This window comes from Pseudomonas sp. PS01301, from assembly GCF_029960215.1.
Lineage (GTDB): Bacteria > Pseudomonadota > Gammaproteobacteria > Pseudomonadales > Pseudomonadaceae > Aquipseudomonas > Aquipseudomonas coleopterorum.
The window spans coordinates 1-57,671 of the sequence record NZ_JASCPM010000017.1; the positions used below are offsets into that span (position 1 = coordinate 1).

The following is a 57,671-nucleotide window of genomic DNA, read 5'->3' on the forward strand; positions in this document are numbered from 1 at the left end:
CTCCCACAGGTTTTCATTTTGTGGGAGCGGGGGCGGGCGGCGAGCTCTCTGCCCGCGAAGAGGCCCTCAAGCCGAACACTAAACAGCCCACCACCGCGGAAACAAACTCTTGACCCGCGCCTCGGCAAACCGGTCATCGATCAGCACTACCACCCCCCGATCCTCCTGACCACGAATCACTCTGCCCGCCGCCTGCACCACCTTGCACAGCCCAGGATAAAGATAGGTGTAGTCATACCCCGCCCCGAACAGCGCGTTCATTCGTCCCTTGATCTGCTCGTTCACCGGATTGAACTGGGCCAACCCCAGGGTCGCGATAAAGGCCCCGATCAAGCGATCGCCCGGCAAATCGATGCCCTCTCCGAATGCCCCACCCAACACGGCAAAGCCTACGCCCCGGCTGGTGGCGGTGAAACGGGCGAGAAACGCCCGCCGCGCGCTTTCGTCCATCTTGCGTGCCTGAGCCCATTGCTCGATGTGGGGATAACGCTCGGCCAGCAAGGCCTCGACCTGTTGCAGATAGTCGAAGCTGCTGAAAAACGCCAGGTAGTTGCCCGGTCGCGCCTGATACTGCCTGGCGATCAACTCCACGATAGGACCCAGCGACGCCTGGCGATGGTTGAAGCGCGTGGAGATGTCGTCGACGATGCGCACCTCCAGCTGATCGGCACTGAACGGCGATTGAACATCGATCCAGGCGTGGTCCTTGGGCAGACCGAGCAGGTCGGCGTAATAGCGCCGCGGGCTGAGCGTGGCCGAAAACAGAACGGTGCTGCGGGCCGCAGCGATCCGCGGCCCGAGCAAGGGCGCCGGAACGATGTTGCGCAGGCACAACTGCGACTGCACACGCTTGCCGGGCGCATCGCGGCGGCTGACGTCGAACACATAGTGCTCGTCGAACAGCTCGGCGACGCGGGTGAACTGCAGCGCCTGAAAATAGAAGTCCAGCAACTGCGGATCGATGCCCTGGGGCTGGGCGTTCATCTCGTCGCCAATCAGGCTGATGCAGCGCAACAGCGTCAGGATCAGCTTGTCCGGCAAGCGCGCGTGCGCCTGATACGGCGCGAGTTGATCAGCGTGCAGCGCATTCCATTCGCGATTCAGGCGCTGCAACGGACTCTTGAGTTTGGCGGGCGGCGACACGCGTACAGCTTGCAGCGTGCGCTGGTCGAGGGTGGCGCTGTACATGCCGCGCGCCCGGTCGACCAGATTGTGGGATTCGTCGACCAGCACCGCCAGGCGCCATTGACGCTCCTGCGCCAGGCCGAACAACAAGGCATTGAGGTCGAAGTAATAGTTGTAGTCGCCAATGACGATGTCGGCCCAGCGCGCCAGCTCCTGGCTCAGGTAATACGGACAGATCTGATGCGCCAGGGCCGTCTGGCGCACTTGGGCCTGATCGAGAATCTGCAGGCGTACCGCGTCTTCGCGTGCTGCGGGCAGACGGTCATAGAAGCCCTTGGCCAACGGACAGGATTCGCCGTGACAGGCTTTGTCCGGATGCTCGCAGGCCTTGTCCCGCGCGACCATTTCCAGCGTGCGCAGCGGCAGGCCCGGCTGGCGATGCAGCTGCGCCACGGCCTCCAGGGCCAGGGCGCGGCCGGGGCTCTTGGCGCTGAGGAAGAAGATCTTGTCCAGTTGCTGCGGGACCATCGCCTTGAGCAACGGAAACAGGGTCGCCAGGGTCTTGCCGATACCGGTGGTGGCCTGAGCCATGAGGCAGCGCCCGGTGCTGACCGCCTTGTAGACGGTCTCCGCCAACTCGCGCTGGCCGACGCGAAAGTCGGCATGGGGGAAGGTCAAGGCGCGCAAGGCCGCGTCCCGCTCGGCGCTGCGGGCCAGTTCCTGACGCGCCCAGTTCAGGAAGCGCGAGCAGAGACGTTCGAAATGCGCCTCCAGATCCTGCGCCTGGCACTGCTGGCTGAACACCGTCTGCTTGTCGTAATCGACATCGAAATACACCAGGGCCACATCCATGCGCGTCAGCTGCAATTGCTGGCACATCAGCCAGGCATAGACCTTGGCCTGGGCCCAATGCAGTTGGCGATGGTTGTCGGGCTGCAGATCGAGGTCGCCGCGGTGGGTCTTGATCTCTTCCAGACGGTTGAGCGCCGGGTCGTAGCCGTCGGCACGGCCGCGCACCAGCAGTTCGTGGTACTGACCGCTGAGGGTGACTTCGCTCTGGTAGCCGGCATCGCGGCCCTGGGTGACCCGGCGGTGGCCAAGCATGCCTTCCTGGGCCGACGGCGATGGCGTGAAGCGCAGGTCCAGGTCGCCGACCTTGGCCGTGAACTCGCATAAGGCCCGGACGGCCACGGTATAGCTCACGCGGCCTGTCCTGCCCACTCCACGTAGCAGACCTGCACCGGCAATCCATGGCGAGCACAGAACTCCAGCCAGCGCAGCTGGTTGTCCTGCAAGCGATCGCCCGGCCCTTTGACCTCGATCATCAGGTAGCGACCTTCGGCCGGCCAGAACTGGATGAGGTCGGGCATGCCGGTGCGGTTGGCCTTGACGTCTTCCAGGACGCGGTCGAAACAATGCTTGAGGTGCTGCGCCGGAATGCAGCCCAGCGCCAGCTCCAGCAAGGTTTCGTCGAGCATGCCCCAATGAACGAAGGGTGACTGCAGGCCCCGCTTCTCCTGCCAGGTCTGGCGGATGGTGTGCTTGTAGCGGCCGTCGTCCAGCTCACCCAGGCACGCGTCGAACAGCGCGCTGCGGCGCTGACGGAAGTCGGGCTGGTGAAGGTCGGCCGGACCGTTCTGGAACGGGTGGAAAAACGCGCCGGGCAACGGTGCGAAAATCGCCTTCCAGCACAGTAGGCCGAACAGGGCATTGAACAGGGTGTTCTCGACGTAATGCACCGGAGCGTCTTCGCTGTGCAACGAGGCCGCCACACGGCGCTCGACGCTCAGGCGCTGTTCGCACAGCACCAGTGTCAGGTCCAGGCGCGCGACCTTGGCAGCCTGACGCTTGGGTTCGGCAGGCAACCCCAGGTGTCGACGCAGGCGCGGCAGCATCCGTGGCAATTGCTGCGCCTCGGCGGGATTCAGCGGCGCCAGGCTGGCCTGCTCGGCCAGCGCCAGCGCTTCGGCGAAGTCGCCGCACAGTTCGAGCACGCGAATGATCCGCGCCCGTGCCTGGGCAAACTCGCAGCTGCGGTATACCACCAGGGCTTGCTTCAGGTCCTGCTGGCGCTCGCAGGCATACCCCAGCCGGAACAACAGCTTCTGGCGGCGGCTCTGCAACCACGATTTGTCGGTGGTCACCGCCAGCAACTGCCGGTGAATCTCTTCACACGGCAAGCCGGCTTCGATGGCTTCGCTGCAGGCATGCAGGGCCAACCCTGCCGCCACATCGTCACGATGGGTCAGGCCTCGAGATTCAGGCGCCAGTTGCACCGACTCGTAACGATAGACGCCCAGGTCGGCCAGCACGAACTCGGTCCAGCCCTGATGCAGGTTGCCGAAGAACAGCAACCGCAGCCGATCGCAGAGCGCCTGCACGGTCAGGCAGTACAAGGTATCGGCCAACGTCGGACACCAGGCGGCGAAAGGCTGCACCGGCCACTCCTGTTCGGCGAGGGCCAGCAGCAGTTGCGGCTTGGGCAACGACGGCTTGGCAAGATGGGCCGAAAAACAGGCGACGATTTCCGGCTTGAGCAACACCTCGCCCACCTGCTCCAGGGTCAAGGGTGCCTGATCCATCAGATAACCACTGGCCAGCAACGGCTCGGCTGCCTGCTTCGGGCAACCGATCTCGGTGTAGTCGAGGCGACTGGCGCGAAACATTTCGCCCTTGCGCATGATCATGCGCACCAGCAGCGCCTGTGACGGCTGCGGCAGCGTCTCGAAACACTGGATGAAACCCAGCTCCTCGGCGTCCAGGACGTCCAGGTAGCGTTGTTCGAGCCACGCCAGCACGCGGCGGAAATTGGCCAGGTAGTAGAACGGGTCTTCAAGCGGTGCAAATGCCACGTTGTCGCCAAACCAGAGTCGTAAAAGTCACTGGTTATACATACAGAGAAAAGCCAAGGCAATCGGAAATGGACCGATGGTGCCCTACACCGCGTGAGCTTCCAAGGCCAGATCGAGTGCCTTGGCACAGCGTTCCCATTGCGCCATCGAGTGTCCGCAACCATTGAGGCGCAAGTGCTGATGGCAATGGCCCTGCAGGCTGAAAACGTCCCCGGGGGCGATCAGCAACCGCTGTCTGCGCATGTCTTCGAAGACGTTGCGCATGTCGACCGGGTAGCGCGAGCGCGCCCATATGCACGCCCCGCCTTCGGTCTTCGCCAACTGCAACCGCTCGTCCAGATGCTTGCGCAGGATTGCGGTGAAGGCCACAACCTGTTGGCGTAGCGATTCGCGCTGCGGGCTCAGATGGTCGTCGTAGCCGCCGCCGCTGATGAATCGCGCCAGCACCTTCTGCCGCAACGGCGGCGCTACCGTCGCGCGTTGCAGGCAGTACTGTTGCAAGCGGCCTTGCCAATGTCGCGACAGCAGGTAGGCGTAAGGTGCCTCGGCGCCTAAAAGATGCTGTAGCGACCCGAAGATCAGCAGACGTTGCGGTGACACCAGTTCACGAAAGCGCAACGCTGCCTCGAAACACAGGTCACCCTCGGTATCGTCCTCGGCCACCCATACCCCGTGCCGTTCCAACAAGCTGGCAATGGCGCGCTTGTCGGCGTCATCGATGGCGGTACCGTGAGGTGCATGAAAAGACGCGCCGAGCACCATCAGGCGGACTTGCCGGCCCACAAGCACCTCCTGCAACCGCTGCATCGGCACCCTGCCCTGCGCATCGAGCGCCAGCTCCACCACTCGCGCCCCCGCCTGCTGCAAGGTCCGCAGAATGCGCCAGGTGCACGGCACCAGCACAACGACCACGGCACCTTGCAGTTGCATCGCCGTCCAGGTCATGTGCAACACGCTCAGCAGATCGCTGCCGATGTAGACATCGTCGGCGCACCAGTGGTGCTCGAGGCAACGGGTATAGCGGGCCGCCAGGGCGTGGCGCAACTCCAGCTCGCCACAGGGCTGCACGGTACTGCCCAGCCCAGCGGGATAACGCCTGGCCAGCTCGATTTCGAAGCGCAGCACGGTTTTCAATGCGTTGGCTCTGGGCGCGGGTGCGGCTCGACTGAACACCTCCATGTTGGACTGGCAGGCACCGGCAAGGACGCGCTGGAGCAGATCGGGACTGGCCAGCGCCGGCCCGAACACCGCGGAGCCACGGGCGTAATAGCCCGACTTGGCCACCGGTTCGATGCGCCCTTCGGCCTCGAGCAACCCATAGGCGGCCTGCACTGTAGAAACGGAAACATCCAGCGTACGCCCCAATACCCGCAAGGACGGCAACTTGATGCGCGCCCCAGGCTCGATCCCGTCGATCAGGCGCAACAGATAGCGGTAGACACCTTGGTAAGCGAACGCGCCGGCCTTGTCCTTGGCAGCGCCGTTCATGACAACCTGGGCCTCTGGTAGAGGCGCTGCAGCGTCGCCAGCGGCAGGCCGCTGACTGACTCCAGCCACTGCACGACCTGCGCAGGCACCTTGGACCCACGCAACCCCTGATGCAGATAAGGCATAGTCACTTGCATGCCGGGATGGCACACCGCCAGGAATGCCTCCAGACGTGCCCCGCGGTCATTGAACGGAGCGTATACGGCGCAGCTCACCTGGGCCGAGTCCATTCCATACCAGGTGCACAGACGAGCTTGCATCTGTTCTGCAGCATCGCGTGGCAGCGTTCGGGATGAAAGGTGCAGCGACTCTGCCGGACCCGGCACCACACGTGCGATGGAATCGCGAAACACATCCAGCCCCTGCTCGAAGCTGCCAACGTGCAACTGTTGGTTGCGCAGGCCCCCCAGGTAAGCCAACCACACCATTAGCGGGTAGCGGGTTTCCCGTTGATCGAACAGCGCCTGCACTGGCTGGCAGCCCAGAAAGTGACACAGCGCTTCGTCTCCAACCACCAGCTCGCCGAGCAGGTCATGTGCACCCAGCAGATGCACACCGGCGGGCAGATCTATCCGTTGTCCGCGGGGCATGGCCTCAACGCCAGCATCGACGAGCTGCAGGCAATCGCTCGCTTGCCAATGATGACGCGAGACTCGCGCCCCGCCCGCGCGGCGCCTTTCGCGCAGAGCCCACGCGACGAAGCGCCGACGCTGCAACAGCGGCTGATCGAGCACGATGGCGTCGGCCGGCGCCCGATAGCCCAGCAAGCGCTGGTAGATCCGCGCCATCACCCGGTACCCATGCTGCTGCAATACCGCAGGCGCCAAGGTGTCGAGTTCGTGGGCGACACTCAACATTTTCGTGCGCAGGTTCAGGCGCCGTTGATTGACGCTCGCGTGACGGTATTCATAGGGCTGCAGCGTCTCGTCATCGAAGGCCAGCAGTTCGACGCGCGGATCGTCGTGCAGGAACAACGCGTTGCAGGCCCGCTGCACGTTGGCGTTGCGGGCATCGTCGAGCAGGGCCTGGCTGCCGACCGCGGCGCGGATGAAAAACGTCGGCTGGTTGCGGGCGGCCAGGGTCAGTTGCGCGGCTCGCAACAACGCCAGGTTGCAGTTGCCAGCGGTACTGCCGCAGAGCCGGTAGACGATTCGATAGCTGCCCAGACGCTGCGCCCCTCCAGCGGCCGTCATCAGCCGCTGGATCAATGGCTGAACCGCCATGCGCCGGGCGGGCGAAAAGGACCCCAGCAAACGTGACAGCACCTGCTGGTAAACATGATTCATGGCTTGCTGGTGCATTGCGCTCATGGGTGGTTTCCGAGTTCTGGCCAGGAACCCGCCGGAAGACTGCCACGCTTCGAACCGCGCTTGCCAAGCCCCGGAGACGGGCATAGAGCGCGCATTATGAAGAGCCGCCTTTCGATTAAAAGATACAGAAAGTCGGCAAAAGGCAGTGCAGATCAGCAGGGCACGGCAAGGCCGCACAAGCCTCATGAGGCGCTTGTACCGGCGTCGAGCGCAATCGGATGGATCTGAAAAAAGGCAACGAAAGGTCTTACAAACCAGCGTGAATCAGAGGGAAAACACCAGGAAAACACGGCGTCCCAGGCAGGACGCCGCTTCGACAAGTTACAGCTGCAACGCGATTCGCCCGCCGCAGGGGCATTCGTCCATGGCCTTGTGCGCCTCGACGAACTCATCGAACGGATACACCTTGGCAACCTGCGGCACCAGTACCCGGTCCGCCGTCATCTGGTTGATATCACGCAACGCGCGCTGCAACGCCTCGGCATCCTGGATGATGCCCAATTCCGGCTTGCCGAGGAAGTTACCCAGGCAATGCACATGGAACTGGATGTTCTTCTGGAACGCGGCACAGGCCGGGAACGGTGTCTGGTTGCCGCCCTGCAGGCCATACAGGATCAGGCTGCCACGGGGCGCCAATACGTCACCCAGGACCGACATCTGCGGCCCGCCCAGGCCATCGAGCACCATGTCCACACCGCGGTTGCCGGTGAACTTGTCGATCTGCATGAGCAGATCCTGTTCCTCGGTCACCACCACTTTCTCGGCGCCCAGCGACAGCAGGTAGTCGCGCTCGGCGGGATTGCGCGTGGCCGCCACCACCTTCAGGCCCAGCGCCTTGCCCAACTGCACGAACGAAGGTCCGGCACAGTGGCTGGCATCGGTCACCAGGGCGGTCTGCCCAGGTTTGGCACGTGCCAGTTCGACGTAGGCGAAGTAGGCGATCAGCAACGGCGTGTAATGCACGGCCGCCTGGATCGGCGAAAGAATCTCGGGGTAGCGCGTCAGGGCCGTGGCCGGCAGCAGGATCGCCTCGCCATAGACCGGGTATTCGTTGGGGCTCTGCGCCGGAAAGCTGGCAACCTTGTCGCCGACCGCGAAACCTTCGACACCCTCGCCCACCGCGGTCACCACGCCCGCCATTTCCTGACCGAGGCCCGCCGGCAGGCGTGCTTGCGACGGCGCCAAATTCTGCCGCCAGAGCACGTCATACCAGCTGATACCGATCGCCTCGACACGGACCTGAACTTCGCCCGGAGCGGGCGATGCCACTGCGTGCTCTTCGCACGTCAAGACTTGCGCCGGGCCAAATTTATGAAAACGGATCGTGCGGGACATCGCAAACCTCGCCTTGTAAACCTCTAATGCCCTGAACTTTATCTGGGCATTCGCGCATAAGCTATCAGCGCCTGTTAATAGTCGACATGCTCGCCATCGATTCGACCCGGCAGCCGCTCTGCGGCGCGGACATGAGGATGGCCCAAACCGAAATTTTCCGGTGCAGGGTAGCAGCCTTTGCCCTTAATATTCACGCCTGCACCTCTTCTTCATGTTCCAGCGGGCCTATAGATGAACCGTAACGACCTGCGTCGCGTCGACCTGAACCTGTTGATCGTGTTCGAAACCCTGATGCATGAACGCAGTGTCACCCGCGCTGCCGAAAAGCTCTTTCTCGGCCAGCCGGCCATCAGCGCCGCGCTGTCACGCCTGCGCGGATTGTTCGACGACCCCCTGTTCGTGCGCACCGGACGCAGCATGGAACCCTCGGCGCGGGCCATGGAGATCTTCGCCCTGCTCTCGCCGGCGCTGGACTCCATCTCCACGGCCGTCAGCCGCGCCGCCGAGTTCGACCCGGCCACCAGCACCGCGGTGTTCCGCATCGGCCTGTCCGACGACGTCGAATTCGCCCTGCTGCCCATGCTGCTCAAGCGCATCCGCGCCGAAGCGCCGGGCATCGTGCTGGTGATCCGCCGCGCCAACTACATCCTCATGCCGGCCCTGCTCGCCTCCGGGGAAATCTCCATCGGCGTCAGCTACACCGACGACCTGCCGGCCAACGCCAAGCGCAAGGTGCTGCGACGCAACCGCCCCATGCTGCTGCGCGCCGACACCAAGCCGGGCAACCTGACCCTCGATGAATTCTGCGCCCGCCCCCACGCGCTGGTGTCGTTCGCCGGCGACCTGAGCGGCTTCATCGACGAAGAACTGAAGAAACACGGCCGCACCCGTCACGTAGTGCTCGCCGTCCCGCAATTCAACGGCCTGAGCACCCTGCTCGCCGGCACCGACATCGTCGCCACCGTGCCCGACTACACCGCCGACTCCCTCACCGCCGCCGGCGGCGTGCGCGCAGAGCCGCTGCCGCTGGACACGCCTTCGTTCGAGCTGCATCTGGCTTGGCGGGGGTCGCAGGATAATGATCCGGGGGAGCGGTGGTTGAGGTCGCGGATTCAGATGTTTTTTGGGGATCCGGATAGTTTGTGATGGAATCCCACGAATATCCATGCGGCCATTTAGTAACAAGACTTTATAGATAACTCAGTACACTGCCACCTGTCCAAATCCAATGGATGCTAGAGCTTATGGATGCATGATCAAGGGCCACTATCGACTTTTGTAATGCGGTCCCTCGCTGATGCCCTCGACAACGCGCCTTTTTTCAGACGAAAACTCAGCGATATTTGCGATCGGCTCGCTGACCGAACCCGACCAACGGGCATCCACGACTTGTATGTAGATGCCCGCCCCCTGTCCCTCAATCCAACTTTGGCGGATGAGGGGTCGTGAAAAGTCAAACGTTGAAGCGGTGCAAGGTGCACTCAACAACGGATCACGACTCGAACTCGGAAAATCCGCGATTCAACCTCTGATTCCTTGAGATTGAAATTTTTGCGGCATAACATTTCCACTCCGGTAAAAAACTTAGATCAATTCAGCTAAAGAGGCCGGATTGAAGCCTTTTAGATCCGCGTAGTTACCTTTCTCCACTTTGGCGACCCAATCCTTGTCACTCAGCAGAACACGCCCTACTGCGATCAGATCAAACTCTTCGCGCTCCATACGCTCGACGAGCCGATCCAGGCTCGCAGGGGTTGATCCCTCGCCGGCGAATGCGTGAGTCACATCGTTGTCCAGGCCGACCGAACCGACGCTAATGGTTGTGGCCCCAGTGACTTTCTTCGCCCAGCCCGCGCAGTTAAGCCCGTTTTCACCATCAATTTCGGGAAATTCTGGGTCCCAGAAGCGTCGCTGCGAGCAATGCAGAACATCAACCCCCGCCTCGACTAACGGCAGGAGCCAGTCTTCCATCAGTGCAGGCGTCTCGGCAAGGCGCACATTAAAGTCCTGCTGCTTCCACTGGCTAACGCGCATGATGATAGGGTATTCGGGGCCGACCGCATGACGAACGGCAGACACGATCTCAGCGGCAAAGCGCGAGCGCTCCTTGATTGTCAGTCCGCCGTAACGATCAGTGCGCTGATTGGTACCGGCCCAGAAAAACTGATCGATCAAATAACCATGAGCTCCATGAATCTCGACGGTGTCGAAACCCAGGCGTTTGGCATCCGCGGCTGCCTTGGCAAAAGCCGCAACTGCGTCTGCAATATCCTCTTCGCTCATTGCCACACCGCGCGGGTCGTTTGGCGAATTGAGGCCGGATGGGCTTTCCACCGGCGCATCAGGTTCCCAGCCGCTGACGTCACGCACTGCACCGGTGTGCCAGAGTTGCGGCCCCATACGGCCACCCGCATTGTGGACAGCATCAACCACGTTCTTCCATCCGGCCAGCGCTGCTTCACCGTGGAAAAAAGGAATACCGGAACCGTTGCGTGAAGCGGGACGATCAATGACGGTCCCTTCTGACAGAATCAATCCGGCCCGACCTTCAGCGCGCCGCCTATAGTATGCAGCGCTGCCTACCCCCAGGATGCCCTCCGGCGAAAATTGCCTCGTCATGGGCGCCATGACAATTCGGTTTTTCAGCTCAAGCGAGCCGATGGAAAACGGACGGAATAAAATGCTGGTATCGAGATTTGCCACTGGATGGACTCCATTTGCTTTCGGAAGCCATATAAGTATATTTTGTAGACCTAATGTCAATCAGGCACCTTGCGTCGCCTAGGTATACACGAGGAAACTTCGATGCTGGAATTAAAGCCCCAATGTTTTTCGTCGGACTGCCCTAGCCGAGCGTTGTTCGACCAGATCGCAGACAAATGGTCGATGATGGTTCTGGCTGTGCTAGATGACGGCCCGCATCGCTTTAATGCCATCAAACGCCGCTTGGAGGGAGTCACTCAGAAAGCACTTACTCAGTCTCTGCGGCGGTTAGAACGAAATGGCCTCGTCTCGCGCCAGGTTATCTCGTTCTCACCCGTGGCAGTGCAGTATGAGATCACCACGCTGGGTCAAACATTGCAGCAACCCTTTCGCGAACTGCATAAATGGACGCTGGATAAATTGCCAGATGTTGAAGCCGCGCGGTTGAAGTTTGACGAGTCGGCGCAGTTAAACCTGACAGAGTAGTTTTTTATTGACATGCCGCTAACGGCCAGCTGAAACGCGTCATAGGGTCAATCTACCCCTCCACCCATAACCCTACTTTCTCTACATGAATGCCCAGGATTACCGCGTATGCCGCGCAATGGTTAGCAACAGCAATCTGCCTTAATGCCTCACTGTGATCATCAAAAAGTCAACACCCTTATGAAATTGCTCATTTGCCAACGCAGAAGAAAATGGTCGAAATGCCACTGAGGACGTACATCCGTTGAACGGGACATTCATTGTCTTTACAAATCAATGAATTTAAAAAACAAAATTAACAAATCAATCTACCAGGGACATACTCAGGGCCACATGGTTTCGCAGCCCTCAGAAGTAAAGTCGCTAAGTTGGAAATGGCTAGTTTCCATACGCGCGTCAGTAGCTATTCGAAAGCGACGGGCGGGCGAATCAGTTCAAAGGCGGCCGCGAGCCTACAATATTATCCAATAGGTATGGGGTCTACCGCTTCGGGCCGAGTGATCCTCTTCACGACCGGCTGTTCCGCCGAATGATTTTCCCCTGCATTGACGAATGTAAAACCTCTGCTGTTCCAGGACCGATCTCAATCTGATAGGGATTGAGAACGGAATATTTTCTCCTTACTTGCTATCGGGCGTAACGGCGCTCGTTTGCAACACCAACAGAGTGAACGTCTACAGCTGTTGGTCAGGGTATCCAGCTACTGGGGTCTTTTCGCTCACAGATTATCCGCAACGACGGGTACAAGGTCAGTCCACGCCATTGATCACTGGCGATCAAAATGTCGCGCTATCATCGGCGCGTAAACAAGGAATAAAATGGACACTCCCACCAAAACTGCTTTCGCATCCACTGCAATTCTGGGCGCCGGCCTCATGGGGGTTGGAATCGCGCTGCACCTTGCTCGTCACGGGTTGCAGGTCAGGCTCTACGACCCGCAACGTGAGCGGTTGGCGGAGATTCCAACAGTAGCCAGCATGATTCTCAACGAATTGGTGGCTGCCGACCAGTTTGACGACGCTGACCGGGACGTGACCTTGTCGCGCCTGATACCCGTCAGCACGCTGACTGAATTGGCAGATATGAATCTGCTCATCGAGGCGGTACCCGAGCGACTGCCGCTAAAACAGTCCCTTTATCGGGAGCTGGAAGGCATCGTCAGACCCGACTGCGTGTTCGCCAGCAACACCAGTGGTTTTCCACCAGACAGCCTTGCAGAAGGGCTGAAACATCCCGAGCGTCTGTTCATTGCGCACTTCTGGAATCCTCCGCATTTTATTCCGTTAGTGGAATTGGTGCCCGGTACCGCCACCGATCCTCAACTTGTCAAAAAAGTGCGTGTGATGCTTGAGGCCATGGATCTGGAAGCCGTCGTACTCGAGAAGGCGGCGCCCGGCTTCATCGGAAATCGCCTTCAATTTGCCCTGCTCCGGGAAGCGCTGCATATCGTCCAGAGTGGTATCGCTGATGCGGACACAGTAGATAGGGTCATGCGGGCTTCATTGGGCCGCCGCTATGGCATGGTCGGCCCGCTCGAGGCGGCCGATATGGCCGGGCTGGATACCTTTGTAGACATCTCTTCGCACCTGATGCCGCAGTTGGCGCAAGGTACCGAAGTCATTGAGCTACTCAAGGAAAAGGTGGAGGCGGGGTATACCGGCCTGCGCAGCGGTCAAGGCTTCTATCGCTGGGATGAGGCGCGCCATGAACGTTTGCTGAGTCGGCGCGGGCACCAGTTACGGTATGCGCTCAAACCCTGAACCGACTAAGCAGGAGCACGCCTTCCAAGCAAGGACTCGCTAACCGACTGCATACCACCCGCGACATCAATGGCCTGGGGCCAGATTCATAAAAACAATAATCGCTGGCCAATGAGCCAGCAACTGGAGATTTCATGAGTATTCTGATTGCCCTTGCGGCTCTTGGTCTGTTGATGCTCGCCGCATACCGTGGCTACAGCGTTATTCTCTTCGCTCCGATCGCTGCGCTTGGCGCAGTCTTGCTGACCGATCCGAGCGCCGTGGCTCCGGCCTTCACGGGTCTGTTCATGGACAAGATGGTCGGTTTCATCAAACTCTACTTTCCGGTTTTTCTACTCGGAGCAGTGTTCGGCAAGCTCATCGAGTTGTCGGGGTTTTCCCGATCGATTGTTGCTGCTGCGATTCGACTGCTAGGGCGCAAGCAGGCGATTCCGGTCATTGTGGCCGTATGCGCATTGCTGACCTACGGAGGGGTGTCGCTGTTTGTCGTGGTGTTCGCAGTTTATCCATTCGCCGCCGAGATGTTTCGCCAAATCGGCATTCCCAAAAGACTGATGCCGGCAACAATCGCCCTCGGTGCGTTCTCTTTCACGATGGACGCGTTACCCGGCACGCCGCAGATCCAGAATATTATTCCCACCAGTTTTTTCAAGACTACCGCCTGGGCTGCCCCATGGTTGGGATTGATCGGTTCAATCTTCGTGGTCGTGGTCGGTCTGGCATTCCTGGAACTGTGGCGTCGACGCACCCAGCTTGCAGGTGAGCGTTATGGCGACACTGCAGACCTGCGTAACGAGCCGGATACGCCCGAAGACATTACCTTGGCTCATCCCTTGATAGCGTTGTTGCCGTTGGTCCTGGTTGGCGTTCTGAATTTCTTTTTCACTCGCTGGATTCCCCAGTGGTACGGCGCCAGCCACAGCCTGACACTCCCTGGATTGAGCGCCCCCATACAAACTGAAATCGCCAAGATCACGGGTATCTGGGCGGTAGAGGCCGCACTGCTTTCAGGCATTATCGTCGTTGGGGTCTTAGGTTTCCGCAGCATAAAAAACAAGCTCGCCGAAGGCAGCAGAACCGCTGTGGCCGGCGCAATGCTGGCCTCGCTGAACACTGCGTCAGAGTACGGATTTGGTGCAGTCATCGCTGCTTTGCCCGGCTTCGTTTTGCTCTCTCAGGCGCTACAAACCATCCCTAACCCGCTCGTCAATGAAGCCGTAAGCGTCACTTTGCTAGCAGGTATCACTGGCTCGGCATCAGGGGGTATGAGTATTGCGCTGGCCGCGATGGCCGACAACTTCATTGCCTCAGCCAATGCAGCCGGCATCCCACTGGAAGTTTTGCACCGCGTGGCGTCTATGGCCAGTGGCGGCATGGACACTCTGCCCCACAATGGCGCCGTCATTACCTTGCTGGCAGTCACTGGCCTGACACATCGACAGGCCTATGGCGGTATATTTGCGATCACTTTAATCAAGACACTTGCAGTCGCCTTTGTGATCGCCGTCTTTTACCTCACGGGCATCGTTTAAAAAGTGCGGGACGAATTCGAATAGCAAAACCGCTCTGGTTGCCTGGAAACCAGCGGCGGTAACCTGGACTTGGTGAACAGGCTGTCCGCTGCTGGTATTCGCGTAATCCTGGGATGGATACCGATTGAAAATCTGCCCGATACCCGATCCCAGCGCCGCTATGACGCCCTCGATGCCCGGAGCAACTATCCCTTGGATATTTGCTACTCCACTATCACGCGCACCCTTGCCAGATTACCGACCCGCGTAAACTCCGTCGTGCCGTCCCCTTCTCGCTGGGCTATCACACGGAGCACAGGATAGTAGGTGCCAGGTTTCGAGTAAACGAATGTCTTGTGTACAGCGAGGGTTTCTGACGGCTGTTGAGGAAGTGGCGCGTCTAAAAAATCATCGTTGCCCGTTTGACTCCATTCTGTTTTGACAATTTTGCCAGCAGATGGCGGGACTGAAATGTCACCAAGAAGCGTGATGTGCTGGCCGACCTTGGCAGTGATTCTCTCACCGCTCCTGGACGTCAGTTTTACGACTGGCTGGATGCCTTGCCTGGCTGACGCATCTGCAGGTAATGAGACCTGGCCATTATCGAACGCATACTGAGTGGAGCGAGGCGGCGCTACATCGTTTTCAACCCAAGCGCTTACATCCCTGACGGCTTGTTCGAGAATGCCGTTGTAATCAATGAGTCTCACGAACTGATTATCGACCGAGCCCGAAGCAACAACACTGCCATCCAGGTGGTCTGCATTGTCGTTTAACCAGATCCGCACCTTCGCGTCGTACTGCCCGGCCTCTCCTGCCTTCAATCGACGGCCATACCAGTCGGCATGCCAAGGGTAGGCATCGACATCAAGTGCGTTGGCGATCACTATCATCCTGCTGTTTATCTTGCCGGTATAACTACCGCCTCCGCTGACACCGGCGCTGATTACTGGGCCTACCTCTTGCGGACGTTGGGGGTAGCGCGGCGAACCGTCTGCGTGACGAAACTGGTCCCACACCGTAAATCCACCAGAAGCCGGGACCTGATGCCGATGGTAGGAGGTCAGCGCAATGGCCCAGCGATTGTCGACACGAATCCTGGTGCCATTTTCAAGGGTATTGAGCGTATCGGATTGATTTTGCGCGGCCAGAATAATGACCCCATGCTCGGCATCTAACGACCCAAGCAATTTTCGGCTGCCCTCCTCTGCGCCTTCGAGAGTAAAGTCAAGCCAAGCGCTGTTTTTGAAGTGCGGCAGCCCCGCCAAGTGCAAGCGTAGAGGCTTTCCAGCTGAGTCGCGATCTATCTTCTGAACCGACACTACGCGGTCAATCTTTGCCCTTCGTACAAGACTGCCCAGAGCAGATTGCTCGGTACCGAGGTAGCCAGGTTTTCTCCAGAAGTCATCTGCATATCCGGGATCGATATTCTTGACCGTATTGGCAAACCCCAGTAAACCCTGCGGGTCATTGAGACCCAGAATGTACGCATAATTGTCCCAGCCGCGCAGCGGTACCCCCATCGCTGTAACCTCCGCAAGAACGGCGGCCTGAGTGGCGTCGAGTCCTGCAAAAGGATCGCCGCTACCTCCCGGTCGCATAGCGTCGGCAATGTGAGGAGCCTTATCTTCGAGTACGAGACGTGCAAAGGCACGCACGAAAAAATTGGTAGGGATGGATGTCGGCACACCTATGACGAAAGGCACGGCCCCATCCCATACACCTGACGAGTTCTCCGCTGCCGCGACAGTCAGATAGGATCCACCGCTGCCACCGTAGATGTAGCCGCGGATCTGAGAAACAGGCAATCCATAATATTTGCCAGCGACCACTTTCGAGAATTTTGCAGCAGCGGCATTGGCTCGGTAGCCAGAGGGCGAAACAGTATCCACCGTATACGCACCACTGTCAGCACCAAATTTGATTACGCTATCGGGAACACTGCCATCGCCCAAGGGGTATACCTTGTGGAAGAAACGCCCCTTCCATTGCGCTTTCGGTGGGAAGAAAAAACTGAATTTAACATCGGTGCCTTCGAAGTGCCCGGAAACGCGGTGCGTCAGAACAGGGCTTTTCAAATCCTCCCGACTGTCTATAACCGGGCGATCAAACTGCGGATCGATGCAGTCTTGGGTAATGAACATTATCCCGCCCGGTGGTGTTACACAGTTCTGAGCTTGAGACGCTGCCGAGGCGGTTGTGGACCACCCGCTCAGCGATACGGCGATGGCCAGTGCTACATATTTGGGAGTAACGGGCTTCGTATCGAAACCGTTAACGCGGTGGGAGTCTTTGGCATAAGGGGAAGGCCCCAGAGACGGGTTTTTATCGATGTCCATAATATCTGTAAATTCCTCAAGCGCACCAATGAGGGAACAGCGAAGCGCTGCGGGCAGCCAGCTATGCTGTCAGCAGCTCTTTAAGATGCATGACTGCGCTTTCCGGCGTTGTTAGAACAGGACCATTGAAAACCTTACGTACTTCACTCGCAGCCTGGGTCATGGAAAACTGAGCAAAACAAATCACGTCATATCCCGATAAAGCCGCTGCAGTTTCACGAACAATCCGATTGTGCTCCATTGCACCTCCTTTTTTCAAAGCCTGCAGAGCGCCTTCGCAAAGTATCGGGGTGACTTCGATTGACTTACCCACCGATGATGCATAATCAGTGAAATCATCGAGTATTGGACGGACTGCTGGTGCGAATGTGGTGAGCGCCGCGATGCGTGAGCCCATCGACACCGCTTCGATCACCATGGCTTCGTTGGGCTTCAAGACCGGCTTGGAGTAACGCCGCTTGCACACATCCATCGCATCGGTAAAGGCCGAACACGTATAAAGAACTGCATCGGCATCAGCGGCGAACGCGTGGCTCGCCAAATCGTGGATACGTCGCCTGAGATTGTCGGTCAGACTTCCGGAGGCGGCGATGTCGACAGAGAGAGAGTCATCCCAAAGATTCATAAGCTGGGCTTCGGGCCACAGCGATCGGAAGGCCTCATTAATCGGCCTGATAGAAACATCGGTTGCATGAATCAGAAATATGCGCGGTTGTTTGGACATGAATTCTCCACTGTCTACAATATTTGACGTTCGCGGGCGTGCCTAACCTGGCGCTTAAAGTCTGCGAAGCAGGTGCTTACTGAGCTGTCCAGCCCCCGTCTACCCTCAGAGAGGTGCCGGTTATCATTCGCGCAGCAGGGCTCGCCAAATAAACAGCAGCACTGGCAATGTCCTCGATCTTCGCCATGCGCCCCATAGGTATCTGGGATACCAAAAAAGCTTCCTTTTCAGGGGTGTCGACAATTTTACGAATCAGTCCGGTTTCAACGAACGTCGGGCACAGCGTGTTGACACGAATCCCCTGTTGAGCCAGTTCGACAGCCATTGCCTTAGTCAGCCCTTCTATCGCATGTTTCGTCATGCAATAGACTGTACGATTTGGAGAACCGACATGCCCCATCTGAGATGACACATTGATGATGACTCCATTGGCAGGAAGGTTTTTTTCCAACATTTTTATTACTGCAACCTGACACGCTACAAAGCAGGCCCGCACATTCAGGTTCAGCATCGCATCCAGATGATCGTCGCTGACCTCCTGAATAGGTTCTGGGTGGTTGGTACCTGCGTTGTTCACCAAAATGTCCAGCGTATCAATGCCAGATATCAAGGCTCGCACTGCGGCACTTTGTGTGACATCGCAAACCTTGACTTCTACTTTTCCGCCCCTCCTGCGAATGATGGCTGCGACATTGTCCAAGCTTTCTTCCGTGCGCCCTACCAGAACCAAATCTGCGCCGGCGGCACTGAATGCCAAGGCTATTCCCGCTCCGATCCCCGCGCCTGCACCGGTAATCAATGCAACTTTTCCGTCAAGCCGAGACGACGGAAATACCATTGCTTCTAGCTCGTCCGACACACCGCTCCCCTTATAGAATTTTCAACCGATACCTACCGAACCCGAGCAGTTCAAAGAGGAAACAGTTATTCCACGATGCCGGCGTAGGGCACATCGTGTTGACCGTAGCGACGAACTCGAATATTGGCCTGCTCGCCATGGCCAGCGAACCCTTCAAGCGCGCACAGCCGCGAGCAGTAAGAGCCGATCAGCGCTGACGCTTCATCAGTGAGTACGCGCTGATAAGTGCACGTTTTCAAGAACTTGCCCACCCACAATCCACCCGTATACCTCGCCGCCTTTTTGGTAGGTAGGGTGTGATTGGTACCGATTACCTTGTCTCCGAATGCGACATTTGTACGTGGCCCTAGAAAAAGAGCGCCATAATTACGCATGTTTTCCAGAAACCAGTCTGGGTTGGTGGTCATGACTTGGACGTGCTCAAACGCGAGGTCATTGGCGATAGTCAGCATCTCATCGTTACTGTCTGCAACAATGACTTGTCCGAAATTTTTCCATGATTGACGAGCCACGTCGGCGGTTGGGAGGATCTGAAGCAAACGCTCGACCTCAACAATTGTGTCGCGAGCAAGCTTTTCAGAGGTGGTCAGTAAAATTGCTGGCGAGTCAGGTCCGTGCTCAGCCTGGCCAAGCAAGTCAGTAGCACACAGCTCCCCGTCTACACTGTCATCCGCGCTTACGAGCGTCTCAGTTGGGCCGGCGAATAGATCAATACCGACACGGCCAAAGAGCTGACGTTTCGCTTCAGCGACAAAGGCATTACCGGGCCCAACCAGAATGTCGACGGGAGAAATGGTCTCGGTTCCGATCGCCATCGCCGCGATAGCTTGAACACCACCAAGACAATAGATTTCATCTGCACCGGCCATGTGTTGTGCGGCAACGATTGCGTGAGCAGGCTTACCATTGAACGGTGGCGCACAGGTGACTACACGCGGCACCCCTGCAACCTTGGCCGTGATGACTGACATGTGAGCCGAAGCGAGCAGCGGATATTTCCCACCTGGTACGTAGCACCCCGCGGCATTCATGGGAAGATTTTTATGACCCAGAATCACACCTGGTAACGTTTCAACTTCAACGTCTTGAATGCTCGCTCTCTGATGTACAGCAAAATTTCGAACTTGGGCTTGGGCGAATTTGATATCGGCTATGTCACGACTGGTCAATTGTGAATAGCACGCGTCGATTTCCTCAGCCGACAAGCGATAACTTTCGCGCTCCATACCATCATATTGGATTGCCAGTTCCCTGACAGCGCGGTCTCCACGTGTTTCTATGTCGGCGAGTATCCGCTCTACAGTAGCACGCACCTGAAGATCAGACGCCTTCACTGCGGCCGCTTCTGCACCTTTCTTCAACCATCGGGCCATGTAGGGGCTCCTTTTTTGATGGGCATGCACAAAATTGCATACGTATGCATACCCAATCATAATGAGTTTGATGTGGTTTGAAAATAGGCTCCTGCGTAAGATTGAAAACTCTACCAGTGGTAAGGATTCGTTTTCGATGGTCGACAAGAATCGTCGCCTGATCACAGCACATGATGTGGCTCGGTTGGCTGGGGTTTCTCAGTCAGCCGTTTCGCGCACCTACACCAAAGGGGCAAGCGTCTCCCCCGCCACCCGGGAGAAGGTCGAGGCCGCTGCTGCTGCACTCGGCTATCGACCAAACCTTGCTGCACGGTCTTTGATCACACGTCGATCCAACCTGATCGCCGTGGTCGTGCCAAGCATGGCCAATCCATTCTATTCCGCCGTTCTCGAAGCATTGTCCCAAGCGTTTGAGCTGAAGGGATACAGGGTATTGTTGTTTTCAACGGCCTCCAACGATGATTCCGATCCCATTCTCGAGGATGTACTGCGATATCGAGTGGAGGCAGTCATTCTCGTGTCCTCAACCCTGTCCTCGTCATTCGCAGAGGAATGCAAACAGACTGGACTACCTGTCGTTCTATTGAACCGAAAAAATGATAGCCAAACCGTCTCCAGCGTCACCAGCGACAACGTTGAAGGCGGACGGTTGACCGCTAACTTCCTGATCGCCAGTGGACACCAAAATCTCGCTTTTATTGCTGGCAATGACCTGTCTTCAACCAGTCGCGATCGCGAACTGAGTTTCACCAGGGAAATCCTGAGCAACGGCCTGCCACCGCCGATGCGGGAAATCGGCAACTTCTCATTTGACGGAGCGATTATTGCGACCCGACGTCTACTCGCAGCCCGCCAGCCACCGGATGGGATTTTTTGCGCCAATGACCTGATGGCGATTGCAGCGCTGAATGTTGCGACGAAGGAATTCGGTCTCACACCTGGGAAAAACATCTCAATCGTGGGCTTCGACAATATTGAAATGGCCAGATGGCCATTGATAGGCCTGACGACCTATGTCCAGCCGACAATGAGTATGGTTCAACGCGCTGTAGAGATCGTCAGCGCCCAGCTATCAGAGTCATCAGTAGCGCCTACCGACCAGGTCATTACCGGCAGCCTAATCGTCCGCCAGACGGCACGCCTGCCCTCCTCCGGCTTGATATACGTAGGGGATGAGACTCATTGGAGGGACGACTCTGTCAGCTAAATCCTAGCCCCTCACTGGTTGGTCGGCTCTCTTTTAAAATGGGCATCCAGAATAGATCCCAATGCTCTGATGTCTCCGACGGCATCCGGGCCGATGATAGAAAAAACCCGCCGTAGCGGGTTTTTCAAGGTCATCAAAAGTCTACTTGACAGGCACTATCGAGAAAGCACCGGTGGCGATCATCGCACCCATAATCAGGAAACTGAGAGCGAATGCCCACTTCATGGTGTACTTCTGATGATCGCTGAACTCGACACCTGCCAGACCACAAAGCAGATACGTAGACGCGACCAGAGGGCTGAGCAAATGCACTGGCTGGCCGACCAGAGAAGCACGACCGATTTCAGCATGAGTGATCCCATAAACCTCAGCTGCCTTGGCCAATACTGGAAGTACCCCGTAATAGAAGGCATCGTTCGACATGAAGAAGGTGCCAGGGATACTCGCCAACGCGGTGATAGGCGCCATGTAAGGACCCCAGGTATCTGGAAGCATCGCCAGGAAGCTTGCAGACATTGCATTAACCATACCGGTACCCGACAGGATCCCGGCGAGGATACCTGCGGCCAGAAAGATTGCGATCTGGTTGAGAGCCGTCGGGGCATGGGCTGCGATGCGACGACGCTGATCTGCCATGTCTGGGTAGTTGATTACCAAGCCTACCGAGAACGCGACCATGAACAGAACGGCAAGCGGCAATAGCTCCATGACCAACGCTGTCATCAAGCCAATGGTGAGCAGCGCGTTGAGCCAAAAGAGCTTCGGACGGCGCAAATCCTCATCTTCCTGCGACATGGAAGGCAGACCTGTGACGTCCTCGTCATAGGCCGCAACTTCAGCATCATGAGGCAGTACGAGCTTGCCCAGCCGACTGCGCTCGCGAAGACCGATGAAGTAGGCAAGTGCCATAACGCCTATGAATCCGACAATCATCGACGGGATAATCGGAATAAACAGATCCGAAGTGTCCACCTGCAGTGATGCAGCAGCACGAGCCAACGGACCACCCCAAGGGAGAAGGTTTGTCACACTCGCCGCAAGGATGACTACGCAGGTCAGCGCAAGCGGGTTGAGCCGTAGCCGTTTGAACAGCGGTAACATGGCGGTGACCGTAATCATGTACGTGGTCGAGCCATCACCATCCAGGGAAACCATACCAGCCAGGAGCGTGGAGAAGATCACCGCTTTGACCGGATCACCCTTGATGATTTTCAAGAAGGTGCGAATGATGGGGTCGAACAACCCTGTGTCGAACATCATCCCGAAGTAGAGGATGGCGAACATCACCATAATCGCTGTGGGTGCAACCTTTTTCAGGCCGTCGATCATCATGTTGCCCATTTCAGGGCCGAAGCCACCGATCAGAGCAAACACAATGGGTGTGATCGTAAGTGCGACCAAGGGCGACAGCCGCTTGCTCATGATCAGGGCCATAAAGGTCACGATCATGCCGTAACCAAGCAAAGACAGCATTTGTATGTCCTCGATTAAAAGTACAATTGTTTTTATGATTTAGCGCTTATGCGCTGTCGAGAATCAGTTTGGCTACCGAATGGTTCAGTCACTTCGTGCCAGACAACAGCTGTCAGCTCATGTGCAACCCGCCATTGATCGAGAAGTCAGCGCCATTGGCGTATCCAGACTCCTCAGACGCCAGCCAGGAACAGATCGCCGCATTCTCCTCAGGGTTACCCAAACGGCGGGACGGAATTTCGTTAATGATGCGATCCATTGCATCCACCGTGGTTATTGATTTCATCCTAGGCGTTGCGACATAGCCTGGAGAAACTGTGTTGACAGTCACGCCCCGAGATCCCACTTCTTTGGCCAGCGCACGGGTAAAGCCTCGAATCGCCGACTTAGCCGTTGAGTAATTGACCTGCCCTACCTGCCCTAATTGAGCGTTGACCGAAGAGATGTTTATCACTCGCCCCCATCCACGCGAAACCATACCGTCGATGACCTGTTTGGTCACATTGAAAAGGGAGTTCAAATTGGTGTTGATGACTGTCGTCCAGTCACTAGGCTGCATGTCACGGAAAACCACGTTGACCGCTGTCCCCGCGTTGTTGACCAGCACGTCTACGGGGCCGACGTCCTTGGTGATTTTTTCGAAAGCGAGCCTGGAGGACTCCCAGTCCGCGACGTTACCTTCAGAGGCAATGAAGTTGAAACCGAGCTTCTTTTGCTCAGCGAGCCAGGCAGTCTTGCGCGGGGAGTTAGGGCCACAGCCCACAACCACAGTGAAGCCATCTTTGGCGAGGCGCTGACATACGGCAGTACCTAAACCGCCCATTCCAGCTGTGACGAACGCGATGCGCTTAGACATACAGACACTCCTTTTTTGATTTTTTGTTGGGAGTACGACTTGCGGGCCAATGGACCGATGGGCCAATGACTCTACTAAACGTGAGCCGGCATTGTTTTGCAACGCAATGGGGTACAATTCGTAAAAAGGCAACGTTTCAGTTCAAGGATGCCGCGCTCTATCCCAGGTTTTGGGTTGTCAATCACGCTGACCGGCCAATACATCGGCCCAAACACACCTGTGTCACGCTAATTTCCGGTCAAATTGCCATTTTGCATTTGAGCCCACTTAAAAGCTGTTCTCTTCAAGAGAACGCAGGCCACTTTTAGGCAGTACACCCCACTTGTTCAACCACCCCAGCCCCTCATTGGTCGCGATTAGCGGGCGATATTCGCACCCGATCCAACCCTCAAAGCCACTATCTCCAAGAAACTTGAAGACTTCGGCGAATTTCAAGTCGCCGGTACCGGGTTCGTGCCTACCCGGCCAGTCGGCAACCTGGATGTGCTTAACGCGGTCGATCCGGGCTTTCAAAACACCCAAGCCATCCCCCGTCACCAAATGGGCGTGATACAGATCCATGATCAGGCCCAGCTCAGGGATAGCGTCCAGCACAGGTGACGCCAAATCGAAGTCGCATAGATAGTAGCCAGGCATCTCAGTGGCACTGATGACCTCGATGAGGCAGGTGATGCCTTGATCAGCGAAATAATCAACGGCATACCGCAAATTCCCCAGATAAGTCTGGCTATCGGTGCTCAGTTCGCCGGTAATTCTAGTACCCGACATCAGGTGGATCTGGGTGCAACCCAACTGGCTCGCGTACTCCGCTGCCGTGGCTAAGCCCGTCCTGAACTCAGAATCACGCGAAGTCGCTGCAGCCAACCCCTTCGTCAAGCCCACAGGCGCCGCAAACTGCACCATCTTCAATTGATGCTCGTTCAACAACTCCGAGATGAGTGACGCTTCATAATCGTAGGGTGTGGGAAACTCAACCGCCCGAAACCCTGCCGAGGCAGCGGCCTCGAAACGTTTGAGAAAAGGCTTTTCCGTAAACTGGAATCCCAGGTGCGCGTTGAAATTGAGCATTTTGCAAAGCCTCTGACAGGTGGAAATAGAGTGTTCAGACTTTCAGGCAAGCGCGAAGCTTGAGGACCGCACTGTCGGGGGTGGTGAGAATGTTCAGTTGAGATGTTTTCTTGGCCGCATCTGCCGCTGTCACCATCGAGAATTGCGCAAAGCACACAAGATCCTGCTCCTCGATACGACCCACGAGCTCAGCAATCATCTGGTCGTGAAGCTCTGCGTTGCCGGAGCGCAACACTTCCAACGCCTCTGGGCAGGTAAAATGTGTCAGATCAAGGGGCTGCGCCGCTGCGCTGGCCGCCTGCATGAATTCTTCAGCCATGGACTTGATAGCCGGAGGGAATGTCGCCACGATGGCAATTCGAGAGCCGTGCGAGATAGCCTCGTCAATCATCGCCTCGTTGGGCTTGAGGACGGGTATGGACAGCTCGCTTTTGCACAGGTCAATGGCTTCACTAAAGGCCGAGCAGGTAAACAAAATCCCATCTGCCCTTGCGCCGACGGCATAGTGCGCGAGTGATAGAAAGCGCTGCTTCAGCTCATCAGTAACACGCCCAGCGACGGCCAGATCTTGGGAAAGCGAATCATCCAGCAGGTTTGTCAATTGAGCCTCAGGCCACAATTTAGCGAACGCCTGGTTGATCGGCTCAATAGCCACTGAGGTGGCGTGGATGAGAAAAATACGTTTGGCTGTCATGGAAAATCTCTGTCTTCGTTCTTGATACGGAAATTTCGTGCGAAGCGGATGCCGTAACAAGCAACGGTTGGTATGGTATTTCGATGAAACGAAGTGCAAATGCAATTGCATTCCGCAACGTACCGTTCAGGCGCACTTACTCTTGATGAAGCCGATGATAAAAAAAGATCTCGCCGAGCAATTGGCCCCAAAGATCATTGACATGGCCCGGGCACGCTCCATGCGCGCTGGCGAGCCGTTGCGCGAAGAAGCCTTTGCCAAAGAGCTTGGTGTTTCGCGCTCCCCCATAAGAAGGGGGTTTGCACTGCTTGAGGAGCTCGGCCTGGCAACGAAAGAGCCCAATCGCGGCTATTACCTGACCTGCGATGCCAGCGCAATCGACATCAGTGACAAGCTTCCGGATGCAGATCCTTTCGAAGATTTTTACCTGCGTGTCGTTGACGACGTGCTTCGCGGTGACGTTCCTACTACTTTTTTCGAAGCAGAACTGATCCGTCGATATGAGGTGCCTCGCGGACAACTCATCAAAGTGCTGAATCGACTGGCCAACGAAGCCATGATCGAACGCAAGCCAGGCCAGGGCTGGGAGATCAACAACTTCCTCCATGACTCTAACGCTCACATCCAAAGCTACAGGTTTCGCATGGCGATCGAGCCTGCAGCGATTCTTGAGCCGGGATACAAGGTCGACGAGGCGGCGTTTGCCAAGGCCAGACAAGTTCAGCAAGAGTTGCTGGACGGCGATATTTTTATCCTTTCCCGCTCTCAGCTTTTCCAGATTGGTGCGCAACTGCATGAGCTGATAGTCCGCTGCTCGGGCAATACTTTTTTTCTGGAAGCCATCCGGCGCCAGAACCAACTGCGGCGCTTTATGGGCTACAAAGCCAACGTCGACAGGACGCGACTGATCAATCAATGCCAGGAGCATATTCATTTGCTCGATCTCATTCAGTCGGGCCGTCGCTTCGAAGCCGCTGATTTCCTGCGCACCCACTTGGACATCGTAGGCCGCCTCAAGACAGCCAAAGAAGCGCAGGATGAGCTTGATCAACAGAAAATCATCGGCGACTCAGTGTCGACTTAGCTGGCAGGAACAGGCTCGTTGAGAATTATCACGCCGTCGTCGTCCCCATAGAGACGATCGCCATTGGCAATCGTCTGCCCTGCAAAGGTCACGCAATCGCCTACTTGCCCTTCGGAACGCTTGACCGACTTGCGCGGTGACACCCCCAGGGCTTTGATCGCAATAGGGAGCTTTTCAAGCACGGCCCGATCACGAACGTAGCCGTAGATAAGCACCCCAGCCCAACCATTCTTCACCAAGTCCTCAGCGATGATGTCCCCCAACAGCGCGCAGCGATCGCTCGCCCCGCCGTCCACCACCAGAACTTTCCCCACACCAGGCTCTGCGCTTAGCTCCTTGATGCGTGAATTGTCTTCAAAGCATTTGACGGTCACCGCCTCTCCAGTGAAATCCCTTCTGGCACCCAGATCCTGGAATAACGGTGTCAGTACCCGCGCCTTGTCGCCAAAATCATCACATAGATCAGTCGTTTTGAAAGACATAAACACTCCACGTTCCTGGGGTGAAAGCAATTTGTAAAAACAAAGGTTGCACAATCTGGATATTGATGCAATAAAATGCAATCTGTCGAGACGCAATTTTGACGACTGGACATCGAAAATACGATTCAGTCGCCAGACGGTAAAGGTCAGGCAACCGTCTTGACGCTATTGTATTTCGTCTGTACGCGGTACATAAAATTTTCGGGCAACCCCACGGCCTGCCTCAGCTTCCAATAAAAAGTTAGGAGATGGTGATGCGTATTCTTGTTCTTCCCTGCGATGGTATCGGCCCGGAAATCGTCGAGTCCTCGATGTCCGTCCTTCATGCAGTCAACAGAAAATTTAGCCTGGGTCTGACGTTCGACTATGACGACGTTGGCTTCAAAAGCCTTGAAAAGCACGGGACTACCCTACGCGACGAGATTTTGGAAAAGGCCAAGACATACGACGGCATCATCCTGGGCACTCAATCTCACGCCGATTACCCGGTTCCTGAAAAAGGCGGCCGTAACGTATCCGCTGGCTTCCGTATCGGTCTCGATCTCTACGCTAACGTCCGCCCCGCACGCACCCGCCCTTTCCTGACTTCGAACATGAAGGAAGGCAAGACCATGGATCTGGTGATCATGCGTGAAGCCACCGAAGGCTTCTATCCAGACCGCAACATGAGCCGTGGCTGGGGCGAAGTCATGCCTAGCCCGGACATGGCATTGTCGACCCGTAAAATCACTCGTCACTGCAGCGAGCGTATTGCACGCCGCGCTTTCGAACTGGCGATGAAACGCAACAAGAAAGTGACAGCAATCCACAAAGCAAACAGCTTCCATATGACTGACGGCCTTTTCCTGGAGGCTGTGCGTCACGTGGCCAAGGACTTCCCTGAAGTTCAGCTGGATGATTTGCTGGTGGACGCCTCCACTGCTCACCTGGTACGTAGCCCAGAGCGCTTCGACGTCTTGGTTGCGACCAACTTCTACGGCGACATCATCAGTGACCTGGCCAGTGAGCTGTCTGGTAGCCTCGGCCTGGCCGGTTCGATCATGGCCAGTGACGTGCACTGCGCAGCTCAGGCCCAACACGGTTCGGCACCGGACATCGCAGGCAAGGACATCGCCAACCCGGTATCGATGATCCTTTCCGTGGCCATGTTGCTACAGTGGATGGGTGAGCAGCGCAACAATTCCAACCTGGTGGCTGCTGCTGCCGAGATGGATCGTGCTATCGACGTTGTTCTGGAAAGCCCGGAAAAACGTACCCCTGATCTGGGCGGTAAGCTGGGCACCAAAGCGTTCGGTGAAGAAGTAGCCAAGGTCATCCTGGGCTAATTGAAAAAGGAGCAACGCAGTCGCGTTGCTCCTTTTTGCTCTATCGGGCATTTCCACACCAACAAGAATTCAACATCCAATCATCGCGAGCACTGATCACTATGGTTGGAGCGGGAGGATTAGCAGTGACTAAATTGTTGCTGGGCTGCATCGCCGACGACTTTACCGGTGGCACCGATCTTGCCAGTACACTGGTGCGCGGCGGCATGCGCACACTGCAGGTCATCGGCATTCCCAAAGAGCCCATCCCGGATGACATTGACGCGGTGGTTGTAGCACTTAAGACCCGCACATTGCCGGCAGATGAAGCGGTCAGTGAATCGCTGGAGGCCTTGGAGTGGCTTAAAAAGATCGGGTGTAGTCAATATTTTTTCAAATACTGCTCGACGTTTGATTCCACTCCGAAAGGTAACATCGGCCCGGTAGCCGACGCGATGATGGCGTCTCTGGGCATCGACTTCGCCATCGCTTGCCCAGCCTTCCCTGACAACAAACGCACGGTCTATCAAGGGCATCTGTTCGTAGGCGACGTACTGCTGAGCGAGTCAGGCATGCGTCATCACCCACTGACGCCCATGACAGATTCGAATCTGGTCAATGTGCTTCAGCAGCAGACCCGCAAGAAAGTAGGACTCGTGCCTTACAGCGCCTTGACAAGAGGCAACGGCTTGCTCAAGAAAACCATGGCGCAGCTCAAGGATTCGGGGTGTTCCTACGCTATCGTCGACGCATTGACCGATGATGATCTACGGGCAATTGCTGTCGTCATTGAGGATCACCAATTGGTCACCGGGGGTTCCGGGATTGCGATGGGCTTGCCTGGCAACTTTGGTCGCAAGGGCCTTTTGATCGGCAAAGACGCCGCCTCTGCGCTGCCGCCTGTTGGTGGTCTCAGTGCGGTGCTGTCCGGCAGTTGTTCAGTTGCCACAAATGCTCAAGTCGCGCATTGGCAGTCTACAAGACCGAGCTTTCAGATCGACCCACTTTCGCTTGCCAAAGGCGAAGATCAGGTGAAACAAGCGTTGGAGTGGGCTGAAAGCATTGTTCAGACCGAACCCGTACTGATTTACGGCAGCGCCAAGCCCGATACCGTGAAAGCGGCTCAAGACCTGCTCGGCGTCGAAGCAGCGGGACAGATCGTCGAGGACGCGCTTTCACGTATCGCGATTGGTCTGGTTGACCTGGGCGTCAGAAAGCTTGTCGTCGCTGGGGGTGAAACTTCGGGAGCAGTCGTGAAGGCGCTTGATCTAGAAGCGCTCCGCATTGGGGCGCCAATCGATCCTGGCGTGCCGTGGACAGTAGGCTTGAGAGATGTACCGATCGCCTTGGCGCTGAAGTCGGGTAATTTCGGTACCGTCGATTTCTTCGAGAAAGCATTGGGACAAGTGCAATGAGCGAGACCAAACTTCGCGAAGAAATAGTGCTGCTTGGCAAATCAATGTACGACCGGGGACTGACCCACGGTGGCACAGGCAACATCAGTGCACGGGTCGACGATGGCTGGCTTCTGACGCCAACAGGATCGTCGTTAGGCAGGCTAGATCCCGCGCGATTGTCCAAGCTCGATTGGAGCGGTCGCCATATCAGCGGCGACAAGCCATCCAAAGAGGCTCTCTTGCACCTGGCTATGTATGAAGAGCGACCCACAAGTGGTGCTGTGGTCCATCTGCACTCGACACACTCAGTTGCCGTTTCGGTGCTGGACGGGCTTGATCCAGAAGATCTGCTGCCGGCGATCACTGCGTATTACGCAATGCGCGTAGGCAAGCTTCCGCTCGTTCCGTACTACGCACCAGGTGATCCGGCGTTGGCTGACGCTGTGCGTTCGTTCTCAGGAAAGCACCATGCAATGCTATTGGCGCATCACGGGCCAGTGGTGGCGGGCTCTGACTTGAGCGCCGCCGTGGATGCTACCGAGGAGCTCGAAGCTACCGCGCAGCTATTTCTGCTGATTTTCCAACATAAATTCAAGACGCTGACACCTCAGCAGATCGCAGATCTGCAACGGCGGTACCCACAGCGCTAAGCGAGAAGACAAATGCGCCACGACCTGCTGAGCCTGGAAATATTCATGGCAGTTGCTGAGCAGAGAAACCTTACCAGGGCAGCTGAACGCTGCCACCTTGCGACTTCTGCTGTCAGCAAACGAATCAGTGAGCTGGAAGCCAAGGTCGGGGCCAGTTTGTTTGTAAGGTACCCACGCGGGATGGAGCTGACCCCGGCGGGACAGTCGCTCAGGCACTACACCTTACAGCTGATGGAAACACTGGGAAAAATGGATTCCGAGCTCGGTGAATACGGCTCAGGAACAAAAGGTCATGTTCGGCTGCATGCCATCACTTCCGCACTGGCGCAGCACCTGACCCTGGATATCGGTCGGTTCCTGAACAGTTATCCAGAGATCAAGTTCGACATTGAGGAACGGGTCGGTGCCGCCATCGTGAGAGCTGTGGCTGATGGCCGAGCTGATCTTGGGATCATCGCGGAGCAGACACCTGCGATGGGGCTCGAATCGATTGCCTACCGTACCGATGAACTTGTTGTCGCGGTGTCCGAGACGCACCCGTTGGCTGAGTTCACCGGTGTAAGGTTTGAACGAACATTGTCGTACGAGTTTATTGGCCCCCATCAAGAAAGCTCTGTCCATAACCTGCTCTCTGAGCATGCCAGCAAGCTTGGGACATCAGTTCGCCAACGAATTCGCGTCACCAGTTTTGAATGCATGTGCCAAATGGCCTCGGCAAATCTGGGCATTTGTATTCTTCCCCGTAACGTTCTGAGGCGCTATCTCAAGCCCCTTCACCTGCATGCCATCACCCTGGAAGAACCTTGGGCGCACCGGCAATTGAACATCGTGTCACGGAACTTCGAAGCATTGGCGCCCACAGTAAAAGCATTTGTGGGGCACCTGACCGCTTAACGTTCACATGAGGAGAACGCTTTCTTCTTGAAGCATCAATTTTCGCAAAGGGAGTCGTTGCTTAAGATCACTGTATCAAAGGGTGTCATACACCTCTCCGACTCACGAACACCCATGCAGGCCATATGATTTCAGCCATCGACCCACGGTTTCTCAATCATCTCCACATAGGTGAGCGCGAATACGCCTTTGTTGATCTCAAAAAAGTCGTCTTGCCGGAAAAACTTGTCGCCCTGCCCTATTCGCTGCGGATTTTGCTGGAGAACGTTGCACGGTGCTCTCCAGATTCGTTGCCTGACTTCCTGGAGTGCCTGGAGACTCAACGATCCGACTGCGAAGTGCCTTTTTTTCCGAATCGTCTGATGTTTCACGACACCACATGCCTCCCGGCGTTGGCAGACTTTGCCGGGATGCGAGATATGGTGACTGAGATGGGGGGAACGTCGGCCACGATGAATCCGATGATCCCTGCGGTGCTGACCATTGATCACTCCGTCATCGTGGAAAGCTATGCAGAGGCAGATTCGGTGGAGCGCAATCTGGACATCGACTACCGTCGAAACTCTGAGCGCTATCGCTTCATCAAATGGGCACAGGAGAGCCTGGACAACTTCAAGGTAGTGCCACCTGGCACCGGCATCATCCACCAAGTGAACATGGAATCGCTGGGCAAGGTAGTTTGGGAAAGCTGCTCTACTGATGGTGAGCCATTGCTGCACCCTGATGACATGGTCGCGACCGATAGCCACACACCCATGATCAACGCGATCGGTATTCTCGGTTGGGGCGTCGGCGGACTTGAGGGCCAGGCAGCCATGCTCGGAGAACCTGTTCCTATCAGCTTCCCCGAGGTCATCGGCATCCGGCTGACCAACCGCTTGCGCCCAGGTGTCACTGCCACTGACCTGGCACTGCGCGTCACCCAAATCCTGCGCGCGCGGGGCGTGGTCGGTAAATTCGTCGAGTTCTGCGGGCCCGGACTATCAGGGTTGAGCTGGGCTGCTCGCGGAACGCTTTCCAACATGGCGCCGGAGTACGGTGCCACGGTGGTATTTTTCCCGTTCGACGATACGACGATGCAATACATGCGTCTGACCGGACGCGACGATGACACTCTGGAAAAAATCAACGCTTACCTGCCTCTTCAAACGCTATGGCGTCATGACAGCAATCCTGAGCCGCAATTCACGGAAGTGATCGAGCTAGACCTGAACGCTATCGAGCTAAGCGTTGCAGGCCCGCATCAGCCGCATCAATGGCGCAAACTCTCAGATGCCGCGCTCTCATTCCGCCAGGACATCATGGGTGAAGGTGCCGATCTGATAGCAACTAGCGCCGACGAGAACGTCACTTTCTTCGAGCCATCTTTTGGCGAAGCTGTAAGCCATGGCGTGATCTCGATCGCCGCTATTACCAGTTGCACAAATACTGCCAACCCCAGCCAGATGATTCAGGCTGGGCTGTTTGCACGTAATGCTCGGGCTCGTGGCTTGCAGCGCAAACCCTGGGTAAAAACGTCTTTGTCACCTGGCTCGCAGGTGGTCGCCGACTACCTCGAAAACGCAGATTTGATGGCTGATTTCTCAGCGCTGGGATTCGATCTGGCTGGCTTTGGCTGCATGACCTGTATTGGTAACTCCGGCAAGCTGGAACCGCACATGGAAACGTTCGCCGATGAGGGACTCAAGACCGTCGTAGTGCTTTCTGGAAACCGCAACTTTGAAGGGCGGGTCAATCCGAAAGTCCAGATCGGTTACCTGGCATCGCCCGCACTGGTGGTCGCCTATGCAATAGCGGGCACGATCAACACTGATATCCAGCATCAGCCATTGGGCAAAGATGCTGATGGTAACGATGTATTTCTACATGAGCTGATGCCGCGTGACGATGAGGTGAACGCATTGGTCGAGCGCACGGTATTGCCGGAGCTGTTTCGCAGACGCAACGCGACACTCTGGAACGGCACTCATCATTGGCAACAACTGTCAGCGGTTGGCAGTGTCCAGTTTCCATGGGATCCGGCATCCACCTACCTGCGCCGCCCTATCTATCTTCAAGGCGTCAGCGCCCTGCCCGCCGAATCGCTGAGCATCACAGGCGCTCGCCCTCTAATGGTGCTGGGCGATAACGTCACCACCGACCACATCTCTCCGGCAAGCGCTATCCCAAGCGAAAGCCAGGCCGGGCAATGGCTACTTGATCGTGGAGAGGCAGCAGATGATCTGAACCAATATTCGACTCGACGCAGCAACCACGAAGTGATGATGCGTGGAGCTTTCGTGAACCGTGCAGTGAAGAATCAATTGCTGGTCGAACAGCCTGCAGCAGGCGGCTGGGCAAAAAACGTCGCCGGCGAAACCATGCGCGTTTATGACGCGGCGCTGACGTATGTCGAAAACAAAATCCCACTGCTGATATTCGCAGGCTTCAACTACGGCGCGGGGTCAAGCAGAGACTGGGCGGCAAAGGCTCAGGCGACCCTGGGGGTCAAAGCGGTGGTGGCTCGAAGCTTCGAGCGAATCCACCGCAGTAACCTGATTGGCATGGGTGTGTTCCCGATCGAATTCAAAGCAGGCCAGTGCGCTGCCGACCTCTCGCTCGACGGATCAGAGCAGTTTGATTTGAATGGACTCGATAGCTTGACCGTTGGGATCAACCCCATCCAGTTACTCATCACTCGAAATGGTCAGCAACACCTGTTCGAATTCGTCCTGAAGATAGATTCAAGCCAGGAAATTCTGTACCTGCGCCAAGGCGGCATTCTTCCTTACGTGGTTAGAAAAGTCGTTGCCAACACAACAACATCTAAAGGGAGCTACGTATGAACACCACCGACATCTGTGATCAGTTGAAAGACCTCGCTCAGTTTCTGCCGCCGAGTTTTGAAAATTTTGGTGGGCGGCATCAGTTCAGGGGTGAGGCGGTCACGATCAAGTGCTACGAAGACAGCTCAAGAATCAAGGAAACCATTGCCACAGACGGCCGTGGCAAAGTTCTGGTAATTGATGCAGGCGGCAGCGAGCGCTGCGCCGTGTTCGGTGACATGAGCGCTCAGACGGCGATCGACAACGGCTGGGAAGGTATCGTCATCAATGGGTGTTTACGCGATGTCAAAGCGATTGCTGCGATGCACATTGGTGTTCGGGCTCTCGGGGTTGTACCCAAAGGCTCCAACCGACAAGGTCAGGGTCTTTGTGGGATCGCGATCACACTCGCCAACATTACCGTTCAGCCTGGTGACCTGGTCGTCGCCGACGAAGATGGCGTGCTTGTATTAGCGGCATCAAACGTGAGTTTGATCGTCTGATTTTCAACTCGGAGCTGTGTATGTACGCATACGTTGGGTGCCGCACAACGCGAGAAAGAAACGCTCGCGGGGATGGCATCAATGTTTACCAGGTTGATCAGGCCACAGGATCACTTGCCCACATTCAGCTCCTGGACGGGCTGACCAATCCATCCTTCCTGACATTGAGCCATAACCAGCATTTTCTGTACTGCGTCCATGGGGATCGCGACGAAGCCAGCGCGTTCGCCATCGATCATGATGGGGCTTTGTCGTTGCTGAACACGGTCACAACGGGAGGCCTCAACCCGGTTCACCTGGCTATTGACCCCGAAAACCGGTTTCTGGTGGTCAGCAACCATTCAAGCGGCTCGCTCGCAGTTATCACGATCCAGACAGACGGAAAACTAGGCGAGCTTGTTCAATGCACGATGATGGAAGGGCCCATAGGGCCGCATCGTATAGAACAAAACAGTGCCAAGCCCCATTTCAATCCATTTGACCCGAGTGGGCGCTTTGTCATCGTTCCGGACAAAGGGCTGGACAGAATTTTCAGCTTCGAATTCGATTCCACCGGCGGTACATTCAAACCGGCCCGCGTGCCCTATGTGGTCAGCCGTGAAGGTGCCGGGCCACGGCATATTGCATTCCACCCGACCCTGCCACGTGCCTACGCTATCAACGAACTGGATTCGACCGTCACCACTTACGAGTTCGACAATGCAACGGGGGGGCTGACTGCATTACAGGTGCTCTCATCACTGCCAGAAAGCTTCGTCGGCACCAGCCGGGCTGCCGAGATTGAAGTGGATAAGGCGGGTCTGTTTCTGTACGCCTCCAATCGGGGTTACGACAGCATTGCGCTGTTCTCTATCAACCAGCAGAACGGGTTGCTCAGCTTTATCGAGGCATTCCCTACTGGCGGTCGGACGCCGCGCTTCTTTGCGTTAAGTCCGTCGGGCCAGTTCCTGTATGCGGCGAACGAGGATACCGACACCATCGTCACATTCTCGGTCGATCGCGCAACTGGGCGCCTGAGCCAGACAGAACAAATTGTGGAAACAGGCAGCCCGGTCTGTATGGTGTTCGCTGACCGCCGCGATTTTGCGTGATGAAATTATTTCTCAAGGGATTTAGCACATGGTGGGGAACGCCCGTCGTAGGGATAGGTGGTGCAATGCTTGCGACCTGGTTGCATTGGCCGCTGCCGTGGATCATCGGCTCGATGCTGGCCATCATCCTGGTGCGCTGCATCGGCTGGCATGTCAGCGAGATACCGAAAGGAAGAATTTCCGGGCAGTGGATGATCGCAACATCCATCGGCCTGCATTTCACTGCGCTGGTGCTGGACGAGATCATCCAACGCTTTCCCATGATGCTGCTTGTTGCCTTTCTTACACTAGGGATAGCACTGGTAGGTATCAGGTTCATGCATCGCCGTGGAATGGATCTGACTACGGCCTATTTCGCATTCATGCCAGCGAATTTTGCAGAAATGATCCAATTGGGAATCCGGCATGAGGCTGACGTAGGAAAAATCGCCGCAGCACACAGCGTCAGGTTGGTACTGATCGTTCTATGCGTGCCGCCCACCATGTTTTATCTAGCGCACGTTTTGCCCAACGCGTCCTATGCCAGGTTGCCCACAGATTGGCGCTGGCTGGCTCCGATGCTCGTGGGAGGAGCACTGGTGGCCATAGCCTGGAAGCGCCTTGGCTGGCCAAATCCCTGGATGTTCGGCCCCATGGCGCTGTGTGCGATCTGTACGGCGGTGTTCGATCTGCAGATAGCGTTGCCGGTAGAGCTGAGTCATTACGGGCAATTGATGATCGGCTGCGCGTTGGGTATCCATTTTGACCGGCAGTTCTTCAAATCAGCCCCGACTTACCTGCTGAAGGTGGCCGCTTTCACGCTGTCGATGATTGGCTTTACCGTCCTGATAGCGTGGCTCTTGAGCCACATCATCGATCTACCGACCTCCACACTTGCGCTGGGCATGATGCCGGGCAGCAGCACCGAGATGTATCTCACCGCAGAAGCTTTGCATTTGGCGGTTGGATTGGTGACGGCGATGCAGATCATGCGCTTGATCGTGGTGATGCTCTTTGCAGAGCCGATTCACAACCGTTGGGTAAAGCAAAGTACGGCACGTGGACGGAACGCCGAGTAAGAGGCTGGGGCAAGCAGGACTCTACAATCGTCGAAGAGCCCCACCGCACCACTGTTCAGGCATTTTCGGCAGAGTTCTGATCCTCAACACGCAACTTGAGTATCGGCGACTTGCGAGCAAACGACCCACTGAGGTGACGCTTCATCAGATGCGCCGCGTCCAGGTTGTTGCCCTGCTCCACCAGCTCGATCATCTGAATATGCTCGGCACATTGCTTGTAGAGACGCTTGCGGTCGATCATCGAGCGATACTCCAGCAGACGGCGCATGTTGTTCATCTGTTTGAGGATCATCAGGTAAAGCGGATTCCCGGAGAGCTTGATGAACTCTTCATGAAAGCGGATACCGTTTTTAAGCAGCACATCTGCCGGCAGCGTATCTATGCCACCGTCCAGCATGTCCTGCTGCTCCTTCTTCAGTCGACGCAGGACTTCCATGTCATGCTGGTAGGTCGGTTCGAGTAATGCTGCTGGCTCGATAAGCGACCTGACCTTGTAAATTTGCTCCAGCGTTTCTGGAGTCTTCGCAACGTCGAGGAAGCGCCAGCCATATCCAGGCTTAGGCTCTACCCAACCCACCTTGGCGGCCCGGTTGAGCATATCGATCACTTGCACCTTGGTCAGATCGTATCGATTACGTAAGAACTGCTCGGTCACTTCCTGAGGGATCAGATTGTTCAGCCAATCCTCGGAAAGCTTGTAATACTCCTCGGGCTCTTCGAGTGACCGCACCTCATCATTGAGCGCAACGACTTCGTGGGAACGTTCAAGGACAAAAAAACCTCGGTTGGCAAATTGCTCCAGATAGCCATCATTCGCAAGCGTGACCAGGGCCTCGCGGGCCGGAGACCGCGAGACCTTGAATTCATCAGCCACTTTCTGGGCGCTCATGTGCGCACCCACTTCGAGTTCTCTGACCTGAATTTTCTGGCGGATTTCTGCGACGATTCTTTGGACTAAAGCGCTTGAAGCCATTCTCGACTCGCTAACTCGTTGAATACCTGTGCCGGGAGCCTGATGCTGGCTTGGCTGATGCCGTCGAAGTATACGGCCAGCAAGCGGCTCCCGAAGCCTTTTCAGATCTGAAAGTGCCTGACCATCGAGTTCAATTCAGTGGCCAGGGTTGCCAGCGACTGAGAAGCGATCGTTGTCTGGTGCGATCCCTCAGACGATTGGATGGAGAGATCGCGGATGTTGAGCAAATTTCGATCCACTGACCGCGCCACCTGTGCCTGCTCTTCCGCAGCCGAGGTTATCACGAGGTTTCGATCGTTGATCTCGTCGTTTGCGGCAACGATTTCCGCAAGAGCTGTCCTGGCCAATTCGGCGAGTTCCAGTGTCTGCTGGGTCATGCTACTGCTGCTTTGCATGGTGCTAACGGCGCTGGCGGTGCCAGACTGAATGCCTCCAATCATTTGCTCGATCTCACGCGTAGACTGCGCAGTTCTGTGTGCCAGCGCCCGTACTTCGTCGGCAACGACTGCAAAGCCTCTGCCTGCCTCACCGGCACGCGCGGCCTCGATGGCCGCGTTGAGGGCGAGCAAATTTGTCTGCTCGGCAATGGTTCGAATTACATCCAATACCTTGCCGATGCGCTGGGCCTGAACCGCAAGACCTTCCACCTGCTCGGAACTCATCTGCATACCACAGGTAAGCTCCTGAATAGCTGTGACAGCCTCCATCATCCGTTGCTGTCCCTTGTCAGCAATGGTACGAGATGCCCGGGAAAGATCAGAAGTCGATGAGGCGTTTCTCGCCACCTCCTCGATGGCCGTCGTCATCTCGGTGACAGCCGTGGCGGCTTGCTCAATCTCACCATGCTGCTGTTGCAGATCTCGGCTGCCCTCGGCGGTCACCGCGTTCAGCTCTTCGGCAGCGCAAGCCAGTCTTGCGGACGAGCCAGTAATCTGCTTGAGCGTCGCCAGAAGACCGTCTTGCATGACCGCAAGCGCTGTGAGCAAGCGAGTGGCCTCATCGTTGCCATCTGGGGTGATTGGCTTGGTGAGGTCACCTTTGGCGATCGTTTCAGCCACGTGGACAGCCTCGGCGATTGGTCGAGTGATGCTCCTTATGAGCAGCCACGCTACGCCGATGGTGCCAACGCCCACCAGGAGTATAACCAGCACAATGCCTTTGACGGCATGAGCATATGCCCTCTCAGAATGATCACCGGCCTGTTCAGCCCCCTGATTCGCTCGATCAATCAAGTCATCGAAGTTTTTGGTCATCAGGTCGTATGAGTCGCGGATAGTCATCAGGAAAGCGCGAGCTGCTGCCTTGTCACCCAAGCGAGAAAGCCTGAGCAGTTCGAGATGATTTTCAGCGTAGGCCTCCAAGCTGCGGTTGAAGGCGTCCAGACGGATCCGCTCATCGTCAGTCGTAAGCAACTGCGCATAAATCTCCATCTGCTCGCGCACGCTTTTCAAGCGCCCGGCAGTTTTGTCTTCATAGGACTGCATCTCGCCATCAGTGGTCGACAGGATGTGCTGCATGGAGCCCATGCGATAGCGATTCAGCGAAGCGTTTGAAGACCCAAGCGCTCGCACGCGCTGCATCCAGTTGCCCTGAATGTCGGCAGCCTGCTCCTGCACATCTCGGATCTGGTGGAGCGCAAACAACCCCAAAAATACGCTCAGCAATGCAATGGCGGCAAATCCGATGAACGCCCTGGGAGCAATCCCTACTTTTCTTGACAGCATGACGTCAGCCCTACATTCAGATGACGAGAAGAAGCCCGGCGCATATGCGCGAGCGGTCTGACGCTCAGCCTGTGTGGGTGCCAAGCACCACCGCTTTGTCGATTACACATCTTTGTTTACCGAGTTTGAGAATGAGTGCGCTTGGCAATTCAGGCCGCGCTTTTTGTTGTGATCTCGAAGCCTGCAGCTACCTCGAAGGCGAAATCAGCATCCTCCAAGCATAAAATCATATTGCATTTTGGTTCGTCAATGTGCGAATCTTTTTGCATCGAGATATTATGAATTCGGCTAAAAGCCGGATTGCTTTAGCCCGAACCACCCCATATACGCTGACCTTGGAGCTCAAATTTGCTCTTCCCCATTCGCTAGCACGCACAACACCCGCCGCTAGCTGCCGGATGCTAAGGTGGCTATTTGTGCTTAAAAGTTTATTTCACACCATTACCTATAAAATTCCTCAAGGAACCCGTAATGCAGAGAAGAACCAAGATCGTCGCCACTCTCGGCCCAGCCACCGAAACCAGAGAGGCCATCGAGGGGCTGATCAAGGCAGGTGTTGATGTGGTGCGCCTGAATTTCTCTCACGGAAACGCTGAGGATCACATTGCGCGGGCGACTCTGGTGCGAGAGTTGGCTGCAGAAAATGGTCGCTTTGTGGCCGTGCTGGCTGACTTGCAGGGCCCGAAGATTCGTATCGCTCGGTTTGCAGAAGGCAAAGTAGTCATTGAGAAAGGGCAGCAGTTCGTCCTGGATGCCTCCCTGGACAAAAATTCCGGTGATCAGCATCGAGTTGGGATCGACTATGAGGCACTGATCACTGACAGCCGCCCGGATGACATCCTTCTACTGGACGATGGGCGGATCGAGCTTAAAGTTCTGCGCGTTGAAAGAACTCAGCTTCAGTGTGAGGTCATCGTCGGCGGGCCCCTGTCCAATAACAAAGGCATCAACCGCAAGGGTGGCGGCCTTTCAGCTTCAGCGTTAACGGAGAAGGATCGCGTCGACATCAAAACCGCAGCGACCATGAAGGTCGACTACCTCGCAGTGTCTTTCCCACGAGACGCAGCAGATATCCACCTGGCTCGCCAGCTCCTACATGAAGCTGGCGGTGAAGGCGGACTTGTCGCCAAAATCGAGCGCGCAGAAACGGTCAATGATGTGAGCATTCTGGATGCAATCATCGAAGCGTCGGAAGCGGTGATGGTGGCACGGGGGGATCTGGGTGTTGAAATCGGAGATGCCGAGCTGGTGGCCGTGCAAAAGCTGATCATCGATCGAGCTCGCGCACTCAATCGCGTTGTGATCACCGCAACTCAAATGATGGAAACCATGATCACCCAATCGATGCCGACCCGAGCGGAAGTCTTCGATGTGGCTAACGCCGTACTGGACGGTACAGACGCTGTCATGCTTTCCGCTGAGACAGCGGCTGGCGCCTACCCCGTTGAAACGGTTGTCGCCATGCATCGCGTTATCATGGGTGCAGAGAAGCATCCGCTCGCACACCGCTCCAAGCATCGCGTCGATGAGGTCTTTCACAAGATTGACGAATCGGTCGCGATGTCTGCCATGTACGCCGCCAACCACCTGCACGGTGTCAAAGCGATCATCTGCATGACTGAAAGTGGCGATACGCCTCGACTGATGTCGCGCATTCGCTCACACCTGCCCATCTTCGCCTTTTCGAGAAACACCCGAACCCAGAATCGGGTCACGATGTTTCGCGGCGTCACCACGATCCCGTTCGACTCTGACGACTATCCCAACGATGAAGTCAATCACCGAGCGGTAGATGAGCTCGTGCGTCGGGGCGTTGTGACCGATGGCGATCACGTATTGATTACCAAAGGTGACTACGCCAACGCACAAGGCGGGACGAACTCACTGCGGGTAGTTCGAGTCGGCGAAGCGATCCGCTGAGGAAGATAACCATGCACAACATCAATAACGCTAACGGTGAGGCGTCTGAAAACTGGCCACGCGACTTCGACATCCGCGCCGATTACGCCGAACAGCAAGAGTTGCTGGCTCATGACGCCTGCCAAAGCGTTGATATCGCCGTCCAGCATGACACCCCTTTGCAAGGTGACCGTTTAAATGACTAACAAAAGCCTGATCGTAAATGTCGTTGCACATGAAATCCTGGACTCGCGCGGCAACCCAACCGTTGAGGCCGTGGTGACACTAGCGGGCGGTATCAAGGCAACAGCAAGCGTTCCGTCGGGTGCTTCTACTGGATCTCGCGAAGCGCTGGAACTGCGTGATGGCGGCCCTCGCTATAAAGGCAAAGGCGTTCTTAAAGCCGTCGCCAATGTGAACACCGCCATTCGCGATGAGATCATTGGCATGGACGCTCTCAACCAACGTGCAATTGATGCCCAGATGATCAAGCTCGACGGTACAGACAGCAAGAGCAATCTGGGCGCCAACGCGGTTCTGGCTGTGTCTTTGGCAACTGCCAAAGCCGCTGCTGAGTACCAATCGATCCCCCTTTACGAGCACCTCGCTGCGCTATACGGCCAGGCGGGTCGCTTCAGCATGCCAGTCCCCATGATGAATATCATCAATGGTGGCGAACACGCTGATAATAACGTCGACATTCAGGAGTTCATGATTCAACCGGTCGGCGCGCCCTCGTTCAAAGAAGCGCTGCGTATGGGTGCCGAAATCTTCCACACACTCAAGCAAGTGCTCACAGAACGCGGCCTTAGCACTGCCGTAGGTGATGAAGGGGGTTTCGCTCCTTCGCTGAGTTCGAACGAAGAAGCGCTGGTGGTCATCAAAGAAGCCGTTGAACGTGCCGGTTACGAACTGGGCAAAGACATTACGATGGCGTTGGATTGCGCGGCCTCCGAATTCTACAAGGGCGGCAAGTACGTACTGGCTGGTGAGGGCAAATCTTTCGACTCTGGAGGCTTTGCTGACTACCTGGCCTCGTTGTGTGACAAATATCCAATTATCTCGATTGAAGACGGGATGGACGAGAGTGACTGGGCCGGCTGGGCTGCACTCACTGAAAAACTGGGTTCAAGGGTTCAACTCGTTGGTGACGATCTGTTTGTCACCAACACCACAATCCTTCGCGAGGGCATCGAGAAAGGCATCGCGAACTCGATCCTGATCAAGTTCAACCAGATTGGCAGCCTCAGCGAGACACTGGACGCCATCCGCATGGCGCAGGACGCGGGTTATACCGCAGTGATCTCTCATCGCTCAGGCGAGACCGAAGATACGACCATCGCCGATCTTGCGGTAGCGACCTGCGCAGGTCAGATCAAAACTGGCTCCCTGTGCCGCTCTGACCGGGTCGGCAAATATAATCGTCTGCTTCGTATCGAGGCAGCACTTCAGGTATCCGCACCTTACAGCGCCGAGCCCCTGCTCAAGCGCAACGCATAGGAGGAGTTCCATGAAGCCGAATCTTGTCATTGGCAACTGGAAAATGAACGGCTCTCAGCAGACAAATGAGGTGCTCCTCAGAGCCGTCCTCGCCGGCCAAAAAAACGATGCCCACCTTGAGGTTGTGATCTGCCCACCTTTCCCCTATCTGGCATCGGTCGCGGCACATCTTCAACACAGCAATGTCGTGCTTGGCGCTCAAAATGTGAGTGCCACGACCCACGGCGCATTCACAGGTGAGGTCAGCGCTTCCATGCTCCGCGACATCGGCTGCCGCTACGTGCTGGTTGGCCACTCCGAGCGCAGGGCTTTATTCGGTGAGACCGATGAAGCGGTCGCGCAGAAGTTTGTAGCGGCGATAGATCATGGATTGATTCCTGTGCTGTGCGTAGGAGAAACACTGGATGAACGCCGCGCGGGAATCACCAATGGTGTGGTAACAACCCAAATAACTGCGGTTATCAAACATGCAGGGATTGAGAAACTGACGCGCGGCGTGATTGCTTACGAACCCGTATGGGCAATTGGCACCGGCGAAACCGCCTCTCCGGAGCAAGCTCAAGCCGTACACCGGCATATCAGGGGCAAGATTGGCGTTTACGACGAGCAAGCAGCCATCAATCTTCAGATTCTCTACGGCGGTAGCGTCAAAGCAGATAACGCACAAGCCATTTTCTCCCAGCCCGACATTGACGGTGGTTTGATAGGTGGGGCGTCTCTCGATGCAGCCTCGTTCACCTCCATCTGTGATGCCGCAAGAGCAAATCCAGGAGGTACAGCATGAGCACTGCAGGTCTTCTCGAACACGTCTTCCCTAAAGGCGCCGACATCCCTGAACAATACCGTCTCGGCGAAGTCATTGAGCAGCGTGAATACCTGGTCAACGGCGCCTTGCAAATCTGGGAAGGCCCTTTGGCGCCTGTCCGAAGCCCGGTGTTCCTGAGCACACAAGCCGGGGATGAGCCCGTTGTACTGGGTAGCACCCCGCAACTGGACGCCGAAACCGCACTGGTCGCCCTCGATGCAGCGGTGAAAGCATACGATAACGGCCACGGTATGTGGCCTTTGATGCGTGTTGCCGAACGCATCCAGCACGTTGAAGCTTTTCTGGCCCGCATGCGCGTTCAGCGAGAAGCGGTAGTGAAGCTCTTGATGTGGGAAATCGGCAAAAATCTCAAGGATTCGGAGAAAGAGTTTGACCGCACGTGTGACTACATCGTCGACACTATCAATGCGCTGAAAAAGCTCGATCGACGCTCAAGCCGATTTGAGCTGGAACAAGATACGCTGGGCCAGATTCGCCGTGTACCAATGGGCGTAACACTGTGCATGGGGCCGTACAACTATCCGCTCAATGAAACGTTCACGACGTTGATTCCCGCGTTGATCATGGGCAATACAGTCATATTCAAACCCGCGAAATTCGGCGTCTTGCTCATTCGCCCATTGCTGGAAGCATTCCGCGACAGCTTCCCCGCTGGCGTCATCAACGTAATCTACGGCAGCGGGCGCGAAACGGTCAGCGCGCTGATGGCCAGCGGCAAGGTCGATATTTTCGCTTTCATTGGCACCAACAAAGGTGCGAGCGCGCTCAAAAAATTGCATCCAAAACCTCACCGCCTACGCGCGGTCTTGGGTCTGGACGCCAAGAACCCAGGCATCGTACTGCCGCAAGTCGACCTGGACAACGCCGTCAGCGAAGCAGTGACCGGCTCCTTGTCGTTCAATGGCCAACGTTGCACTGCGCTGAAAATCCTGTTCGTTCATGAAGATGTCGTCGACGCGTTCGTTTCAAAATTCAACAGCAAAGTGGCAGCGCTCAAACCTGGCATGCCTTGGGAGGCCGGTGTTTCGCTGACACCCTTGCCGGAACCGGGGAAGACGGATTACCTGACCAGCCTGGTTGAGGATGCTATAGCGAAAGGCGCGAAGGTCGTAAACGAAGGCGGCGGATCCACCCGTGCGTCGTTTTTCTACCCTGCCGTGCTCTACCCGGTGTCTGAGCACATGCGTGTATACCAGGAAGAACAGTTCGGCCCAGTTGTTCCAATCGTGCCCTACCGTGATCTGCAGACAGTAATTGACTACGTGCTGGACTCAGACTTTGGTCAGCAACTGAGCATTTTCGGCACCGATGCCGCTCAGGTTGGCCGACTGGTCGACGCCTTCGCCAACCAGGTCGGCCGCATCAATTTGAATGCACAATGCCAACGCGGTCCCGACTCGTTTCCGTTCAATGGTCGCAAAAACTCGGCTGAAGGCACCCTGTCGGTCGACGACGCCTTGCGGGTATTTTCGATCCGCACACTGGTTGCAACCAAGTTCCAGGAAAGCAACAAGGCGCTCATCAGCGAGATTATCCGCAATCGGGAATCCAGCTTCCTGACCACCGATTACATTTTCTGAGTGGCTGAACGATGAGTGTTCGCACACTGATTATTCTGGATGGCGTGGGTTTGCACAACGCGCGCGACATGGCACCTACCCTGTTGCACCTCAGGAGCTTAGCTATTCCCGCAGAGATGCATGGCCAATCTCTGCTCCTCGACTGATTGACCGGTTGGCGGCGTCAGGACATCACCAGGCAGGCGATATTATTGGTCTTTATCCCTGTCTTCGATGTTGAAACACGGTCATTGGCTCATTTGAGCACTGGGCATAAGCACTATGCGGACTGCCCTTTTTTTCTTCCGATTTGGGCCCGACGCCCTTTTTTCTAACGTACCTGCAAGAGACATACGCATTATGGAATGGCTTACAAATCCAGAAATCTGGATCGCGTTCTTTACCTTGACCGTTCTGGAGATCGTTCTGGGTATCGACAACATCATCATGATCTCGATTCTGGTGAGCCGCATGCCGAAGTCGATGCAGCCCAAGACGAGGATTTTCGGACTTGCCCTCGCAATGGTGACAAGGATCCTGCTGCTGCTATCGATTACTTGGATCATGAGACTGACGGCGGATCTGTTCCATGTACTCGGGCAAGGCATATCAGGTCGCGATCTCATCCTGTTTTTCGGCGGCCTGTTCCTGATCTGGAAAAGCAGTACCGAAATTTATCAAGCCGAAGAAGGAGCAGACGAAGACCCGGAATTGCCTGGCAAAAAGGGTAGCGGCTTTCTCAGCACCATCGTTCAAATCGCAATTATCGACATCGTGTTCTCGCTGGACTCAGTGATTACGGCAGTCGGTATGGTTGCTCACGTTCCAGTCATGATTGCCGCCATCATCGTTGCGGTGTTGTTCATGATGTTGGCGGCCGGGCCCATCAGCGACTTCATCGAAAAACACCCGAGCCTGAAAATGCTGGCGTTGTCGTTTTTGATTGTCGTGGGTGTCGTGCTGATCGGTGAGTCACTCGACTTCCATATTCCGAAAGGATACGTCTACTTCGCAATGGGCTTCTCTCTCGCCGTCGAAGCGCTGAACATTCGGCTGCGCACAGCGAGTCAGAGGAAAAAAGTGCAGGGCTAGTCGGTATGGGCAAGCTCTCACTGAGGGCTTGCCCATGTCAGGAATGAAGCGTACTGATAACAAGGATAAAAAATGAACAGTATAGAACTGAATCGCCGTGACTTTGTGAAAGCAATGACGGTGATTGCGGGTGCTGGGCTAGTTGGATCTCACGCCCCACTCACGCGAGCTGAAACGGCTTACCCTTTCAGCGCAGGCTTTGGCTCTCCTGCTCTGAAAGTACCTCCCCTGGCGTGCGACTGCCATCATCATATCTATGACAGGGCTTACCCCTATGTCGATGATCGAAATCTGCCAACGGCAAGTGTTGCAGACTACTTGAAGCTACGCTCCCGACTGGGACTGAGTCGCAGCATAGCGATTCAGCCCTCGTCCTACGGCACGGACAATAGCTGTCTGATAGCAGCCCTGGCACAACTTGGCTCATCGTCACGCGGCATTGCGGTTGTCGATGACAAGGTTGATCTTGCCGAATTGAAGAGGCTGGATGCGGCCGGAATTCGTGGACTTCGATTCAATCTGGGCGTGGCAAGTGTCACTACCCCCGAGATGATCAAGCCATTGGCGCACCGCATCGCAGATCTGGGCTGGCATCTGGAGATTCACATGCGTGCCGATGAGTTGCTCGGCATGAAAGAAATACTGAGCAACCTGCCTGTTCAGATCGTTTTTGATCATTTTGGTCGAATCCCGCATCCCGCTGGCATCGATCACCCCGCCTACGCGCTCATTGTGGAGCTGGTAAGCCAAGATCGAGCCTGGGTCAAGATTTCGGGGGCGTATCAGGACTCAGTATTAGGTGGGCCAGCCTATGAGGACATCAAGTCACTCGCCCAGACCATGATCGAGCTTGCACCAAACCGAGTGATCTGGGGAACCGACTGGCCTCATCCCAGCCTGCAGACCAAACGGCAGGCCATGCCAGACGACGCCGGCATGATGGATTTGCTCAGTGTATGGACACGCAATGGGGAGGAAATCAGCAAAATCCTCGTTGATAACCCGACACGACTTTACGGGTTCTGATCCGTATACCGGAGGTCGTGTTTCAGCTACGCGACTGATCATCTGTTATGTGACAGGTGCCACCCCTCGACTGTCGGATTGCCTCTGATGTCAGACGCCAGCCCGCCTTTGCGCCCACTATTCCGCCACCGCAGAAGCCATCATGAAGACAACATTCAGCGCCTTGTTTCTCGCTGCTGTTTTATCCGCTGTAGCTCTCGCCGCAAACAAGCCAGTATCACCACGACCTCATCAGACAGAACTGCTGTACGCAAGCCTGGGGGAGAGGATCCTGGGCTACAGCATTGATCCAGACAATGCTTCGCTCACCTACCTGAGTGAAATCTCCGCACCCGCCAATGTGCAGTTCGCAGTCAAAAATAATGCGGGCGATATTCTCTATGTGGTCTCCAGCAACGCTGGGAGTGGCACTCTCGGAGCCAAGGGGGACACCCATGTTCTGAACAGCTACAAAATCGATACAGGGACCGGCGAGCTCAAGCAATTCGGAGCCGCCATCGCGCTACCGGAACGGCCTATCAACCTGGGGTTGGATCATCAAAACCACTTCGCTGTCGTCGCCTACAACCAGTCAGCCACATTGAGTGTCCACCCTATTAAAGACGACGGTAGCGTCAGCCCTGCTGTTGCCCAGAATCAGGTACCCGAAGCGGGCATATTTACCCATCAGGTGACGTTCACGCCGGGTGACAAGACGGTAGTTGCGCTAGCACGCGGTAATGACGCAGTGGGGCAAGTGCCCGATCAGCCGGGTAGCATCAACACATTCAACATCGACGACGAGGGTCGGCTATCAAAGCTGATGACCTCGGCCATCGATCCTGGCGTCGGCCCACGCCATTTGGCCTACCACCCTAGCCAGCCATGGGTTTACGTATCCATGGAGCGCGGCAGCAAGCTCTACATGTATCCACTGGAAAGCAACGGCACCTTGGCTACAAGGCCCGCCTTTCATGTTGATACCCTTCAAGATAAAGCCAATCTTGAAACGCCGCGCCAACGAGGTGGCGTCATTCAGATCAATCACAACGGAAAATTTCTATACGTAACAAACCGGGCAGACGCGACGATTGAGCAGGATGGCAAGCAAGTTAGTGCAGGTGGCGAGAACAACATAGTGGTTTTCTCGATTGACCCGGCAACAGGTGAACCTAAACTGATCCAGATCATCGACGCCGAAGGTATCGAAGGCCGGACTATGAAGGTCGATCCATCGGGCAAACTGCTGGTTGTGGCGAATCAAAAGACCGTCTGGGTCAAGGATGGTGACTCGCTGAGGAAGATCCGTTCGAATCTGGCAATTTTCCGCATTCAAGAAGACGGAAAACTGGATTTCGTGCGTAAGTACGAAATGGACGATGAGAAGAAATCGCTACTCTGGATGGACATTTAAACGCCCCCCCATCAAGCCAGATACGCAGCCAATGCTGCGATCTGGGAGGCATCAAGACGCCAACCAATGGGTGGCATCGCCGGGCCTGTCGGTGCTGCATCTGGCTTGGCGCAGGTCGCAGAATAATGATCCGGGGGAGCGCTGGTTGAGGCCGCGGATTCAGATGTTTTTTGTGGATCGGGATAGTCTGTAAGCATCGTAAAGCAAACCTTCGAGCTGACCTCACTGGCTTCAAATAGCCCACAAAGATCCATTCACAACGATGACGTGCCGCATCAACTCGATTTGACGGCACCAAATCACAGATGCACCGCCGGCTTAGGCTGACCAACCCCACACCCAGAAGAAACCCGCACCCTCACCGCAATCAACAACGCCGCCAGCAACATCAGCACACCCGCCGCAACGAACACACCCGCGCTCCCACCAAGGCTGAACATCGCTCCCCCGGCAGCCGCCCCAGTGGCGATGGCGGACTGCACCGATGCCACCACCATGCCTCCAGCACTTTCCGCCTGGTCTGGCACTGCGTTGGCCACCCAGTTCGACCACGCCACCGGTACGCCGCCGAAGGCCAGGCCCCAGATCGCCACCAGTACGGCCTGCCCCGGCACCGAGGCCGGCAACAGCACCAATGCCAGTGCTGCGACACCGACCAGCGCGGGCATCGATACGAGCGTGGCCAACGGATGGCGCTCCAGTAGTTTCCCGGCCAGCAGCGTGCCGGCGAAGTTCGCCACACCGAAACCCAGCAGCATCAGCGACAGCCTTTGCGCGCCGATGCCGGTGGTCCCTTCAAGGAAGGGCCGGACATAGGTGAACATGGCAAAGTGGCCGCTGTGGACCAGCACGCAACCGAACATTCCCATGGCGATGCCCGGACGCAGCAGCACCTCGAGTACCGTACGCAGGCGTGCCGGCCGGCGTGGCGCAAGCCGGGGCAGCGTGAACGACTGGAACGCCAGGGTCACGATGCCGACCGCCGCCGCTGCAAAGAATGCGCTGCGCCAGCCATACAGTCCGCCCAGATAGCTGCCCATCGGCACTGCAACGACCGTACCGATGGCAATGCCGCTGAAAATGATCGACAGCGCCCGGGGCAACAACGCGCTCGGCACCAGGCGCATCGCTACCGCCGCCGCCATGCTCCAGAATCCGCCAAGGGCGATACCCAGCAGGATGCGCATCAGCAGCAGCACGGCGAAGCTGGAGGACACGGCAACCAGCAGATTGGAGGCGACCATCAGCGTGGAGAATCCCAACAACACCCAACGCCGGTCGATGCTGCGGGTCAGGCCAGGCACCAGTAAACCGGCGAACAGCGCCACCACAGCGGTCACGGTTACCGCCTGACCAGCCAGCGCTTCGGAGACGCCCAGGTCAGTCGCCATCAGCGTGAGCAGACTGGCTGGAAGATACTCTGCGGTCAGTAATCCGAAGACGCCCATTGCCAGTGAGAAGACGGCCATCCACGCGGGGGTCGCAGGTGCCTCGTTCGCGCTGTCGCCAGCATGAGGGTCGGATGGGGCATTGCATACACAGTCGGTCATTACTCGGATCTCCCAATTTTCATTGCGAGCCGCAGTCTAGGCGCCGGAAGCTGGATGATCTATGATCCAAAACCCCTCATTTTTGACCAAAGCACCTGAACCATGTCGGTAGAACAGTTCGCGCTGTCCTCGGATCTTATCAACGAGTTGTTGCAGGGCATGCGTCTGCGCGGCGTCGACTACCGGCGTATCAACGCAGGTCCACGCTTCGGTCTGGGTTTCGCGGCAAAACCAGGGCACGCCTGGTTCCACTTTTTGGCCGTCGGGACTGCAGTGCTGCATATGGAGGATGGCACCACCTATGAGCTGTCTGCCGGCAACGCTGTGTTCATCTCCCATGGCGCGGCCCATGAACTGCTTTCCCACCCCGACGTGCCAGTTCAGGACATTGACCGTTTAAACGGAGCCGCCCTCGGGGATACCGTCAGCGCCGTGGATATCGGAGCCGATGCCAGCCCCACGCCCAGTACCCTGCTGTTCAGTGGTTGTATGGAGTTCGAGCTGGGCAGTATCCATGGCCTCGGCCAGCTGATGCCGGGACTGATGCTGATCGATGCCGGTGGCCAGCGCTACCCCGGGCTGGTGCCTATCCTGACTACCATGGAGCGCGAGGTCAGCGCTGCACGCGTGGGCTTCGCCGGTATTCTTGCGCGGCTGGCCGATGTGGTGGCCGCCATGATCGTTCGCGGCTGGGTGGAGTGCGCCTGCGGGAACGCTTCTGGCCTCGTCGCCGCCTTGCGCGATCCACGCCTGGCTGGCGCACTGCTTGCGCTGCATCAACAACCGGGCCGCGACTGGACGGTTGCGCAACTGGCAGAGCACTGCCATACCTCACGTTCAGTGTTCGCAGACCGCTTTCAAGTGACGATCGGCATGTCCCCGCTGCGCTATGTCACCGAACTGCGAATGCGGCTCGCGACCCAGTGGCTGACACTGGAACGGCTGCCGATCGAAGAAGTGGCGCAGCGTCTGGGCTATACCTCACAGGCCGCCTTCAGCCGTGCATTCAAGCGCATCACGGGCAAGACACCGGGTTTGAGCCGCAAGGCGAGGCAGCCTGCCGTTCCTTAGAATCCATACCCCTGACTCACTTGCCGCCCGTGACGTCGAGGAATGTACCGGTAACGAACGATGCCTCCTCGCTGGCCAGCCACAGAATCGCGCGTGCCACTTCCTCCGGCTGACCGCCCCGCCCCATGGGGATCGAGTCCTTGACACGATCGACCCGTCCCGGCTCACCGCCACTGGCGTGCATTTCGGTGTAGATATGTCCGGGGCGAATGCAGTTGACGCGTATGCCTTCCCGAGCCACCTCCTTTGCAAAGCCGATGGTGAAGGTCTCCAAGGCACCCTTGGACGCTGCGTAGTCGACGTACTCGTTCGGGCTACCAAGGCGGGCCGAGGCCGAAGAGACGTTGATCACCACGCCGCCCGGACCATTGTGGCGGGTGGACATGCGCTTCACTGCCTGTTGCGCACAGAGTATTGGCCCGATGGCATTGACGGCAAAGATGCGCTGCATCCGCTCGTAACCCAAGTCCTCCAGGCGCGACTGAGGCGCCAGCACGCCCGCGTTATTGACCAGTACGTCGATGCGTCCGAATGTGCGATCAATGGCGGCGAACAACTCGGCCACCTGCTGGGGATCCGCACTATCCGCTCGCACTGCCAGCGCCTTGCGCCCCAACGCTTCCACGTCCGCAGCCACGGCCAGCGCTGCGGACTCGTTGGCCACATAGCTGATAGCCACGTCATAACCTCTGGCCGCGGCCAGCCGGGCGGTTGCCGCACCCACCCCACGACTTCCTCCCGTGATAAGAATCAGCGGTGCCTGCGAGACGTTGACCATTGGACTTGGCTCCTGAGCCGTTGGCTGTATCAGCCGATAATGAAAGTACCGCTGGCGATCACGCAGGCGAGCGCCCTCGCGATATCACGCTTTCAGGGATGCGTAGGACCATCCTGTAACCGACCAACGTTCTCATCGATGCGATGCTGAATCATCCGCAAAGTGTCTCGAGTGATAACGCCTGGATACAAATCCTCGGCAAGGGTTGCAACCCTACTGGCCACACCACAGATACGGTCGATCATTCTGCCTGCATCGTCGGGAGATATTTCAGCCTCTTGAGCGAGCCGCAGCATTTGCGCGCGAGAGATCGACAGCGCTTCACCCATCACATCCATCTGGTGATAACCGCCTGGTCCTTCGCAGAATGTTACGTCATAGGCTGGCGACAGTTCCCACTGACCCTCTTGCGTCATGATGTAGGCAAAGTTCTTGGGATGATCGTCCCGGTTGTTGAGCGCGACATTGAAGACCGCACGCTCGAAGGCCGTTGCCATTGCTCGCACGTCGTTGGTACACATCCGGGTGGCCCGCAAGAAATTGACGTAGTCCAACACTCCCGGCGATCGATAATCGGCCCCGGTGAAAGCCGCAAGGCTCTGCATGGGTATACGCAAGCCATCACGGCGGTCAAATCGCTTGCTGGCGAAGGCCGCGAGGCCATTGGGCAAACTGACGTACTGTGTATCTGGGGTCTGGATGCCACACATGCGCAAGCATTCGGCGTAGATCATTTCGACCGCGCAGACTTCAGCATGCTCTTCCTTGGCAGGGAACTTGACCAACCAGGCTTCGAAACCCGGTGTGGCCGCTGTAGTAAATCCGCCTGTTGCGGGGTTGCGATACACCAGCGCCTTTGGCCTGGCGCCTTGCGGTGAGCCACCAACCAGCAGCAACGTCTGCAGGAATTCGCCACCGTCTCCTTGAAGCACTTCCTGGACGCCTGCAGCGAGCTGTTCCAATGGAATGTGAACGTCAGACGCTTGTCCTTCCGGGACCCTCGGTTCGAACGTCATCGCGCCCATGGCGTTATTGCCGATGTAGGCAAGCCGCTGCAACGGGCCAATACGCGCCGTGCTGAGCCCTCGACGCCTGAACATGCGGTCCATCAGCAACATGCCCCACCCGTCCGGCAACGCGTCATAGACGGGACCTGGCAGGTGCAACTGGTGCTCCGGAAAGTCCTGGCGCAACAGAGCGCCCTGTAACGGCAGTGTGTAGGACGACAGCTCCAAACCTCTTTGTCTGGCTTCGTTGCTGTACTCGAATACGATCAGCGGACGCCCCGTCAGGGCAGTCGTGGACACCAGTGTGCCCCACTTCCAGCGCTCGCCCCAGCCTTCGTAGAACACATCTACCTGCTCAGGCATTGCCGGCTTTCCTCGTTGAACGAACACGTTTGGCGCTGTTTTCATAGCGGCGAATGTCTTCGATGCTGTCCAGCTTGGGCAGGAATAGGCCCTCGAGCTCTCGGGTTCTGCCAAGGGCCATCGCTACCCTTACCACGTTCTCGAAGCCGACATTGCGCCCTGCTTCAAGGTTGGACACGGTATTGGCGCCGATACCGGCACGCCCCGCCAACTCGGCTTGGGTCATGTTCACCGCCAAGCGCTCAGTGCGCAATCGATCGCAAAGACGCTTGACGATCTCATCGGGTTTGCTGAAGCTCAATTCCAACATGGTTTGTACCTAGCCTGTGCTGTACAGACGCAATCGCTACGTTAACAATCTGGACTGGCCAGCGCTAAATCCAATACTTTGTGGCCTATTTTCTATATCGACCATTAAGACACAACATAACAGATTTGATGAGGCTTGAGTTTTGAGAATGATGCTTCGGTTGTTCAGTCTGTGACAGAAGCTTTGCACTACCCACAACTCTCCAAGGCACCTCATGATCCGAGAACTCAAGACATTCATCTGCGTTGCGCAACGGGGCACCTTCGCGGCGGCCGGGCAGCAGGTGGGGCTGACGCAGTCGGCGGTCAGCGCGCAGATCAAGAGTCTTGAGCAGACCCTGGGTGTCAGGCTGTTCGATCGGACCGGGCGCGCGGCGACCATCAATGCCGCCGGGCAGCGGGCCATTCCGCTGGCCGAAGAAATTCTGCGGCTTTTCGAGCGTATGGGCGCGGCGGACAGTGGCAATGATTTCCACGGCTCGCTGCGCATTGGCGCCATCGGCACGGTGCAGACCGGGATCCTGCCGCAGGCGTTGGTGGCGTTGAGAAAGCAGGCGCCTTTCATCGAAACCCACCTCGTGCCGGGTGTGTCGTTGAACCTGCTCAGCCAGGTGGACGCAGGCGAGTTGGACCTGGCCATCATGATCAAGCCGCCGTTTGCGCTGCCCAAGGACCTGCATGCCGAAGTCATCGCGCGCGAGGCCTTCGTGCTGATCGCGGCGAAGAACGTCCCAGGCGACGACCCGCTGGCGATCCTGGCGCAACAGCCTTTTGTCCGGTATGACCGCGGCTCGTTCGGAGGGCGCCTGGTCACCCAGTTTCTCAAGGAACAGAAGCTCCATGTGCGGCAGGCACTGGAGCTGGACGAGCTGGACGCCATTGTCAAAATGGTCCGCAGCGGGCTGGGTGTCTCGTTGGTGCCCAGGGCAGGTCTGTGGCTGGAGCATTCGGCAGACGTAAGGGTGCTGGAGCTGCAGGAGCTGACGTTTTTCCGGGAGATCGTATTGGTGTCGAAGTACCGGCAAAAGCACTCGGCACTTTTCAACATCTTCAGAAGCTGCGTTCTGGAGGCCGGTGATGTGGGATAACGATGCAGCGTTTACAGCCGAAGATTGAACCGCTGTGGGGCAGTATGAACAATCATGGTGCAAAATCCTGATCGAATGCAGAATCAATCGAAATTTTACGTGCTCAGAACACAGGATTTACGCTTTTATCTCACGCATTCACGGACAAGAATGGCTTTAGATCAAAACAAAGCCATAGGAAACCACCGTGAGCCTTTCTCCTTTTCATCTCGCAATACCTGTCTACGACCTGGCGGCCACACGTCATTTCTACGGTGAAGTGTTCGGCCTCTCCGAAGGCCGCTCAAGTGCGCAGTGGGTCGACTTCGATTTCTACGGCCATCAACTGGTTATCCACGAGCACCCGAAGACGGCTTCCCAGGAAAGCGTGCACAGCAATCCCGTGGACGGTCACGATGTACCGGTCCCGCACTTCGGCATCATTCTGGAGTGGGCGCAGTGGGAAGCATTGGCCGAACGCCTGAAGGCACGCGGTACCCAGTTCGTCATCGAACCCTATATCCGTTTCCAAGGCCAGGTGGGTGAACAGGCCACCATGTTCCTCTTCGACCCGTGCGGCAACGCGCTGGAGTTCAAGGCGTTCAAGGATATGAGTCAGCTGTTCGCCAAGTAATCCGTTACGCAAGCGACCGTCGCCAGCAGAGCGACGGCGCACCCAGGCCTCCTCTTCCCCGATTCATTTGCCAACCTCCTCTTGCAGCTGCCGCAGTGGCTTCGCAGTAAGGACGTTGCGCTTCGAACAAAGGCATCAGGGCATCCGCACGCAGTGCGCGGATGGACGGTGCACTGCCGGTTTTTGTTACGCCTTTTCAGGCAGCACTTTCTGCCATCCAATTTCCTGGCCTTGAGCCAAAGCGGGAGGTATTCATGTCCGGTGTTCTTTCTGAAAGTACCCCAATGCGGCGCACTGACGTCGAGGCAAGCGTCACCCAGGGCTCAGGGCATTCAGCCGTGGTTGCCAAGCGTGCAGCCATGGCTTCGGCGACTGGCACTGCGGTGGAATATTACGAGTTCAGCATCTATGGCTATATGGCAACCATCATCGCGCCCCTGTTCTTTCCCGGTGACAATCCGGCGGCGGCCCTGCTCGCCACCCTGGCGGTGTTCGGCATCGCCTTCGTTATACGCCCGATCGGTGGCGTACTGCTGGGTCGTCTGGCCGATCGTATTGGACGACGTCGGGTGCTGCTCAGCACCGTGATCGGCATGGGCACCGCTACGGCGCTGATTGGGGTGCTGCCCACCACCGCGCAGATCGGCCTCGCCGCGCCTGTGTTGCTGGTGCTGTTGCGCTTGTCCCAAGGTTTCTTCGCCGGCGGCGAAGTGGTGGGCGCTGCGGCGTTCGTGGCGGAGTCTTCGCCCAACGGCCGGCGTGGTTTCTTCGGCGCGTTCACCCCGCTGGGGGTCGCCGTCGGCGGGGCGCTGGGGGCGATTGTCTGCGGTATCACCACCGGGCTGCTCAGCGCCGAGCAGTTGCAGGCCTGGGGCTGGCGCATTCCGTTCTTTCTGTCCATCCCGCTGGTGATCTTTTCGTTCCATATGCGCCACAACGTCGAGGAGACCCCGGAGTTCAAGGCGTTCCTGGCCAAGGACAAGCCACCGGTTGCGCCGATCAAGGAAGTGTTCGGCAAGAATCTGCCGGCGCTGTTGCGGGTCATCGTGTTCGCCTCTGCGCAGAATGCCGGCTATTTCATCGGCATGGTGTTCATGAACATCTACCTGACCACCTACCTGCATTTCGACAAGTCCAAGGTCTACTGGGTGATTGCAGTGATCAGCCTGTGCATGGCGGCCATGATGCCGTTCTGGGGCGGATTGTCGGACCGTATTGGTCGGCGCAAAGCCTTGGCCATCGGCTTCGTCGGCTATGCCGTGCTGGTGGTGCCGATGATGATGCTGATGGACAGTGGCAGCCTGTGGATCGCGGCGCTGGCGATGTTTGTCGCCACCCTGCCCATGCCGATCGTGCAATCGGTGGGTTACCCCACCTACGCCGAGCAATTTCCGACTCGCGTGCGCTACACGGCAATGGCGATCAGCATCAACCTGGGTGCGATCCTGGGAGGCGGGATCACACCCTATGTGGTGACCTCGATCATCACCCGGACCGGCAATCTGCTGGTACCGGGCTACTTCATGGCAGGCGCGGCAGTGTGTGCGCTGCTGGCCATCCTGACCTTGCGAGAAACGTCCAGAGGCAACCTGCTCAGATAGCGGCCGCCGCAGGAAACATCTGGTGTGCCTTTATCGCCAGCGACGATAAGGGCACCGTTGAACCTTCACAATCGCTTCCGAGTCGGACCATATGGGCCAAAGTGCCCCTGTCGTCCCCTCAGGAGCTTCAGAATGACCACCCCCAATCCTCAGCCGTTACCCCAGGACGCTGTGGCGGTAACCTCCCTGCATATTCTGACGGTGAATACCCACAAGGGCTTCAGCCCGCTGAACCGGCGCTTCGTGCTGCCCGAGTTGCGCGAGGCCGTGCGGACGCTGGGCGCCGATGTCGTGTTCCTGCAGGAAGTGCTCGGGATGCATCGCTCCCATGGCCAGCGCTACGACAACTGGTCGGACGTTCCCCAATACGAGTTCCTGGCCGACAGCATGTGGCCGGTGTACGCCTACGGCCGCAATGCGGTGTACCCCGATGGCGATCACGGCAATGCGCTGCTGTCGAAATTCCCCATCGTGCGCCACGAGAACCTCGACGTCAGCGTCACCGGAACCGAGGAACGTGGTCTGCTGCATTCGGTTCTCGACGTGCCCGGGCACGGCGAAGTGCACACCATCTGCGTGCACCTGGGGCTGCGTGAGAGCCAGCGCCAGCAGCAGCTGACATTGTTGTGCCGGTTGCTCGACAGCCTCGACCCCACCGCAGCCGTCATCGTTGCCGGCGATTTCAACGACTGGCGCGTGCGCGCCGATGAAGCCCTGGCCGGCTGCCACATGACCGAAGTGTTCGTCGAAGCCTTCGGCAGCGCGGCCAAGACGTTCCCGGCACGGCTGCCGCTGCTCAGGCTCGACCGTATCTACATTCGCAACGCGACGGCCCACATGCCCAAGGTGCTGTCGCGCAAACCCTGGTC

Annotated in this window: 48 protein-coding genes and 1 pseudogene (1 of these 49 running past the window's edge); 28 read left to right on the forward strand and 21 right to left on the reverse strand. The window is 57.0% G+C overall.

Going from position 1 to position 57,671, the window contains the following annotated elements; genetic code table 11:
* Positions 1-78: 78 nt before the first annotated feature.
* The 5 genes from QMX89_RS11135 to QMX89_RS11155 all read right to left on the reverse strand — a co-directional run bounded on the left by QMX89_RS11135 (position 79) and on the right by QMX89_RS11155 (position 8,110).
* Positions 79-2,328, reverse strand: a complete 2,250-nt coding sequence (locus QMX89_RS11135) for an ATP-dependent DNA helicase (protein WP_282348183.1) — start codon at positions 2,326-2,328, stop codon at positions 79-81.
* Complete coding sequence (locus QMX89_RS11140; RefSeq protein WP_282348184.1) at positions 2,325-3,977, reverse strand: VRR-NUC domain-containing protein; 1,653 nt, start codon at positions 3,975-3,977, stop codon at positions 2,325-2,327. Before QMX89_RS11140 ends, QMX89_RS11135 begins: the two co-directional genes overlap by 4 nt.
* A gap of 84 nt (positions 3,978-4,061) precedes the next feature.
* The gene (locus QMX89_RS11145) at positions 4,062-5,465 is read right to left on the reverse strand and encodes a PLP-dependent aminotransferase family protein (protein ID WP_282348185.1); all 1,404 of its coding nucleotides are present in this window, start codon (positions 5,463-5,465) and stop codon (positions 4,062-4,064) included.
* A complete protein-coding gene (locus QMX89_RS11150; RefSeq protein ID WP_282348187.1) occupies positions 5,462-6,775 on the reverse strand; it encodes a hypothetical protein in 1,314 nt (437 codons plus the stop codon). Before QMX89_RS11150 ends, QMX89_RS11145 begins: the two co-directional genes overlap by 4 nt.
* A 321-nt stretch (positions 6,776-7,096) precedes the next feature.
* On the reverse strand, positions 7,097-8,110 hold the full coding sequence (locus QMX89_RS11155) for a zinc-dependent alcohol dehydrogenase family protein (RefSeq protein ID WP_049860082.1): 1,014 nt from the start codon (positions 8,108-8,110) through the stop codon (positions 7,097-7,099).
* A gap of 231 nt (positions 8,111-8,341) precedes the next feature.
* On the opposite strand from QMX89_RS11155, the gene QMX89_RS11160 reads away from it, so the two are divergent.
* A complete protein-coding gene (locus tag QMX89_RS11160) occupies positions 8,342-9,256 on the forward strand; it encodes a LysR substrate-binding domain-containing protein (RefSeq protein ID WP_049860081.1) in 915 nt (304 codons plus the stop codon).
* Positions 9,257-9,694: 438 nt separating this feature from the next.
* Here QMX89_RS11160 and QMX89_RS11165 read toward each other — a convergent pair whose 3' ends face one another.
* Positions 9,695-10,813 (reverse strand): NADH:flavin oxidoreductase, encoded by a 1,119-nt coding sequence (locus QMX89_RS11165; protein ID WP_282348190.1) that lies wholly within the window; start codon positions 10,811-10,813, stop codon positions 9,695-9,697.
* A 102-nt stretch (positions 10,814-10,915) separates the two neighbouring features.
* Between QMX89_RS11165 and QMX89_RS11170 the strand changes: the two genes are divergently transcribed.
* The 3 genes from QMX89_RS11170 (at position 10,916) to QMX89_RS11180 (ending at position 14,591) form a co-directional block, all read left to right on the forward strand.
* Complete coding sequence (locus QMX89_RS11170; RefSeq protein WP_191999717.1) at positions 10,916-11,299, forward strand: helix-turn-helix domain-containing protein; 384 nt, start codon at positions 10,916-10,918, stop codon at positions 11,297-11,299.
* A gap of 818 nt (positions 11,300-12,117) precedes the next feature.
* Positions 12,118-13,059 (forward strand): 3-hydroxyacyl-CoA dehydrogenase family protein, encoded by a 942-nt coding sequence (locus QMX89_RS11175; protein WP_282348192.1) that lies wholly within the window; start codon positions 12,118-12,120, stop codon positions 13,057-13,059.
* Positions 13,060-13,193: 134 nt separating this feature from the next.
* A complete protein-coding gene (locus QMX89_RS11180) occupies positions 13,194-14,591 on the forward strand; it encodes a GntP family permease (protein ID WP_282348193.1) in 1,398 nt (465 codons plus the stop codon).
* A 203-nt stretch (positions 14,592-14,794) separates the two neighbouring features.
* On the opposite strand, the gene QMX89_RS11185 is transcribed toward QMX89_RS11180, so the two are convergent.
* The 4 genes from QMX89_RS11185 to hisD form a co-directional block, all read right to left on the reverse strand.
* Positions 14,795-16,909, reverse strand: coding sequence for a Tat pathway signal sequence domain protein (locus tag QMX89_RS11185; RefSeq protein ID WP_282348194.1), 2,115 nt, complete (start codon positions 16,907-16,909; stop codon positions 14,795-14,797).
* Between the two features lie 61 nt (positions 16,910-16,970).
* The gene (locus QMX89_RS11190) at positions 16,971-17,633 is read right to left on the reverse strand and encodes an arylsulfatase (RefSeq protein WP_282348195.1); all 663 of its coding nucleotides are present in this window, start codon (positions 17,631-17,633) and stop codon (positions 16,971-16,973) included.
* A 76-nt stretch (positions 17,634-17,709) separates the two neighbouring features.
* On the reverse strand, positions 17,710-18,492 hold the full coding sequence (locus QMX89_RS11195; protein WP_282348196.1) for an SDR family oxidoreductase: 783 nt from the start codon (positions 18,490-18,492) through the stop codon (positions 17,710-17,712).
* 65 nt (positions 18,493-18,557) lie between these two features.
* Positions 18,558-19,865 (reverse strand): histidinol dehydrogenase, encoded by a 1,308-nt coding sequence (gene hisD / locus QMX89_RS11200; RefSeq protein ID WP_282348197.1) that lies wholly within the window; start codon positions 19,863-19,865, stop codon positions 18,558-18,560.
* A gap of 70 nt (positions 19,866-19,935) precedes the next feature.
* Here hisD and QMX89_RS11205 point away from each other — a divergent pair, with 70 nt between their 5' ends.
* The gene (locus QMX89_RS11205) at positions 19,936-21,072 is read left to right on the forward strand and encodes a LacI family DNA-binding transcriptional regulator (RefSeq protein ID WP_282348198.1); all 1,137 of its coding nucleotides are present in this window, start codon (positions 19,936-19,938) and stop codon (positions 21,070-21,072) included.
* Between the two features lie 141 nt (positions 21,073-21,213).
* On the opposite strand, the gene QMX89_RS11210 is transcribed toward QMX89_RS11205, so the two are convergent.
* The 4 genes from QMX89_RS11210 to QMX89_RS11225 form a co-directional block, all read right to left on the reverse strand.
* A complete protein-coding gene (locus QMX89_RS11210) occupies positions 21,214-22,545 on the reverse strand; it encodes a CitMHS family transporter (RefSeq protein ID WP_282348199.1) in 1,332 nt (443 codons plus the stop codon).
* A gap of 112 nt (positions 22,546-22,657) precedes the next feature.
* On the reverse strand, positions 22,658-23,401 hold the full coding sequence (gene phbB / locus QMX89_RS11215) for an acetoacetyl-CoA reductase (RefSeq protein WP_282348200.1): 744 nt from the start codon (positions 23,399-23,401) through the stop codon (positions 22,658-22,660).
* 267 nt (positions 23,402-23,668) lie between these two features.
* Positions 23,669-24,469, reverse strand: a complete 801-nt coding sequence (locus QMX89_RS11220; RefSeq protein ID WP_282348201.1) for a TIM barrel protein — start codon at positions 24,467-24,469, stop codon at positions 23,669-23,671.
* A gap of 34 nt (positions 24,470-24,503) precedes the next feature.
* Positions 24,504-25,163 (reverse strand): aspartate/glutamate racemase family protein, encoded by a 660-nt coding sequence (locus tag QMX89_RS11225; RefSeq protein ID WP_282348202.1) that lies wholly within the window; start codon positions 25,161-25,163, stop codon positions 24,504-24,506.
* Positions 25,164-25,317: 154 nt separating this feature from the next.
* Between QMX89_RS11225 and QMX89_RS11230 the strand changes: the two genes are divergently transcribed.
* A complete protein-coding gene (locus QMX89_RS11230; protein ID WP_282348255.1) occupies positions 25,318-26,247 on the forward strand; it encodes a GntR family transcriptional regulator in 930 nt (309 codons plus the stop codon).
* Here QMX89_RS11230 and rraA (QMX89_RS11235) read toward each other — a convergent pair.
* Positions 26,244-26,729: a ribonuclease E activity regulator RraA gene (gene rraA, locus QMX89_RS11235; RefSeq protein WP_282348203.1), complete on the reverse strand. Its 486-nt coding sequence runs from the start codon at positions 26,727-26,729 to the stop codon at positions 26,244-26,246. The two genes, QMX89_RS11230 and rraA (QMX89_RS11235), sit on opposite strands and share 4 nt — an antisense overlap.
* A gap of 254 nt (positions 26,730-26,983) precedes the next feature.
* On the opposite strand from rraA (QMX89_RS11235), the gene QMX89_RS11240 reads away from it, so the two are divergent.
* The 8 genes from QMX89_RS11240 (at position 26,984) to QMX89_RS11275 (ending at position 36,430) form a co-directional block, all read left to right on the forward strand.
* Complete coding sequence (locus QMX89_RS11240) at positions 26,984-28,054, forward strand: isocitrate/isopropylmalate dehydrogenase family protein (RefSeq protein ID WP_282348204.1); 1,071 nt, start codon at positions 26,984-26,986, stop codon at positions 28,052-28,054.
* 125 nt (positions 28,055-28,179) lie between these two features.
* Entirely contained in the window at positions 28,180-29,448 is a 1,269-nt protein-coding gene (otnK, locus tag QMX89_RS11245; protein ID WP_282348205.1) for a 3-oxo-tetronate kinase, read from the forward strand.
* Positions 29,445-30,080 carry a 3-oxo-tetronate 4-phosphate decarboxylase gene (gene otnC / locus QMX89_RS11250; RefSeq protein WP_282348206.1) on the forward strand — a complete coding sequence of 212 codons (636 nt, stop codon included), beginning with the start codon at positions 29,445-29,447 and terminating at the stop codon, positions 30,078-30,080. Before otnK ends, otnC begins: the two co-directional genes overlap by 4 nt.
* 12 nt (positions 30,081-30,092) lie before the next feature.
* Positions 30,093-30,974, forward strand: coding sequence for a LysR family transcriptional regulator (locus QMX89_RS11255; RefSeq protein WP_282348207.1), 882 nt, complete (start codon positions 30,093-30,095; stop codon positions 30,972-30,974).
* A 125-nt stretch (positions 30,975-31,099) separates the two neighbouring features.
* On the forward strand, positions 31,100-33,799 hold the full coding sequence (gene acnA / locus QMX89_RS11260; protein ID WP_282348208.1) for an aconitate hydratase AcnA: 2,700 nt from the start codon (positions 31,100-31,102) through the stop codon (positions 33,797-33,799).
* Positions 33,796-34,281: a ribonuclease E activity regulator RraA gene (gene rraA / locus QMX89_RS11265; protein WP_282348209.1), complete on the forward strand. Its 486-nt coding sequence runs from the start codon at positions 33,796-33,798 to the stop codon at positions 34,279-34,281. Before acnA ends, rraA (QMX89_RS11265) begins: the two co-directional genes overlap by 4 nt.
* Before the next feature lie 20 nt (positions 34,282-34,301).
* Positions 34,302-35,372, forward strand: coding sequence for a lactonase family protein (locus tag QMX89_RS11270; RefSeq protein WP_282348210.1), 1,071 nt, complete (start codon positions 34,302-34,304; stop codon positions 35,370-35,372).
* Positions 35,372-36,430: an AbrB family transcriptional regulator gene (locus QMX89_RS11275; protein WP_282348211.1), complete on the forward strand. Its 1,059-nt coding sequence runs from the start codon at positions 35,372-35,374 to the stop codon at positions 36,428-36,430. The genes QMX89_RS11270 and QMX89_RS11275 overlap by 1 nt, the downstream gene beginning before the upstream one ends.
* 55 nt (positions 36,431-36,485) lie before the next feature.
* Here QMX89_RS11275 and QMX89_RS11280 read toward each other — a convergent pair whose 3' ends face one another.
* Both QMX89_RS11280 and QMX89_RS11285 read right to left on the reverse strand, forming a co-directional pair.
* Complete coding sequence (locus QMX89_RS11280; protein WP_282348213.1) at positions 36,486-37,403, reverse strand: GntR family transcriptional regulator; 918 nt, start codon at positions 37,401-37,403, stop codon at positions 36,486-36,488.
* 101 nt (positions 37,404-37,504) lie between these two features.
* Complete coding sequence (locus tag QMX89_RS11285; RefSeq protein WP_282348214.1) at positions 37,505-39,127, reverse strand: methyl-accepting chemotaxis protein; 1,623 nt, start codon at positions 39,125-39,127, stop codon at positions 37,505-37,507.
* 471 nt (positions 39,128-39,598) lie between these two features.
* Between QMX89_RS11285 and pyk the strand changes: the two genes are divergently transcribed.
* The 9 genes and pseudogenes from pyk to QMX89_RS11330 all read left to right on the forward strand — a co-directional run.
* The gene (gene pyk, locus QMX89_RS11290; RefSeq protein ID WP_282348216.1) at positions 39,599-41,047 is read left to right on the forward strand and encodes a pyruvate kinase; all 1,449 of its coding nucleotides are present in this window, start codon (positions 39,599-39,601) and stop codon (positions 41,045-41,047) included.
* An 11-nt stretch (positions 41,048-41,058) separates the two neighbouring features.
* Positions 41,059-41,232, forward strand: a complete 174-nt coding sequence (locus QMX89_RS11295; protein ID WP_282348217.1) for a hypothetical protein — start codon at positions 41,059-41,061, stop codon at positions 41,230-41,232.
* Positions 41,225-42,526 carry a phosphopyruvate hydratase gene (eno, locus tag QMX89_RS11300; RefSeq protein ID WP_282348218.1) on the forward strand — a complete coding sequence of 434 codons (1,302 nt, stop codon included), beginning with the start codon at positions 41,225-41,227 and terminating at the stop codon, positions 42,524-42,526. Before QMX89_RS11295 ends, eno begins: the two co-directional genes overlap by 8 nt.
* Positions 42,527-42,536: 10 nt before the next feature.
* A complete protein-coding gene (gene tpiA, locus QMX89_RS11305; RefSeq protein WP_282348219.1) occupies positions 42,537-43,310 on the forward strand; it encodes a triose-phosphate isomerase in 774 nt (257 codons plus the stop codon).
* A complete protein-coding gene (locus QMX89_RS11310) occupies positions 43,307-44,932 on the forward strand; it encodes an NADP-dependent glyceraldehyde-3-phosphate dehydrogenase (RefSeq protein ID WP_282348220.1) in 1,626 nt (541 codons plus the stop codon). The genes tpiA and QMX89_RS11310 overlap by 4 nt, the downstream gene beginning before the upstream one ends.
* Positions 44,933-45,271: 339 nt before the next feature.
* Positions 45,272-46,003, forward strand: coding sequence for a TerC family protein (locus QMX89_RS11315; protein ID WP_282348221.1), 732 nt, complete (start codon positions 45,272-45,274; stop codon positions 46,001-46,003).
* 72 nt (positions 46,004-46,075) lie between these two features.
* The gene (locus tag QMX89_RS11320; protein ID WP_282348223.1) at positions 46,076-47,029 is read left to right on the forward strand and encodes an amidohydrolase family protein; all 954 of its coding nucleotides are present in this window, start codon (positions 46,076-46,078) and stop codon (positions 47,027-47,029) included.
* A gap of 142 nt (positions 47,030-47,171) precedes the next feature.
* Complete coding sequence (locus QMX89_RS11325; protein ID WP_282348225.1) at positions 47,172-48,422, forward strand: beta-propeller fold lactonase family protein; 1,251 nt, start codon at positions 47,172-47,174, stop codon at positions 48,420-48,422.
* Between the two features lie 94 nt (positions 48,423-48,516).
* Positions 48,517-48,615, forward strand: a pseudogene (locus QMX89_RS11330) (LysR family transcriptional regulator); the annotation flags it as partial.
* Between the two features lie 106 nt (positions 48,616-48,721).
* Here the strand turns inward: QMX89_RS11330 and QMX89_RS11335 are convergent.
* Positions 48,722-49,972, reverse strand: a complete 1,251-nt coding sequence (locus QMX89_RS11335) for an MFS transporter (protein ID WP_282348226.1) — start codon at positions 49,970-49,972, stop codon at positions 48,722-48,724.
* A 102-nt stretch (positions 49,973-50,074) separates the two neighbouring features.
* Here QMX89_RS11335 and QMX89_RS11340 point away from each other — a divergent pair, with 102 nt between their 5' ends.
* On the forward strand, positions 50,075-51,043 hold the full coding sequence (locus QMX89_RS11340; RefSeq protein WP_282348227.1) for an AraC family transcriptional regulator: 969 nt from the start codon (positions 50,075-50,077) through the stop codon (positions 51,041-51,043).
* Positions 51,044-51,059: 16 nt separating this feature from the next.
* Here the strand turns inward: QMX89_RS11340 and QMX89_RS11345 are convergent, their stop codons facing one another.
* From QMX89_RS11345 to QMX89_RS11355, 3 genes are all read right to left on the reverse strand, one after another.
* Positions 51,060-51,821 carry an SDR family oxidoreductase gene (locus QMX89_RS11345; protein WP_282348228.1) on the reverse strand — a complete coding sequence of 254 codons (762 nt, stop codon included), beginning with the start codon at positions 51,819-51,821 and terminating at the stop codon, positions 51,060-51,062.
* A 92-nt stretch (positions 51,822-51,913) separates the two neighbouring features.
* On the reverse strand, positions 51,914-53,191 hold the full coding sequence (locus QMX89_RS11350) for a type II toxin-antitoxin system HipA family toxin (protein ID WP_282348229.1): 1,278 nt from the start codon (positions 53,189-53,191) through the stop codon (positions 51,914-51,916).
* Positions 53,184-53,501: a helix-turn-helix transcriptional regulator gene (locus tag QMX89_RS11355; protein WP_282348231.1), complete on the reverse strand. Its 318-nt coding sequence runs from the start codon at positions 53,499-53,501 to the stop codon at positions 53,184-53,186. Before QMX89_RS11355 ends, QMX89_RS11350 begins: the two co-directional genes overlap by 8 nt.
* Before the next feature lie 214 nt (positions 53,502-53,715).
* Between QMX89_RS11355 and QMX89_RS11360 the strand changes: the two genes are divergently transcribed.
* The 4 genes from QMX89_RS11360 to QMX89_RS11375 form a co-directional block, all read left to right on the forward strand.
* Entirely contained in the window at positions 53,716-54,588 is an 873-nt protein-coding gene (locus tag QMX89_RS11360; RefSeq protein ID WP_122742025.1) for a LysR family transcriptional regulator, read from the forward strand.
* 187 nt (positions 54,589-54,775) lie between these two features.
* Positions 54,776-55,201 carry a VOC family protein gene (locus tag QMX89_RS11365; RefSeq protein ID WP_043190159.1) on the forward strand — a complete coding sequence of 142 codons (426 nt, stop codon included), beginning with the start codon at positions 54,776-54,778 and terminating at the stop codon, positions 55,199-55,201.
* 284 nt (positions 55,202-55,485) lie between these two features.
* Positions 55,486-56,802 (forward strand): MFS transporter, encoded by a 1,317-nt coding sequence (locus QMX89_RS11370; RefSeq protein WP_282348233.1) that lies wholly within the window; start codon positions 55,486-55,488, stop codon positions 56,800-56,802.
* A gap of 132 nt (positions 56,803-56,934) precedes the next feature.
* Positions 56,935-57,671, forward strand: the 5' portion of a protein-coding gene (locus QMX89_RS11375) for an endonuclease/exonuclease/phosphatase family protein (RefSeq protein ID WP_122742023.1). 46 nt of this gene lie beyond the right edge of the window; only the first 737 of its 783 coding nucleotides appear in the window; it begins with the start codon at positions 56,935-56,937; its stop codon lies off the right edge, out of view.

Bases quoted from the DNA above. Each gene is read 5' to 3' on its own strand.
- hisD (WP_282348197.1), bottom strand. From the start codon at position 19,865: ATGGCCCGATGGTTGAAGAAAGGTGCAGAAGCGGCCGCAGTGAAGGCG.
- QMX89_RS11170 (WP_191999717.1), top strand. From the start codon at position 10,916: ATGCTGGAATTAAAGCCCCAATGTTTTTCGTCGGACTGCCCTAGCCGA.
- QMX89_RS11160 (WP_049860081.1), top strand. From the start codon at position 8,342: ATGAACCGTAACGACCTGCGTCGCGTCGACCTGAACCTGTTGATCGTG.
- QMX89_RS11150 (WP_282348187.1), bottom strand. From the start codon at position 6,775: ATGAGCGCAATGCACCAGCAAGCCATGAATCATGTTTACCAGCAGGTG.
- QMX89_RS11345 (WP_282348228.1), bottom strand. From the start codon at position 51,821: ATGGTCAACGTCTCGCAGGCACCGCTGATTCTTATCACGGGAGGAAGT.
- QMX89_RS11230 (WP_282348255.1), top strand. From the start codon at position 25,318: ATGATAAAAAAAGATCTCGCCGAGCAATTGGCCCCAAAGATCATTGAC.
- QMX89_RS11190 (WP_282348195.1), bottom strand. From the start codon at position 17,633: ATGTCCAAACAACCGCGCATATTTCTGATTCATGCAACCGATGTTTCT.
- otnC (WP_282348206.1), top strand. From the start codon at position 29,445: ATGAGCGAGACCAAACTTCGCGAAGAAATAGTGCTGCTTGGCAAATCA.
- QMX89_RS11325 (WP_282348225.1), top strand. From the start codon at position 47,172: ATGAAGACAACATTCAGCGCCTTGTTTCTCGCTGCTGTTTTATCCGCT.
- QMX89_RS11225 (WP_282348202.1), bottom strand. From the start codon at position 25,163: ATGACAGCCAAACGTATTTTTCTCATCCACGCCACCTCAGTGGCTATT.
- QMX89_RS11360 (WP_122742025.1), top strand. From the start codon at position 53,716: ATGATCCGAGAACTCAAGACATTCATCTGCGTTGCGCAACGGGGCACC.
- rraA (WP_282348203.1), bottom strand. From the start codon at position 26,729: ATGTCTTTCAAAACGACTGATCTATGTGATGATTTTGGCGACAAGGCG.
- QMX89_RS11310 (WP_282348220.1), top strand. From the start codon at position 43,307: ATGAGCACTGCAGGTCTTCTCGAACACGTCTTCCCTAAAGGCGCCGAC.
- QMX89_RS11350 (WP_282348229.1), bottom strand. From the start codon at position 53,191: ATGCCTGAGCAGGTAGATGTGTTCTACGAAGGCTGGGGCGAGCGCTGG.
- tpiA (WP_282348219.1), top strand. From the start codon at position 42,537: ATGAAGCCGAATCTTGTCATTGGCAACTGGAAAATGAACGGCTCTCAG.
- QMX89_RS11335 (WP_282348226.1), bottom strand. From the start codon at position 49,972: ATGACCGACTGTGTATGCAATGCCCCATCCGACCCTCATGCTGGCGAC.
- QMX89_RS11185 (WP_282348194.1), bottom strand. From the start codon at position 16,909: ATGGACATCGATAAAAACCCGTCTCTGGGGCCTTCCCCTTATGCCAAA.
- rraA (WP_282348209.1), top strand. From the start codon at position 33,796: ATGAACACCACCGACATCTGTGATCAGTTGAAAGACCTCGCTCAGTTT.
- QMX89_RS11180 (WP_282348193.1), top strand. From the start codon at position 13,194: ATGAGTATTCTGATTGCCCTTGCGGCTCTTGGTCTGTTGATGCTCGCC.
- QMX89_RS11145 (WP_282348185.1), bottom strand. From the start codon at position 5,465: ATGAACGGCGCTGCCAAGGACAAGGCCGGCGCGTTCGCTTACCAAGGT.
- QMX89_RS11155 (WP_049860082.1), bottom strand. From the start codon at position 8,110: ATGTCCCGCACGATCCGTTTTCATAAATTTGGCCCGGCGCAAGTCTTG.
- QMX89_RS11370 (WP_282348233.1), top strand. From the start codon at position 55,486: ATGCGGCGCACTGACGTCGAGGCAAGCGTCACCCAGGGCTCAGGGCAT.
- QMX89_RS11270 (WP_282348210.1), top strand. From the start codon at position 34,302: ATGTACGCATACGTTGGGTGCCGCACAACGCGAGAAAGAAACGCTCGC.
- QMX89_RS11220 (WP_282348201.1), bottom strand. From the start codon at position 24,469: ATGCTCAATTTCAACGCGCACCTGGGATTCCAGTTTACGGAAAAGCCT.
- QMX89_RS11240 (WP_282348204.1), top strand. From the start codon at position 26,984: ATGCGTATTCTTGTTCTTCCCTGCGATGGTATCGGCCCGGAAATCGTC.
- phbB (WP_282348200.1), bottom strand. From the start codon at position 23,401: ATGTCTAAGCGCATCGCGTTCGTCACAGCTGGAATGGGCGGTTTAGGT.
- QMX89_RS11285 (WP_282348214.1), bottom strand. From the start codon at position 39,127: ATGCTGTCAAGAAAAGTAGGGATTGCTCCCAGGGCGTTCATCGGATTT.
- QMX89_RS11280 (WP_282348213.1), bottom strand. From the start codon at position 37,403: ATGGCTTCAAGCGCTTTAGTCCAAAGAATCGTCGCAGAAATCCGCCAG.
- eno (WP_282348218.1), top strand. From the start codon at position 41,225: ATGACTAACAAAAGCCTGATCGTAAATGTCGTTGCACATGAAATCCTG.
- QMX89_RS11315 (WP_282348221.1), top strand. From the start codon at position 45,272: ATGGAATGGCTTACAAATCCAGAAATCTGGATCGCGTTCTTTACCTTG.
- QMX89_RS11205 (WP_282348198.1), top strand. From the start codon at position 19,936: ATGTGGTTTGAAAATAGGCTCCTGCGTAAGATTGAAAACTCTACCAGT.
- acnA (WP_282348208.1), top strand. From the start codon at position 31,100: ATGATTTCAGCCATCGACCCACGGTTTCTCAATCATCTCCACATAGGT.
- QMX89_RS11210 (WP_282348199.1), bottom strand. From the start codon at position 22,545: ATGCTGTCTTTGCTTGGTTACGGCATGATCGTGACCTTTATGGCCCTG.
- QMX89_RS11320 (WP_282348223.1), top strand. From the start codon at position 46,076: ATGAACAGTATAGAACTGAATCGCCGTGACTTTGTGAAAGCAATGACG.
- QMX89_RS11295 (WP_282348217.1), top strand. From the start codon at position 41,059: ATGCACAACATCAATAACGCTAACGGTGAGGCGTCTGAAAACTGGCCA.
- QMX89_RS11355 (WP_282348231.1), bottom strand. From the start codon at position 53,501: ATGTTGGAATTGAGCTTCAGCAAACCCGATGAGATCGTCAAGCGTCTT.
- QMX89_RS11275 (WP_282348211.1), top strand. From the start codon at position 35,372: ATGAAATTATTTCTCAAGGGATTTAGCACATGGTGGGGAACGCCCGTC.
- QMX89_RS11340 (WP_282348227.1), top strand. From the start codon at position 50,075: ATGTCGGTAGAACAGTTCGCGCTGTCCTCGGATCTTATCAACGAGTTG.
- pyk (WP_282348216.1), top strand. From the start codon at position 39,599: ATGCAGAGAAGAACCAAGATCGTCGCCACTCTCGGCCCAGCCACCGAA.
- QMX89_RS11255 (WP_282348207.1), top strand. From the start codon at position 30,093: ATGCGCCACGACCTGCTGAGCCTGGAAATATTCATGGCAGTTGCTGAG.
- QMX89_RS11175 (WP_282348192.1), top strand. From the start codon at position 12,118: ATGGACACTCCCACCAAAACTGCTTTCGCATCCACTGCAATTCTGGGC.